We start from the raw sequence: 55911 nt of genomic DNA on the forward strand, positions 1-55911 counted from the left end.
CAGTTCGCGAGTTCGGCGGCTTCACGCACGGTGAGCAGATCAGCGGCCATTACGCGACCTCGGTGATCCGGCGCGCTTCGGTCACGCTCATTTCAGGGATGGCGAGCTCGGGCATGGCTAGGAGGCCTTCTGTTGCACGGTCTCGGCGCGACGCATGAGGTCGGCGGCGCTGGTGCCGAGTTCGTGTCCGATGCGGGAGAGTTCGGCGGGCGTGAACGCGCCGGTCTTGTTGATCTTGCGGGAGAGGGTGGTTCGGGCCATGCCCACTCGTTCCGCTAGATCGGAGATGCCGATCTGTTGCCGCGCGAGTTCGGCGCGGACCTCGGCGGCGACTGCGCCCCCGATGGGGGTGTACCGAGTTCGGTTCATGTTCATGAAACCCACTGTACCCAATTCGGTACACATGTCAAACCGTGGCGCGCGCGTGTCGTTTTCGGTACACTCGCATCATGGCCAGAGCAAAAAAATTGGACCCCATTGACTATGAGGTTGTCGAAATTCTCGCGGCACTCGTTGCTGATCGCGGGTTTTCCTACCGCAAACTACGCGACCTGACGGGGCTGTCGCTGAACCGAATCGGGATCATCCTCCGTGCCGAAACACCACCCTCGACGGTTGGTGAAATCTCGCTCATAGCCGAGGCGCTTGGCGTTCGCGGTTCAGATGTCATCGAAATGGCGGAGCGTCGGGCGTTCGCGCAGTCGCCCGAAACCTATGACCTCGCGGCGCTGCGGCCCGGTTATGCCGTCCGGGATGAGCAGGGCTCCTAATGTCCGTGGCTGCACCTAGTTTGGTCGGCATGAACAGGGCAGAGCAGCTGAGGCTGGCGGAGCGTCGCGCGATTCTCGCGGGCGTTGTCGTGCGTGAGGCTGATTTGCCGGAGGGGATGTGGGGGCACTACTCGCGGCCTCTCGGCGTTATCTCGATCTCGCGCGAGCTGTCCACCTCGGCCCGGTTGGCGACGTTGCTGCACGAACTCGCCCATCATGAGCGCGGGGATGATAGGTGCCAGTCGCCGGAGGTGGAGGCGCGGATTAACGAGGATGTTGCGCGCGCGCTGATCTCGCCCGCCGAGTATGCGTTAGCTGAACGGCTGCATGAGGGCAGGACGGGGGCCATAGCATTGGAACTGGACCTGCCCCGCTGGGTGGTGTCCGCATATCGTGCGCCACTATGGCGCGGGGAGGGAGTAAGAAGAGATGAAGAAGTTAGCGAGCGTTGCAGCAGCCTTGATGGTGGCAAGCTTGGTTGTCGGGTGTGGGGGTGAACCAGAACGTGGCGAATCGTCCGCGAGCGCCACGGCAACCCCAACGTCCGCGTCTTCGACAGCCTCACCCGCGCCCACGCCAACGCCGACGCCGACAGGCCCGAAGGTCAATCAGATTGGTGAGAAGCTTCAGCTGCCGTCAGCTGATATTACCGTCGACTCGATCGAGCAAGTTGAGCAGGTTGATGGGTTTGACGGACCCGATAAGGCCAAGGATGGCGGCAGGCTCTGGCTTGTGAAGATCACGTGGACAAATAATGCCAACGAAGCTGTGAGCAAGGAGTGCCACGGCCCGTATTCAATGGATTTGGCGGCGTTTGATATTAATGGCGTTCAGATGCTGGAAGTAGATCAGCCAGGATTCATTGAGGGAAACAACTGCCAGACCGGGTTAATGAAGGGTCAGACGGGAGTGTGGTACACGGCGTTCCATTCGCTTGACGCCGACTTTGGTTGGGCGGCCTTCGACGACTATGGCGGCGACGTTGGATACGTTGTAAAAGATCCAAACGTGACGTTGTCATATATGGAATGACCCGTCTGGACCCCTCGGAATCCGTAGGGGTATAGTAGGGGTATATCGCGGTTTCGTGAGGCCTAGTTTTCCGCGAGATAATCAGCCAAACTAGGGGTATGGGGTTCGAATCCTCTCGTCTCCGCCAGCTGGATGGCCCGGCCTGCGACGCAGGTCGGGCCATGAACACATCCCGCAATGATGTGCGGTTTTTGGCACTAGATCGTCGCGTAATTCAACGTAACGCGCGCCGTTGAGGCGAATCTGGAAATTGTCACCACATCGTTATCTGATGCACGCCACAATTGCATGAATTGTTATCTGGCTCACCGTAGAGTGCCAGTAAATCTCTGTGAGCCATGTCAAAGAAGAGGACAGCATGAGTACACCAGAAATCTCCCCAAGTACCGCGCATGCTCCGGGCGAGGATGCACCCGAACTGACCGGAGCTCCCCTGGCAAAGAAGCTGATCGGTATCGCGGTCGGCCTGATCCTTGCGGTCATCGTCTATTTCCTCATGCCCGACACCCTGTCAGAGGCCATGCAGGCGGCCAGTGACAAGGCCGTTGAAGGCGGGAAAGCTGCCTTCACTCCTCACGGCTTAGCCTTCACCGCGGCGGTCGCTGTGCTCATGGGTGTGTGGTGGATGACGGAGGCGATTCCGCTCGCCGCTACGGCGTTGGTTCCTCTGGTGGCCTTCCCGGCCTTCCACGTCGCTGACTTCAAGACCACGGCAACGCCGTATGCCTCCGGAACGATCTTCTTGTTCATGGGTGGCTTTTTCCTTGCCCTCGCGCTCCAACGATGGAACCTGCACCGCCGGGTAGCCCTGATTACGGTGCTTGCGGTGGGCACGAAGCCGAAGATGTTGATCTTGGGCTTCATGGTGGCAACAGGCTTCATGTCGATGTGGGTCTCCAACACTGCCACCGCCGTCATGATGCTGCCAATCGGCTTGTCGGTCCTCACCCTCATCGGAGAGATGAAGACGGATGCTGAAGGCAGGGTCAAGTCGAACTTCGCTATTGCACTCGTCCTTGGCATCGCCTACTCGGCCTCTATTGCGTCGCTGTCAACCCTCATTGGCACCCCGCCCAATACCCTGCTGCGCGGCTACCTCAAGGACAACCACGACATCAACATTGGCTTTGGCCAGTGGATGTTGGTCGGCGTGCCGCTGGCCTGGGGCTTTCTATTCATTACGTGGTTCCTTCTTACCCACGTGCTGTTCAAGCCGGAAATCGATGAGATCCCGGGCGGCAAGGAACTGATCCGCCGAGAATTGGATGCGATGGGGCCGATGTCTCGCGGTGAAAAGCTCGTCGGAATCGTCTTTGTCATCGCCGCACTTTCGTGGATCTTCCTTCCCACGATGTTCCCCGACTCGGGAATCACTGACGAACTCATCGCCATGGCGATCACCCTCGTCCTCTTCCTCATTCCCGTTCATCCCGCGCACGGTGTGGCCCTGCTGGACTGGGACACCGCGAAACATATTCCCTGGGACGTTCTCCTCCTCTTCGGTGGCGGTCTCGCGCTGTCCGCCATGTTCTCCGCAACCGGACTATCGACGTGGATCGGAGACCAGGCCAAGGGATTGGGCGGACTTCCCATCATCCTGTTCGTCATCGCCGTGACAACGCTCGTCATCTTCCTGACGGAAATGACATCGAACACCGCGACCGCTGCAGCGTTCCTGCCGATCATGGGTGGCGTCGCGATGGGGCTCGGTCAAGATGTCATGCTCCTCGTAATTCCGGTCGCCTTGGCCGCGACCTGTGCCTTCATGCTGCCGGTTGCCACGCCGCCTAACGCGATCGCGTACGGCTCGGGCTATATCCGGATTGGTGACATGGTGCGCGGCGGCATCTGGCTTAACCTCATCGGTATCGTGTTGATTTCTCTAACGACGATGACTCTCGCCGTTTGGGTGCTGGGGATACAGCTATAACAAGAGAGCGATGACCTGGGGGCTCCCGTGATCAAGAAACTCGTACCAGTGGCCGCGATCGCCGCAGTAGCAATCGGCGTGGCAAGTTGTGCGGGCGGAAAGCAGGCAGAGCCCCCAGCGTCATCGCCGACGGTGACCGCGACCAGTATCGGGCAGGCCCGCGATGGCTGGGAGTGGCACGCGCAAGGGGGAGTGGCATTCCAGACCCCAGACGACTTCACGTTCGGCTGGCCTCCGTACACGAACTGGTGCATCACCGACGGTCCGCCAGAAGAGGGCACCAAGCTCGTCATCCCGATGCACAGCTGGGGCGTCGAATTAATCGCCTGCGGCCCGATGCCGCGCGAGTACTTCGTCCCCTGGGTTCGGGTCGAACTCGATCCGGAAAGCGAGGAACCGCTCAAGCAGATTGCCGCAGAGAACTGGGCCGACGAAAAAGTCGGGGGCATCACCCGGCACGAAGCGCAACCGCCAGGTCCGGACAGTGACGAACTGGGGCCCATAGCCCCCGATCCACTCGAAAGCTATGAGCGTTTTTCTCGGAGCGTTGGCCCCATCACCGTGACGGTGGGAATGCCGTCAGATGCCGTGGACGAAACGCTTGCCGCGGGCATCTTGGAGACCGTGGTCCCAATATCTACGACACCGTTGGGGTGCCCGAGTGTGGCGACGCCGGGCGCCGGCGCGAACACAATCGAGAAGGACGAGCAGGGAGACCTCGTCGTCTGTCAGTACCTCGCTGGTCATCGCGAAGGAGATGGCCAATCCGCCGACCGCCCCGAAGGTCTGCATGTCGGGGAACACTCGCTGTCCGGCAACGAGGCAACCTCGTGGCTGTCCGCCGTCTACGACGCACCTAAGGGGCTTGGTCCTAACAACCCCGATAACTGTGCGCCCGGGCTGGAAGACGGGGAGTTCATCCAAGTCCGCTCCGCAACCGGGATGCTCCACGTGAGTTACGTAGGTTGCCGATCCAACGGGATCACTGGCAACGGCCTCGAGCGCAACATTACGCGCGAGAACTGCGGACCAATCTTCAGCGGCGGAACGGTCCGAATCACCTACTCAGGACAAGAAGTCGGGGAGCTGTGTATGCCCGACGACGTCAAATAGGAGGCGCGGGATCGTGATGAAAAATGTCGCGGGGATCACCGCCCCTAGGATTTGGTAGGCCGGCCCTCAGCGCGCTATTGTTAAGGGTGCCGAAAGGCCCAGCGCCCGTAGCTCAACGGATAGAGCATCTGACTACGGATCAGAAGGTTGGGGGTTCGAGTCCCTCCGGGCGCGCAAGCAGAAACCCGCACGATTGTGCGGGTTTTTTGTGTATGTGAGCCGTTTCCGTGTCCGCACAACTCGGTGATCGTCGATCCGGGCTAGCCAAAAGTTAGTGGAATTCCTCCGCGCGGCAGACGCGGCAGAAGCGGGTCATGGGAGCATTGTGACGATCAGACTCGACGTGGTTTTCGCCGCCTTGAGGCGAAACTGCTTGCGTTTGACCGGCAGATCCGGATGAAATATCAATAGTGAGGCCCTCCTCCTTACACCGCTTGCCGCAAGGCAAGCTGCCCACCCGGACGCGTAGCGTCCATCCTCCCCCGAGGACATGATGCGCCGACACGTTGTGACTGCCAGCGCCGCGCTGGTCGCCCTAGTCCTTGGCCTGCCCATGTCCGCTTCCAACTCCGAAGCGCACTCGACATCACCTGTGGTTGCAGCGGTCGCCGAAGAGTCCGAAGGCAATAAGCCGTTAACAACGACGATGGGGCTAGCCTTCAGCGAAGCGGGCTACTCCGACGTCTACGATCTCTACGTCGGTGAGGATCTCGCAACCGATCGGCCGGGAGTGCTGTTCTTCTTCGATGGCGATACCGCGTCTGACGAGACGGCGAACTACGGGGATGACGAGACGATGGAGCGCCTGCGGGACGTTGCAGCAGAACACAATCTCGTGCTCGTCGCTCCGCACACGCCCGAAGGAATTGAGGACGAGGATTTCCTCAACTGGTGGAACGTGCCCGATAAAGGCGAGTATGCGCGCGAACTCGTCAAGCATGTCCTTGCCTCATATGACGTCGATGAGACCCGCATCTGGCTGACCGGATTCTCCGGGGGAGCCGAGCTCGTGATGAGTGAGCTCATGGCTCACGATCGTGGGTGGTTCGCCGGTGGCGGAGCGATCGTGATGGGCGGCGGCGAGGCGATGCGCGGCGTCGAAGCCGTCGACGATGTGCGGATCGCGACCATGCCGCTGTACTGGTTCATTGGCTCCGATGATGGGACCCTCGAGCCAAACGAAGACACCTGGTCGGCCAAGCAGGCGGCCGACAGTGGTCGCACGAGCTACCAGGAGGCGGGATTCACTGCCACCCAGTGGATCGAGATTCCCGACCAGGGGCACAGCTACGACATCCCGGAGGTCATCTCCACGGGGCTGAGCGATGTGCGCGAGCGCCGCACCGAGTTCGTGAACAGCGCTGATCAGCGCGAGTCGCTCTTCTCGCCGACCGAGCCAGGCCTACTGACGTCGGAATCCACTCCTGCGGCGCGGTGGCAGTGGCTGCTGGTCGCCACGACTCCGTAGACCGGCTCGTACCTCACCGCATTACTATTCCCGAACTAGCAACTACGGGAATCCTTGATCCGATCAGGTGGTGTGGCGTGAATTTAGTGGCCACTCCATATCCCTGCCGTGGATATCCCAAGGTGCGGGATTTTCAGGGTTTTCTCAGGGAGATTCTCGTGCCTTGTCGGCGTCGCTGTGACACACTTGCGGGTGACAGAATGGTAACGATCAATGGCTTTCTCCGTAGAAGCTAGCACGGTCGTACCGGAAGTTTTCCGCAGAATTCTGCGGAATTGAAATGGTCTGGGACCAACGTCCCTAGTACGGTCGTACCAGAAAGGAGAGACTGAACACGTACCGACCACGTGAGATCCACGAGAGAGCGTAGGAACAATGACGTACCACGTTGATTCCGAAGTTGGACAACTTCATCAGGTAATCATTCATCGCCCCGGTCAGGAACTTGCTCGTCTTACCCCGTCGAATAAAGATCAACTTCTTTTCGACGACATCGTGTGGCTGAAAGAAGCCCAACGAGAGCACGACCTGTTCGCCGAAGCACTTCGAGAGCAGGGTTGTGAAGTTCTGTACTTCCAAGATCTGCTTTCGGAGACGCTGGACATCCCGGACGCACGGGCCCACATTCTTGATCATGTTTTCGACGAACGCCGCTATGGGCTGTCCGCCACGGATGCGCTGCGAAACTACGCAGACCGGTTGGAATCGGACAAACTTGCGGCGGTCCTCGTTGGGGGCATGACGAAGCAGGAGCTGTTTAAGGAAGTCGGCGATCCCCAATCGGTCGTCTTCGACATGCTCGGGCCCGATGATTTCGCCCTGACGCCGTTGCCTAACCACCTCTTCACCCGGGACACGTCGTGCTGGGTCTATGACGGGGTGTCGGTGAACTCGATGAGGATGGATGCGCGGCAACGCGAAACCATCAATTACGAAGCCATCTACCGGTGGCATCCGAAGTTCGCCGATAAGGAATTCAACAACTGGTCAACCGCGACCCAGGAAGGGCCGGCAGCGATCGAGGGCGGCGACGTCCTCGTGATCGGCAAGGGCTCCGTCCTTGTCGGAATGTCGGAACGCACCACGCCCCAGGGTGTTGAACGGCTCGCCCGGCAACTCTTTGATGCCGGACGTGCAGAGCGCATCGTGGCACTTCATATGCCGAGCGAACGCGCGATGATGCACCTCGATACCGTCATGACGATGGTTGATGAGGAATCGTTCACCGCGTACGGCAACCTCGGCATGCTGGCGTCGAACACCATTCGCCCCGGGGAATCCTCTGGCAAGCTCGACGTCACCTACAACTCTCCCGACGCCATGTTCGACGTCATCGCTGACGCTCTCGATCTGCCCGAAATCCGCGTGCTGACCACGCCGCAGGATTCCTTGCAGGCAGAGCGCGAGCAGTGGGACGACGGATGCAACCTACTCGCGGTCAAGCCCGGCGTCGTCGTCGGCTATGAGCGCAACGTCGCTTCGAACACCTACCTGCGCAAGCAGGGTATCGAGGTTATCGAAGTTCCCGGGTCTGAACTCGGCCGCGGTCGCGGAGGACCGCGTTGCATGAGCTGCCCGATCGAACGCGACGGAATCTAACCACCACAGCCCTACCCAGAGAAAGAACACACTATGAAGCACGCACTGCACGGCCGTCACTTCCTGAAGGAACTGGATTTCACCCCCGAAGAGTGGCTGTCGCTCCTGGAGCTCGCCGAAGAGCTCAAGGCCGCCAAGAAGGAAGGCCGAGAGGAAAAGCACCTCAAGGACAAGAACATCGCGCTCATCTTCGAAAAGACCTCCACGCGGACCCGGTGCTCCTTTGAAGTGGCCGCCTACGATCAGGGCGCGCACATTACCTACCTGGATCCGGTCTCCTCGCAGATGGGCCACAAGGAGTCGGTGGCAGACACCGCTCGAGTGCTCGGCCGCTACTACGACGGCATCGAATTCCGCGGCAAGGAACAGTCCCACGTCGAGACGCTGGCCGAACTGTCCGGCGTCCCGGTGTGGAACGGCCTGACCGATGACTGGCACCCGACCCAGATGCTGTGTGACCAGCTGACGATGAAGGAACACTCGGGCAAGCCCTACAACGAGATCTCCTTCGCCTACCTCGGCGATGGCCGCAACAACATCTCCAACTCCCTGATGATCGCGGGCGTCATGCTCGGCATGGACGTGCGCATCGTCGGTCCGAAGGAGCTGTGGAACGAGCAGAAGTGGATCGACAAGGCGAACGAAATCGCCGAGAAGACCGGCGGCAAGGTCACCCACACCGACGACCCGCTCGAGGGCGTGAAGGGCTGCGACTTCCTCTACGCCGACGTGTGGGTCTCCATGGGCGAGCCCAAGGAGGTTTGGGACGAGCGCATCGCGCTGCTGAAGGACTACCAGGTCAACCAGAAGCTCATGGATGCCACGGGCAACCCGAACGCCAAGTTCCTGCACTGCCTGCCCGCCTTCCACGACCGCAACACCGTCGTCGGCGAAGACATTTACCAGAAGACCGGACTGGAGTCCATGGAGGTCTCTGATGAGGTCTTCGAGGGACCGCAGTCGGTCGTCTTCGATCAGGCCGAAAACCGCATGCACACCATCAAGGCCGTTATGGTCGCAACCCTTGGGGAGTAGCCAGATGCGCATTGTCGTAGCACTCGGCGGAAACGCCATGCTGGAGCGGGGCCAGAAACCTGACGCCCGCATCCAGATCGATAACGTCAACACCGCCGTCGATGCCCTTGCACCCGTTGCCGAGGAACATGAACTCGTGATTACTCACGGCAATGGCCCGCAGGTCGGCGTCATCGCATTGCAGTCGGCAAACGATCCCAAGCTCTCCGAGCCTTACCCCTTCGACACGCTCGGCGCGATGACGCAGGGCATGATCGGGTACTGGCTGCAGCACGCGCTGAAGAACGCGCTGCCAGACCGCGAGGTCGTCTGCACGATCAACCAGACCCTCGTCGACGCCGATGATCCCGCCTTCGACAACCCAACGAAGTTCGTCGGCGAGGTCTACACCGAAGAGCAGGCCAAGGAATTCGAGGCCGAGCGTGGCTGGGTGATGAAGGCCGATGGGCCCTACTTCCGCCGCGTGGTGGGCTCCCCGATCCCCAAGTCGATCGTTGAGATCAAGACGATCAAGGAACTTGTGGGCGCGGGCACCACGGTCATCTGCTCCGGTGGTGGCGGTATCCCGGTGAAGCAGGATGAGTCCGGCAAGCTCGTCGGCGTTGAGGCCGTGATCGATAAGGACCGTTCCGGTGCGGTGCTCTCGGAGGAACTCGGGGCGGACATGTTCATTGTCCTGACCGACGTTCCCGCCGTCATGGAAAACTGGGGCACCCCCGAACAGCGGGAGATCAACCGCGCGACTCCAGATGAACTGCGCGAGCAAGGGTTTGCTGCTGGTTCCATGGGGCCGAAGGTTGAAGCAGCCATCCAGTTCGTCGAAGCCACCGGCGGCGTCGCTGCCATCGGCCGCCTAGCTGACGCCCAAAAGATCATCGCTGGCGAAGCCGGCACGATCATCACCCGCGACGGTACCTACCCGCGCGAAGCCTAATCCGCGGTGGGCGGAAGGGAGCAACCACTTCCGCCCACCTCCTCAAACCTCCGACCCCCACCTGGGGAATGGAACCAAGCCGACGCATGATCCTCGTGCGTCACCCAGCCTGGTGCGTAACGTAGCGCGCCAGAGAAAGAAGGAGTTACACCATGGCGAAGATCGTCAATTCATGGAACGACTTTGACCCGCTCAAGCACGTGATTGTTGGTCGTGCGGATAACTCGGTCATCCCGAATGAAGAGCCTGCCACCTCGGAGAAGGTGCCGGTGGACTCGGAAATGCGCGGCATGTGGGGACCCCGTCCTCTTGAGACCGTTGAGAAGGCTAATGCTCAGCTCGACAACCTCGCAAAGGTTCTTGAAGAGCACGGTGTCAAGGTTGACCGCCCCACGCCGCTGCAGTGGAACCAGCCTGTTATTACCCCTGATTTCCGTACTGACTCGATGATGACCTGCATGCCGCCCCGTGACGTGCTGCTCACCATTGGTTCGGAGATTATTGCTGCTCCCATGTCTTTCCGTTGCCGCTACTGGGAGTACCTGGCCTACTGGCCGCTGCTCAGCCAGTACTTCAACGAGGACCCGGAGTTCCTGTGGTCGCAGGCACCGCGCCCGCGCCTGACGGACAAGTCCTACAAGCACAACTACTACGATGAGAAGATCTCGCTGGAGGAGCGTCTCGAGCGCACCGCCAACAAGGACTTCGTGACCACTGAAGAAGAAATTCTGTTCGACGCCGCCGACGTGCTGCGCCTCGGCAAGGACCTCTTCATCCAGCATGGCCTGACCACGAACCGTAAGGCCATGGAGTGGTTCAAGCGCAAGTACCCGGATCTGCGGATCCACGCCGTGAACTTCCCTGGCGATCCCTACCCGATCCACATCGACGCGACCTTCGTGCCGCTGCGCCCGGGCCTGATCATCAACAACCCGCACCGTCGTCTGCCCGAAGAGCAGCGCAAGATCTTCGAGGCCAACGACTGGGAGATCGTCGACGCCGCGATGCCGGCTCACGAGACCCCGCCGCCGCTGTGCTACTCCTCGGTCTGGCTGTCGATGAACTGCCTCGTCCTCGACCACAAGAACGTGATCGTTGAGGCTTCGGAGTACAACCAGCTCGAGCAGATGGACAAGCTCGGCATGAACCCGATCCCCGTGCCCTTCCGCGACGCCTACGCCTTCGGCGGTGCCCTGCACTGCGCGACCGCCGACGTCTACCGCGAAGGTGGTTGCGAGGATTACTTCCCGAACCAGGTTGAGGACCCGACCCTCGTCTAGTTCGCACCCGCTAGCCGCGTGACGGCTAGCATCCTTCCCCTGGTGGTGGCGTAGGCCTCGCCTGCGCCACCACCGTCGGATTCCACCTCACCGCTGAAAAGGCCGCACAGCGGAGTGTTTGGCCGGATTTTCCCTCGCATTCTCATTTGCCCCCTTGATGACCGTATGGGCCAGGACGGTCATCTCACTCGATTTTTCTGCCGTGCCCCGCTCATTGGAGAGCGAGCACTGCTGCTTTCCATTAAAGGAACAACATGAATAACAACACCGCGATTGCGCCCGATGGTTCAGTCCTCCCGACGCAAATCATGAATAAGAAGCTCGGCTTCGCAGCGATGCTGTTGTCTGCTACGGGCATGGGACTCGTGGGCACGCTCGGTCGACTCGCCACGCCCCTTGACCCCGAGGGCAATCGCTACATCATCGGGGATTTCCTCGCCTTTGGTCGTATGACGACGGGCGCTATCGGCATGCTGTTGATCATCCTGGCCGTCAAGAAGTTCCAAAAGCTGAAGACGACGAAGCTATCGTTCACGGTGGTGGCGGGTGGACTTGCCATTGGCGCGTCGCTGGCGCTGTATGTGTCCTCGACGCTCATGACCTCCATCGCGAACGCGGTCTTCCTGATTTACACCGGGCCGCTCTTTTCTGCGATTTTGGCCTGGATTTTCCTGAAGGAAAAGATCTCGCTGCGTAATGCGGGATTCCTCCTCCTCGTTTTCCTCGGCATGTTGATGACGATCGGGATCATTAACTACACCACCGGCGAAGGGCTGCACATTGGGCTGCAGCTGGGTGCCGATCCGAACTTCCCCAACAAGGTCATCGGAGACATCTTTGGTCTCGGCTCCGGCGTCTTTTACGGGCTCGCCCTCTTCTTCTACCGCTATCGTGGAGATATCGACTCCGAAGTGCGCGGTTTTTGGAACTTTATCTTCGGCGCCATCGGAGCCATCATCGTCATGATTTTCCGGATGACCACGCTCGATGACACCAACCCGTTTGCGGTGATGACCGGAACCAACTGGCTGTGGGCGCTCGTGCTGTTCGTCGTGTGTGGCCTGTTCGCTATCGGGCTCCTCGTTGTGGCAGGCAAGCACCTGTTGGCGGTGGAGCTGTCGACCATCGCGTACTGGGAGTGCGTCGTGGCATTGATCCTCGGGGCACTGATCTGGAAAGAATCGCTGACCTTGATTGGAACCATTGGAGGCTTGCTGATCATTGTCGGCGGAATGGGACCCGTCTTCGGCGAGCTTTCCAAGGCGCGCAAGCGGCGCGGTGAGCGCGCGGCTCGACCGGCAGGAACACCGGTTTAAGGGGCTGCTCAAACTCCGTCGGCGGTGAGAAAATCGGATGGGCTCACCGCCGACGGTTAACGGCATACTAGCCACACCCCATCCGGCTAGCATGGGCGGTGTGAGTGAACCTCGCTTCGCGCCGTCGCAGCGTTGCGACCCGCTCGCGAGTGGGTGGTTCGCCAAGAGAGGGGACATCCCATGGACGAGGTAGCACCGGATATTGACGCGAAAGCTCAGCACGAGACGCTACGCAAGGCCGCGCTCGCGGCATTCGTCGGGAACTTTGTGGAGTGGTTTGATTACGCCACCTACACCTACCTAGCGGTCGTGATTTCCGAGGTGTTCTTCCCGGCGGGGGAGAACCGGTTGACGAACCTCATGTCGACGTTCGCGATCTTCGCGCTGTCCTTCTTGCTGCGACCCATTGGGGCGGCGATGTGGGGCATGTGGGGCGATAAGTATGGCCGCAAGTGGGCGCTCTCGCGCGCGATCTTGCTCATGACGGGGGCAACGTTTTGCATCGGGCTCATCCCGCCGTTTGCGGCTATCGGGTGGGTCGCGCCGATTTTGCTGCTCCTGTTCCGCATGGCGCAGGGCTTTAGTGCCTCGGGCGAATACGCCGGCGCGGCGACCTTCCTTTCCGAGTATGCGCCGCAGAACAAGCGCGGCATGTACACCTCGCTCGTGCCCGCTTCCACCGCGACGGGTCTGCTCGTCGGCTCGCTCACCGTCGCGCTGCTGCATGCCGTCATGTCAACCGACGCGCTGCATAGCTGGGGGTGGCGGATCCCGTTCCTCATCGCCGGCCCGCTGGGCCTCGTCGGGCGCTATATTCTCGAACACCTGGAAGACTCCCCGGTTTACCGCGAAATGGCGGAAAAGGCGACGAGCGCCGGAGGCGAAAAGCCGGTGCCGTTCACCTACGTCTTTAAGCACCACCTGCGTGAGCTCATCATCGCGTTCGCCGTCGCCTCGCTGAACGCCGTCGCCTTCTATCTTGTGCTCACCTATATGCCGACCTACCTCACCGAGGTGCTCGGCTTTGACAAGCAGCAGACGTTCATCGCCGAGTCGATCACGCTCACCGTCTACGTCCTGCTCATCTTCGGGATGGGGCACCTGTCCGACCTGTTTGGGCGCCGCCTCATGCTCATCACCGCGTGCGTGGCATTCATCGTGTTCACCGTGCCGCTGTTCCACTTCCTCGATGGTGCGACGTTCATGCTCGTCGTCGTCATTGAAATTGTGTTCTGCGTCATGCTCACGACGAATGATGGCACGCTGGCCACGTTCCTGTCCGAAACATTCCCCACCAAGGTGCGTTACACGGGCTTTGCGCTGAGCTTCAATCTGGCCAATGCGATCTTCGGCGGCTCGGCGCCATTCGTCGCGACCTGGCTCGTTAAAGCCACGGGATCAACGCTCGCTCCGGCCTGGTACCTCGTGGCCGTCGCGGTGATGGCGCTCGCGGGAATGATTGCTGCCAAGGAGCGGTCGCACGAACCGCTGCGCACTGAGTAGGCTCAAAAACAGATACTTTCAACGACGAGCTGAGACGAAGACAATGACTGAGACCCCATCGACCCCGGTTGCGCGGCGCGCCCGCGGCGAACTGCGACGGATGGCGCTCGTGGAAGCGGCGGCGGCAATTATCCGCGAGGAGGGGCCCGTCGCCGTCTCCCACCGCGCCGTCGCACGAAGAGTGGGGTGCTCGCTTTCGGCGACGACGTACTACTTCTCCGGCCTCGATGAGCTCCTCACCGAGGCGGGCAAGGTCAACATCCGGATGTGGGCTCGGCGCGCCGAAAAGGTGGCCGAGGACATCGAGAAATCTGCGGCGCCCGAGACGAAGGACGAGGCAATTTCGCTCATCCTGCGCGCCTGCCTGCCGCCGACCGACAGCCTCGAAAACCACTACCTCCAGCTGCTGGAGGCCGCCCGCACCGCACCGGTGGCAACCGCCTATGCGGCCGGGCGTGAGCAGCTCGATGACGCCATCGCGCGGGTGCTGTGCCACGTCGGGATCGACGTCTCGCCTCAGCTCATCGTCGCCGTCGTCGATGGCTCGGCCGTCTCGGCGCTGTCCGAGGGACGCGATGTGCGGCAAACGGCGCGCGAGATGCTCACGCAGATCTTGTAATCTGCAAGCGTGGCCCTCACTGTTGCAACGATTCTTCTCGCCGCTGCCTTCATTGGCAGCGGCGTTGGCAAGCTGCGTCATTCGCCCGGCATCGGGCGCGATATCGCGACGTGGCGGCGGCTCGGCGTGCCGCGCGCGCTCGCGAAGCCGTGGGCGGTGCGCGCCCTGCCGATCGTGGAGCTCGGCCTTGCGATCGCGTTGCTGCTGCCCGCAGCCTTCGGCGTCGCTGCGGCCGCGGGCCTGCTCGCCCTGCTGATCATCTTCACGCTGCTCGTGACCGCGGCCGTCGCCTCGGGACGCGGCACGCCCTGCCACTGCTTTGGCGAGTCCTCGGCTCCCATGTCGTACGCGACCGTGGCTCGCAACCTCGGACTGTTGGCGCTCGCGGGCCTGGCGCTTGCCGCGCACCTGATGCGCGTCGGGCCGTGGGATTACGCCGCGGCGCACCCGGTGGGCTTTGCGGCGAGCGTCGCCGTCGCCGCGGCCGGGCTGCTGGCGGCGTGGGGCTACCTGGCCGGCGAGCGCTCCGGCGCGCGCGATGAGGGCGTGCAGGAGGCCTATCGGCAGGCCGAAGCCGAGCTTCAGGCGCGCCGCAACGACTATGTGCGCTCGGCCGTTCCCGTGCTCGATGTGCAACGTGCCGACGGCGAGATCGTCGCGCTACCCTACCTCGCGACCGAGCACGCCGTCGTCCTCGTGAACATAACCTCGGCATGCCACGCGTGCGAGGAGGTCACCGATCGCCTCGCGCACTACCGCGAACGGCTCGATGACGTCGTCGAGGTCGTCGCGCTCGTCGCTGACGACGATGACGCGGCCGCCGAGCGCGCGGGCGCCGCCGTGACCGTCGTGCGCGATCCGGCAGGCAGGACGGCGCGGGCAATGCGCCTTGCGACGCCTAGCGCGATGCTCCTCGGCACGGATTCCTATCTCGCGGGCGGTCCCGTCGCGGGGCGGCAAGCGATCGAAGATTTCATCGAGGACGTCGCCGCGGAGCTCATCGCGGCCGGGATGCTCACGCCCTAAAGAGCGTCAGATCGGCGAAGTCGGTGATGCGCCGCAGGTAGGTCTCGCGCGCCGCGGGCCCCGAGAGCGCGAGATCGTGCTTCCCGTCCTCGATGGCGTATGTCTGGGCGTTCACGCCTACGCACATCGCGCGACCGGTCATGTCCGCAACGTCGAGCACGACGTCGCTTGTCGCCACTTCGTCGGCGGTGGGGTGGGAGTTATTGCCCGAGCGTGCGGAGTGGCAAATGAGGGTCGCGATATCGAGGTGAAGACCACGCGCGAGGCGGCGCTGGGCGGAGCACACCGAGGCGAGCGTCGCCGCCCGCATGGGGAAGCCGTCGATCGGTTTCAGCATCGGGTCGATGCCCCAGCGCCCGGAGTCATACTCGATGAGGTCATGCGTGTATGCCGGGTCGAGGGTCGCTACCTGCTGGGTCGGCGCAATGCGAGCGAGGGCAGCGACGCCGAGCGGCGCGGCGAGGCGCGTGAGGGGATTGGCGTTGAGGCCGAACCATGGCGAATTGAGGATCAACGCGTCGGGCGCGAGCGGGTGGCGCGTGCGATCCGGCAGCCCGCGCGAGCGCGTGGGGTGCGCGGCGGGGGAGGAGAGGTAGGCGTACATGACGGCCTGCAAGCCGCCCGTGGAGTGGCCGAGGATCGCGATCTGGTCGTAGCGCTCGCGTAGCGCGCGCATCGCGAGCGCGATGTCTTCGTGCCGGATGCGCAGGTCGGGCAGGTATTCCGGCAGTGGAACCTCCCCGCTTTGCGGGTCGGGCAGGAGGTTGCGGCCCTGGGCTCGCATGTCGAGTGCGAAGAATTCAAACCCGCGCTCGCGCCACGCCGTCGCGTGCTCGGTTTGGAAGAAATAGTCGGAATAGCCCGGCAGGTAGAGAATCGCTCGCTGCGCATCAGGCAGGAGTTCCGCATGGTGGACCAGCGTGGCCGTCGTCGCACGCGGCATCGAGGGGGCTTCTGTTACGCGAAATTGTCGCGAAATATAGCCGTCGAGAATGTCGGGGACGCGGGGTAGCTCGCTGAGATTCATGACTCAATTCTCACACCATGGTCGCACGCAGCGCGAAGTTTCGTTTAAGCTAGCGTCGGAACCATCCAGAGCAGCTGAGAGACCCGGCTCGATGACGCTGCAGCAACCCCCCATTACGGGCGAGGGTGCTACCGCCGGGACCGATGGAGGCACACCCGGTGATAACCCTCGAGTCAGTTGGTAAGACCTACGGCTCCGTGACAGCCCTGCACGACGTGACGTTGAGCGTCGCACGCGGCACCATTCACGGCATCGTAGGTCCTTCTGGCGCGGGAAAGTCGACGCTCGTCGGCTGCCTGACCGGGCTCGTCACCCCCACTTCGGGCCGCGTCGTCGTCGACGATGTTGAAGTATCCGCCGCCCACGCCCGCTCCCGGCGCGCGCTGCGCCGCCGTATCGGAATGGTCTTCCAGCACGTCAACCTGTTCGACCAGCGCACCGCCGCGAAGAACATCGCCTACCCGCTTCAAATCATGCGCACTCCGAAGGGCGATATTGCTAAGCGCGTAGCCGAACTCCTGGAGATCGTCGGCCTGACCGGCAGGGGAGATTCCTATCCCTCCCAGCTCTCGGGCGGGCAGAAGCAGCGCGTCGGCATTGCGCGAGCCCTTGCGACCCGCCCGCCGGTGCTCCTGGCCGATGAGCCGACCTCCGCGCTCGATACCGAGACGACGACTTCGATCCTGCAGTTGTTGCGCGAGGTGTGCGATCAGCTCGGCGTCACGATCGTCATCGTCACCCACGAGATGAGCGTCGTGCGCGAGATCTGCGACTCGGTGACGCTGCTGAGCGCCGGCGAGGTCGCGGAAACCGGCACGCTCGAGGAGATCATCTCCGATAAGACGAGCCGACTGGCACGCGCCCTGGTACCGCCGCCGTCGATCCCCGACGACGGCTACCTCGATGGCTACACCATCTTGGACGTCATGTTCACCTCCCACCCTGGCGAGCCTACGGGCGCGCGCGTGCTCTCGGCCGTTGCGAATCTCGGCGGCGATATCGCGGCCGGAACCTTCGAGACCATCGGCTCCGCGCAGGTGGGACGCCTCGCGGTATCCGTCCCGCCCGACGTCGCCGGTGAGGCGCGCGACGCGCTGTGGCGCGAAGGCCATGCGGTGCAGATCCGCCGCGAGAACGGAGTGGAGGTCGAGCTGTGAGCATTCTTGGATACGCCGCTGCCGTCAGCGCCAGCCACACCCCGGCCCTCGCCGATATCGCCACTCGGCTGCTCGCTACGGACAAGCCGACCTGGTTCGATAACCCCGCGATCTCGCGCCGGCTGTGGCCCGCGACGCTGGAGACCCTCTACATGACGGGCCTCAGCTCACTCATCACGGTCCTGCTCGGGTTGCCGCTCGGCCTGCTGCTCGTCGCCACCTCCAAGCGTGGCGTCCTTGCCAACCGGACCGTCAACTCGGTCCTCGGGGCGATCGTCAACGTCGGGCGTTCGATTCCCTTCATCATCCTGATGATTGCGCTCATCCCCTTCACGCGCTTTGTCATGGGCTCGGCGATCGGGTGGACGTCAGCCGTGCTGCCCCTTGCGGTCGCGGCAATCCCGTTCTTCGCGCGCCTCGTCGAAACGAGCGTCCTTGCCGTCGATCCGGGCAAGGTCGAGGCGGCCACGATGATGGGCGCCACCGGCCGCCAGGTGATGTTCGGTGTGCAGGTACGAGAAGCCCTGCCCGGAATCGTCCAGGGCATTACGGTCCTCATCATCACGATCGTCGGCTACTCCGCGATCGCGGGCGTCCTCGGCGGCGGCGGGCTTGGCACCCTTGCCTACAACTACGGCTACCAGCGCTACCAGACCGACACGATGATCGCGACCGTCGTCATCATCGTTCTCATCGTCCAGCTCGTGCAGATGATGGGCGACATGTTGAGCCGGTTGGTGGACCACCGCTAGGCACCCGCCAACCGGAGCGAACAGCTTCAGGCCAGCACCCTCACAACCCCAACCTCATGAACCTCCATTTGAGCTACCCGAAAGGACATTCCATGTCTCGCTCACGTACCACCCGCCTCTCGATTGCCGCCATCACCGCGGCGACCGCCCTCACCCTCGCCGCCTGCGGCGGTAACGGTTCTACCGATTCCCCCACGACTCCGGCAGCAGGGGAGGCCTCGGCTACTGAGGGCGGCGCTCCCGTCAAGCTGATCGTCGGAGCCTCCCCGGTGCCGCACGCCGAGATCCTCAACTTCGTCAAGAATGAGGGTCTGGCGGAAAAGGCCGGACTCGACCTGGAGATCGTCGAATACACCGACTACGTCCAGCCGAACGTTGCGCTGTCTGAGGGTGACCTCGACGCCAACTACTTCCAGCACCTGCCCTACCTCGAGGCCGAGATCGCCGACAAGGGTTACGAATTCTCGCACTTCGAGGGCGTCCACATCGAGCCTTACGGCATCTACTCCGAGAAGATCAAGAACATCTCGGAGCTCGCCGATGGCGCCAAGGTCGGCATCTCCAACGACCCCTCGAACCAGGCGCGAGCGCTCGACCTGCTCGTGAAGGAAGGCGCGCTGCAGAAGATCGACAAGGACGACGTCTCGATCGTCGACTACGACGGCAACGCCGAGGCCAACCCCAAGAAGCTCGAGTTCGTCGAGACCGAGGCGCCGGCACTGCCGCGCGTCCTGCCGGATGTCGACATCGCCATCATCAACGGCAACTTCGCGCTGGAAGGTGGCCTGAAGCCCTCCGATGATGCGATCGTTCTAGAATCCGTTGACGGCAACCCCTACGCCAACCTCGTGGCATACCGCTCGAACGAGGAGGGCGAAAAGCTCGATGCGCTGAAGAAGCTCGACGAGATCCTGCATGGTGACGAGGTCGCCGACTTCATCAAGAAGACCTGGCCCAACGGCGAGGTTATTTCCTCGAAGAACTAGTCGCAACTGCCGTGTGTGCCCCGGGGAATAAACCCGGGGCACACACGGCTGTGTGCAGCTTATTCGCAGACGGTGGTGACGACGATGTCGGCGCGGTTCTCAGGGTGGTCGTCGTCATAAAGGATCCCCTTGAGAACGTAGGTGTTCTTGTCGCTCCCGGATTTCGGGTAAGCGGTGGCGCCGCCGCTCCAGAACAGCGCGGGGCGACCGGGTCCCGGCTCAAATTCGGCAATCTTTGGGATGGTGGGATTCACAAAGGCCCATGTCAGGTACATTGGCGTACCGTTCAATTCGAAGTCGACGCCGACTTCGGTTGAACCGGTCTCGAGTTCCTCGCATTTGCGTGCCTTGACGTTGTGGCCAGACTCGCCATTGACGGTGATCGAGGGAGTTGTGGCAGCGAGCTCGGACTCAAGGCTGACCTGCTGGGTGCGTTTGAGAGTTTCCGGGGCATAGGTGGCATCGGCAACCGGGGTGTAGAGATCACCTGAGGTTTCGCCCGCGCCACCGGAGCAGTCAACCACCGCATGGATTGTCGCGAGATGTCCGTCGTAGTTCGCGAGCTCGGCGTCGATGGTCCAGACATTGTTCGCGACACTGACCTGCGGATCGGCGCCGAAGTAATGGGTGCCCCAGCCGAAGTTAGAATCGGCTGAGGTTGCGAGCGAGATTTCGACGAGCGAGTCGCCGGCGATCTGCACCCTAAGGTTATGGGGTTCGCCGTCTTTGTCACCGCTCGTCGTGATGAGAGGGCCGCTGTCATGGTCTATGCACCCGTCGGTGATGTTTCCTATGGCTGCTCCGTCGACCGTAAAGGGCGCGGCCTCAGTGGGGTTCGGCGTGGCGGTGTCGGTTGCCTGTGGCGAGGCTGACTGCGCCGGGGCCGAATTGGAGGGGGCGCTTTGCTCGGCTTTTCCGCATGCAGCGAGCATGAGGGTAGCGATCACGAGGGCGGTAGCGCGACGGTCCATCATCTCACGTTCTTCGTTTCTCATCCTTAGTCGACGATGCCGTAGAGGCGGTCGCCCGCATCGCCGAGGCCCGGAACGATGTAGGCCTGCTCGTTCAGCTTCTCATCGACCGAAGCGGTGACGATCGTGACCTCAGCGCGGTCGCCGACGGCCTTTTCGAGGTTCTTCAGGCCTTCGGGGGCGGCAAGCAGACACACGCAGGTGACGTCGCGGGCGCCGCGCTCCAGCATGAACTCGATCGCGTCAATGAGCGTGTGACCCGTCGCGAGCATCGGATCCAGCAGGTAAACCTGGCGGCCGGACAGATCCTCGGGCAACCGGTTGGCGTAGGTGTCGACGAGGAGGGTTTCCTCATCACGTTTCATCCCAAGGAAGCCGACTTCGGCGGTGGGGAGCATCCGGGTCATGCCGTCGAGCATGCCGAGTCCGGCGCGCAGGATGGGAACGACGACGGGTTTGGGCAGGGAGAGGTGAGTGCCCTTGGTGCGGGCGACCGGGGTCTCGATCTCGATGGGTTCGGTGGCGACATCGCGGGTGGCCTCGTAGGCGAGCAGCGTGACGAGTTCGTCGACGAGTAGCCGGAACGTCGCAGAGGGCGTGTCCTTCTTGCGAAGAACCGTTAATTTGTGGGCAATGAGCGGGTGGTCAGCAACGTGCAAGCGCATGTCTTAACGGTACCGTGGTTGCGTGAGTAGCGGTGATGACGCACGGACCCAACCGTGGGCCGAGATGCGCTTTGGCGACGCGATGGACGAGGCGCTCGCCCTTGCCCGGCAGGCCGGGCTGGCGGGCGATATCCCGATCGGCGCCGTCGTCATCGACGAGGCCGGACAGGTCATTGGCCGCGGCAAGAACGAGCGGGAGGCCGCAGGCGATCCGACCGCGCATGCCGAGGTGCTGGCGCTGCGTCAAGCCGCCGCGGTGCGCGGGCAGTGGCGCCTTGCCGGGTGCACGCTCGTCGTGACGATCGAGCCGTGCACGATGTGTGCGGGCGCGGCGGTTCTTGCCCGCGTTGACCGGGTCATCTTTGGCGCGTGGGAGCCCAAGACTGGTGCGTGCGGCTCCATCCGCGACGTCGTTCGAGATACGCGAGCCAACCACCGCTGCGAGGTTATCGCGGGTGTACGAGCGGCCGCCGCCGGAGCGCTCATGGCCGAATTCTTCGACGAGCGCCGAAGCTAGCGGGGCCGCAGCCGCGCAACGACGGCCTCGTACGGTGCCATGGTCGCGCCGCGCGTCGGCGGACCGAGCACGATCTCGCAGGGGCCCTCGGGTATTCGGCGCGCAATGCGCCTGCCGGTCGTATTGACCTCGACGAGCCAGCGCTCCGTGCCGTCGGGCGAGGTTCGAAGCCACGCGGCATAGCCGCGCTGACCGCTGGCAAGGAACCTCACCTCGCCGGTCGCGAGGGCCGGATGGTCGCGGCGTAGCGAGATGAGCCGCCGGTAGGCGTTGAGGACCGAGTCGGGGTTTGCTCGCTGCTCGGCGACCGAATAACCCGGGCCCGCGACCGTTTCGGCAAGCCACGCCGCGCCCGTCGTGAAACCGTCGTCGACCTCCCAGGCCAGCGGCACGCGAGCGTGGTCGCGCGAGCCCGCCATGATCTGGGCCCATGCCGCCTCCTCGCTCATCCCCGCCGCGAGCAGTTCGGCGTAGCGGTTGAGTGATTCGACGTCGCGCAGCTCGCTGATGTTGGAAAACGGCTGGTTGACCGACGCGGTTTCCTGGCCCTGGAAGATGAAGGGCGTGCCCGGCAGCGTGAGCTGAATCGTAGCGATCGCGATACCGACGGCATCCCGCAACAACGGATCCCGGTCGGCGCTGCCCAGCACCTTGGAGATCATGCGCGGGTTGTCGTGATTCTCGACGAACAGCGCGATCCAGTCGCTGCTCGAAATCCGCGTGAGGTAGTCGCGGTAGAACTCGATGAGATAGGCGAGGTCGTAGCGGTAGTCGTCCCACCTGATCTTGCCCGGCGGCTCCAGCACATCGAAATTGAAGACGAGGTCGAGTGCGCCTCGCTCGGCCCCGGACAGCAGCTGCCCGGTCTCCACGCCTATGCCGGGAGTTTCCCCGATCATGACACCCACCTGCCCATCGGGTGAGGTAAACCCGTTGCGACGCAGTTCGGCCAGGTACTCGTGCAACTTGGGGCCGTAGAAATAGTGCTCGATGCCGCGAAACCCGATGAGCTGCCCGATGAACTCGTTGCCGTCGGGCAGCCCCGGCGATTTCGAGATGTAGTTGGTGACGTCCATGCGGAAGCCGTCCACTCCCTTGGCCCGCCAAAACTGGACGATGTCGGCGATTTCTGCGCGAACCGCGGGGTTGTCCCAGTTCAAGTCGAGCTGGCCGGGCGCAAACAGGTGCAATGCCCACCGGTCGGCTTCGGGAAGGTATCGCCAGGCCGAGCCAGAAAAGAACGATTCCCAGTTATTCGGCGGCTGCGCGCTACCGGGCCACAGGAAGTAATACTCGCCGTAGGGGCCCTCCGGGTCGGCGAGGGCGGCCTGGAACCAGTCGTGCTGATCGGAGGTGTGGTTCACGACGAGGTCCAAGATAATGCGCATGCCGCGCTCGTGGCAGCCCTCGATGAGCGCCTCGATGTCAGCCATCGTGCCCATCTCGGCCATGATCGCGCGGTAATCGCGCACGTCGTAGCCCATGTCCTCGTTAGGGGAGTCAAAGATGGGGGAAAGCCACAAACAATCGACCCCCAGCCACGCGAGGTAATCTAGGCGCGAGATGATGCCCCGCAAATCCCCGATGCCATCACCGTCGGAGTCTTGGAAGCTGCGCGGATAGACCTGATAGAAGACGGCTTCCTTCCACCAGGGGATCTCGGTAGCTGTGTGGGAAGCGGGAGGCGTCGCGGTCTCGGTATTGAGCAGCGTGATGAGCGTATCGATGAAGCCGGGCCCGATGATGCGCCCAAGGAGTCGGTCGATCTGGTTCAGCGAGACCGCCGAGACCAGCGGATTCGTCACCCACGTGCGTGAGCGGCCCAGCTGCAGCAACACCTTGTCGATGATGTCGCGCCCTAGCGGGTGAGCGTAGACGTCTTTGAGCCTCGAGTCGCGAGTGATGGAGCCGGTCATGATTCGCGCTCTTTCAGGTCGGAAACGATGCGGGCATAGGTCGGTTCATCGATGCGGTACTTGGCGCGCAAGATAAGCCAGCTCGTCGCGGTCAGAACGAGCGGGAGCAGCATCATGGCGATCTTGACGACGAACACGCCGCCGGCAGATATCGATGCCGCCTCATCATCGGAGGACAGCGACGCGATCCCACTGGCGAGGAGCGTCAGTCCAACGATGCCGCTCGCGAGCGCGTTCGACCCCTTATAGATGAACGGCTGCAGCGAGACCGTGATCGACTCATTGCGCCGCCCGAGCTTCCATTCGCCGTACTCGACGCAATCCGCGATGAACAGCAACATGAGGAGCTGAATGAACGCCTGCCCGGAAAACAGCAGGACCCCCGCAACTCCGATCAGCGCCATCGAGGATTCGGCGACGAAGAACAGTGCGAAGCCCGCGATGCACAGCGCTGTCGCAAGGAGGTGAATCTGACGACGGGTAAGGAATCGAGCAATGAGCGGAAAGATTGCGAGCCCGACGATCTGGGTGATGCCAAGGACCGCCGCGAAGATCGAATACATGTCCTCATCGCCATAGACATAGCGGAAGTAGTAGATCCCGAGCGATGTCGTCACCAGGTAGCCCGTCATGAACATGACCATCGCGAGGGTGACCCACAGCAGCTGGTCGTTGCGAACGATAACGGAGAACAACTCCCGCAGCGGAGTCGTAGGCGGCTGCTCGATCCGGATTTCTTCCTTGGCCACAACGAGCGTGATCGCCTGGAAGGCGAGCATGATGACCGCAAGGATCACGGCGAGCGTGAACCATCCCCGCTGCACCGAACCCGTCCATTCCCCAAGCGCCTTGGTCAGCGGCAACACCCCAACGACGAGGGAAAAGAGCCCAATGTTCGCGCAAATTCGGGCGACGACCCCGATGCGCTCACGCTGCTTCTTATCGCGCGACAGGCTCGGCAGCATGCCGTAGTAGGAGATGTCATTGACGGTGTAGGCGATCTCCCACAGCAGGTAGACGACCGTAAAGACGAGCAGGAATGTCGTTCCCTCAAGTCCCCAGTCGGCGAACATGAGGATTGAGGCAGCCGCCCACGCCAGCGCCCCGATCGAGATCCACGGCTTGAACTTTCCCCACCGCGAGCGGGTGTTATCGACGATGATCCCCATGACGGGGTCGTTCACGGCATCAAAGATCCGCATCACGACCATGATTGCCGTCACCGCCACCACGGCCCTCGCGGAGATGTCGAGCACTTCCGTCAGGTAGAACATGAGGTACATCGCGACGAGCGCCGCGAGCATATCGCGACCGAGGGTCCCCAGGCCGAAGCCCCACACATTGCGCGCCCCAGTGCTCCCGCCCGCCATGACGCGAGTCTCCCACAGCGACGTCGCGTTCGGGATCACATGACCTGGGTTTTGTTAGGCTGGCGTCGGCCAGCTAAGATAATCCGGCAAGGTAGCGTGTCCGAGCGGCCGAAGGTGCAGCACTCGAAATGCTGTGTGGTTAACAGCCACCGTGGGTTCAAATCCCACCGCTACCGCACTTAAAATCCCCGGGATCATGGGAAAACATGGTCCCGGGGATTGTTTTTTGGACCCTCGCCGCCATGGGATTAGGGAAGTCTGTCGAGGGGCACTCGGCTAACACTCGTTAATTCCCAACAGGTCATGCGTATGCCGCAGAGGTAGGGGCAAACGAGGCGCAGGCTGACCAATTCGCCGCCCAGATGCAGGTTACGTCGGTCGTTTACTGACGCGGAACTCAACACCGGTGGGTATGCGGCGGTGCTCGTGTTGAGGTTGGCGTCATCTCGTGGTTGATGACGCTTGTGGTTAGGTCATCGTGGCTGCGTGAGAGGTACCCTGGAGCCATGAAACGAGCTGCAGCGCTTATGGCCGTGGCCGCCCTCATCGTGGGCTGTACCTCCACCCCGACCCCATCGAGCTCACCTCCGGCGAGTCAGACCGCCACGGTGGAGGCCTCAGAGGTGGTCCAGCGCAATCCCGGCGAATCGTTCACGACCCCGGACGGGCTCGACGTCACCGTGAAGCTGTTCGTCGAAGCCCAGCACGTTGTTGTCCTCAGCAATGGGGAGCCCGCCTCCGACTGGATCGTCGAGACCGAGTGGAAGAATAATGGCGGCGATCTGCAGCCCCTCACGTGCGATAGCGTCGCAGGGTTTTCCCTTTCCGGACGGACGCGGGAGGGTGTGCAGGCCGAGATCGTGAAATCGGAGTCGGATCGCAAGCTCGCGGATTGCTCCGGTAACCTCATCGGCGGTCACTCGGTCACGTACACGACGACCTTCCGCACGGCGGGCTCACCGCTAGCGATCGTCGAATTTTTCAGGGAGGCGGACGGTACCGACTGGTTCGTCGTCTCCGACCCGTCGATTCAGTTATCAGTCACCGACTAGCGGCCGCGAAGCCCACGATGTTGCTCACGGGGGTGTTAGCTCCAGGGCGTGAGCGACCGTATGCCTTGGATTCGACAATGAGAACTCCGCAACTGTAGGTAGAGGCTCAATCGGATGGCTAGCGGTGGAGTGTTGGGATCAAATCCCACCGCTACCGCACGAAAAATCCCCGGGATCATGGGAAAATCATGGTCCCGGGGATTGACTTTTTGGGCCATTGCCGCCACGGAGTTTCAGAAGCCTGCGTGGGTATTCCATAACGTGGTGTGGAATTTTGCACTTAGGCTCACGTGCGCCGGCAGCGGTACTCAGTGACAGATGTCGGTGCACATAGTCTCCGGGCAAGTGCACATATTTGAGTTTGGGCGCGGCGTGTTCCGTGCCGTATACATTTGCGTAAGAAAGCCAGACTCCTATCCCGAATCAAGAGAACAGCCTGTGCAAGCAGGGAGAATCTCTGTTTAAATCTGCCTGACCTAGTTTATTCGGGAGGAAGACTCTTATGAAGCGCATTTTTGCGGCCGTCGGCACCGCTGCCTTGGGTGTTGGCCTGTTGGCGGGTCCTGCCATGGCGGAGCCCGGTTACGACTCGGATCAGAACCATGCCTGGTACTGGGAAAACGTTCTGGCTGAAAAGGGCTACGACGATGCCAAGTGCATCAAGCTCGAGGAGGAGTCAGATTACCTTCGGGTCCCAGAGAACAAGCAGGGTGGCGAGTGGGTGCTGCTCGTGCTGAAGTCTGCCACGGTGAACGACCAGTTCTGGAACCCGGTCATCGGTGAGAAGTACTCGCCGATCAGCGGCAAGCGCATTTCGCACGCCTTCCTGTGCACCGGCGTAGCCCCGACCGGTGAGCCGAGTGAGGAGCCCACCGAGACTCCCACCGAGCAGCCGACGGAGAAGCCGACCGATAAGCCCACTGAGGAGCCGACAGAGAAGCCGACCGATAAGCCGACCGATAAGCCCACTGAGGAGCCGACGGAGAAGCCGACCGATAGGCCCACTGAGGAGCCGACGGAAAAGCCCACCGTCGAGCCGACGCACGCTCCGGAGCCCTCGACCCCGGGCAAGCCGCCGAAGCCGACCCCGGAGCCTGAGCTCCCGGTCACCGGTGTTCCGGCGCTCGGCCTGCTGGCTGCCGCGGCCCTCGGCCTTGGCGGCGGCGGAACCGCCCTCGCGGTGCGCCGTCACCTCGCCAAGTAAGCACGCTAGCTAACTAGCACAAAGCGGCCCCACCTCGCGCGGAGGTGGAGCCGCTTTGCTACGCAGATCAGGGAGCGGGTGCGATGAAAACGTGCGGGCCACCAGCGGCTCGCAAGGTGGTCAGCGAGCACTCGGCGACGAAGTCCTCCGCCGTGCGTACTGGCGGCAGAGACAGGCTCGTCGCACACCACTCGATCACGTCCGCGACCTCCCAGCCGGCAGCCGCGAGCTCCGGCAGCGTGACGGCGCCATCGCGCTTGGCGAGGCGCGCACCCTCCTCGTTGACCACCAGGGGGACGTGCGCGTAGACCGGTTCGGTGACGCCGAGAATTGCGGCAAGGTAGGCCTGGCGGGGCGAGGAGGCTAAGAGATCGTCGCCCCGGCATACCTGGTCCACCCCCTGATAGGCGTCGTCGAGGACGGCCACGAGGTTATAGGCGAGGACGCCGTCGCCGCGCCGCATGACGAAATCGTCGACGACGCCGGTATAGCTCGTGGTGGCTTCCTCGGGAGCGGTGGGGCTCACTCCGACGATTTGCTCGGTGACGGTGAAGCTGCGCGTATCGGTGCGAAGCCGAATCGAGGGGCTACGACCGGCGGCAGCCAGGCGTTCGCGGGCGCGCTCGCGCTCGGTTTCGCTGAGATCGCGGCACGTGCCGGGGTAGGAGCCGGGCGGGGTGTGTGGGGCCGTGGGCGCCGCAAGGATGTCTTTTCGTGAGCAGTAGCATTCGTAGGTGAGCGAGCGTTGCGTGAGCTCGGCGAGCGCCTGTTCGTGGGCCTCGGCCCGCGTCGATTGATACAGCTCGGGGTGCTGCCACGTGATCCCGAGCGCCGCGAGATCGGCGAGCTGGTCGGCCGCTGCGCCCTCCTTGACCCGATCGATGTCCTCCACTCGCATGACGAAGCGGCGCCCTGAGCGCACCGCGAGGCCATAGGCGATGAGCGCGGTGCGCAGGTTTCCGATGTGGAGCCGGCCCGAGGGGGAGGGTGCATAGCGACCGGCGGAGTGCGGGCGGGTGGTGGTCATGAAACCAGGTTAGTGGGGACAATGGAGCATGCGCCCCTCAGAAAAGCTCCGGCAGTTGATCTCCGACACCATCTGGTTCGTGCCGCTCTTGAGCGCATTGGCAGCCGCGATCGCCGCGACGATCCTCGCGCGGGTCTACGTCCCGAGCGAGTATGTGCTCGCCCGGTACCTGTGGCCCGGGGACACCTCCGCTGCGGCGGACATGCTGAGCTTCATCGCCTCCTCCATGCTCACGGTGCTCACGACGACGATCTCGATGACGCTCATCGTGCTGCAGGTGGCCTCCGGCCAATATTCCGGTCAGCTGCTGCGCGACTTCATCCAGTCGCGCGCGGTTAAAGGTATCTTCGCGGTGTTCATCGCGGTGTTCGTTTACGCGCTCCTGCTGCTGCGCTCCGTGGAGGCGGAATCGCGCGAACGGCCCCCGCAGATCGGTGTCACCGTCGCGATGCTGCTCGTCTTGATCGCGATCGGCACGTTCGTCTGGTACGTCTCGCGCGTCGTCGCTATGGTGCGCGTCGACTCCATCATTGAAACAGCGTCCCAACGCGTCGAGCGGCTATATGCCCGTCACCGCAAGCAGTGGAGCGAGCCGCATGACGTGCCCGAGATTCCCGACGACGCCCTCGCGGTGCGGGCGCAGGATTCCGGTCACGTCCGCCTCGTCGCGACGAAGCGCGCGGCGAACTGGGCGCAACAGCATGATGCCGTCGTCGTCATCGCGGTCTCGCCCGGGGATCCGCTCATCACCGGTCAGGCGGTCGCGTGGGTTTTTGGTCGGGAGGGCAAGCTCGATGAGGACACTGAGCTACCGCGCGGCGTCGTCCAGATCGATCACGAACGCGTCTCCGATGCCGACATTCGCCTCGGCATGCATCAGCTCTCCGATATTGCGGTGCGCGCACTCTCCCCCGGAACCAATGATCCGACGACGGCCGTGCACGCCGTCAACCAGGCGATCTCCGTTGCTCGCATGGCCGCGGAGCACCCCCTCAACCACGAGTGGGTGACCGACGAGGACGGCATCCTGCGAGCATTCGCCCCCGCGCCCAGCACGATCGACTTCCTGCAGGAGATCGTCGGACCGGTGCGGCGGTACGCGACGGCAGAGCCGCTCGTACTCGCCCAGCTGCTGCGCCTGCTCGCCGTCGTGGAAGAAGGTACGAGCGACGACGAGGTCCAGGGCATCATCGACGACGAGCGGCGCCGGATCGTCGAATCGGCACGTGACCTGATGACGCATCCCGACGATGTGAGCTGGGTCGAGCACTTAGCGCAGCCGGGCGCGATCGAGCGGGCCTCTCGCATCACCGGCCCGCAGGATGATCTCGTCAAGTCCGAGGACGAGACGGAAGACTCGGAGTCCTAGGAGCTGATGACCTTCGGCGCAGCGACGGCCTTTAGGCCCTCGATGCCGAACTCCAGCCCGAAGCCGGAGTGCTTCACGCCGCCAAAAGGTACTCGCGGGTCGATGGCGCCGTGCTTGTTAATCCACACCGTTCCGACTTGGATGCGGCGTGCGAGTTCTTTGCCTTTGTCCGGATCGCTCGTCCAGATGGAGGCGCCGAGGCCGACGTCCAGGTCATTGGCGTAGCAGACGGCTTCGTCGATGCTGGAGTATTTGACGATCGGGAGCGCGGGACCGAACTGCTCCTCACGGACGAGCGGGTTGTCGTGATCGAGATCAGCGATGAGCGTCGTCGGGTAGAAGAAACGACCTGCTCCGGGTCGGGATTGCCGCCGAGCAGCACACGCCCGCCCGCGGCCTTGGCGGCTGAAACGAGCGAGGCGACGACGTCGAACTGCGCCTTATTTTGCAGCGGACCAAGGACGTTCGGCTCCTCGGTGCCCACGCCCATCCGCATCGCGGACGCAACGTTTGTGAGGGCGTGGCAGACCTCGTCGTAAATGTCCTCGTGAACGTAAAGTCGCTTCAAGGCGGCGCACGTTTGCCCGGTGTTGATGAATGCTCCCCAGAACAGGCCCTCGGAGATGGCCTCGGGGTCAGCGTCGGGCAGCACGATGCCCCGGGTCGTTGCCGCCCAGCTCGAGCGTCAGGCGGGTGAGATCGTCGGCGGCAGCCCGCATAATCGCCTGGCCCGTCGCGATGGATCCGGTGAACATCACCTTGTCGATATCGGGGTGGGAGGACAGCGCTGCGCCGAGTTCGCCGCAGCGCGGTATTGACAACGTGCACGAGCGCCGAGACAGACAGCGGAGTGTATTCGCTGGGTTCGACCACCACGGTGTTTCCCGTGCGAAGCGCCGACGCCAGCTGCCAGATCGCGATCATCATGGGCCAGTTCCACGGCCCGATGGCTCCCACGACGCCGAGCGGTTCGTAGATCAGTTCGCTGTGCTGCTCCTCATCGGAGACGAGCACCTCCGGCTCCATAGGAAAGGCGGCGGTCGCGCGCAGCCAGGCAGCGCATGCTCCGACCTCGAATGCTGCATTGGGGCCGTTGACGATCGGCTTGCCCTGCTCGCGCGACAGGAGCTAGGCCAGCGCGTCCGCGTGTGCCTCGATGGCATCGGCGGCGGTGTTGAGTGCGGCTGACCGCTCCTCATGGCTGCGAGCGGCCCACTCGCTTTGGGCGGCGCGGGCACCTGCGATCGCGGCGTTGAGATCGGCGCGCGAACGTTCGCGGATCTGGCCGACGAGCTCGCCCGTGGCCGGATCGAAAATCTCGCGCCCATCAGTGCAGCTGACGGCGGCTAGGAGTTCGTCGTAGGTAGTCATCGTTGGCGTCCCTTCGTGTGGCAGAGCACGTGATATGGTCGCCAGCCTAAGCCACGGTGCTGATGCGCGCGCTCAGTGCCGCGTGGTCGCACGCCCTAGCGCGACTGTGGCTCGGGTTCGACGTCCAGCGCTCCGAGCACGGTGGCGGTGACGTAGTCGAGTTCGCCGAGTCCATCGGGGCCAAGGGCGTCAATAAAGACCCGCCGGACGAGTTCGACGTGGTCCGGCGCTGCCTTCACGAGGATTTCTTCGCCCGCGGGTGTTAGGGATACGAGGACGCCGCGGCCGTCGTTGGGGCAGGTATTTCGCGCGATAAGGCCGCGTTTTTCCATACGGGCGAGGTGATGGGAGAGGCGGGAGCGCTCCCAGACGACAGCGTCTGCGAGATCGGAGGTTCGAATGCAGCCATCGCTGGCCTCGGAGACGTGGACAAGGACCTGGAAATCTTGGATCGAGATTCCGTGCAGGACCTGGAGCTGACGTCCCTGGAGTGCGTGCAGCCGCGCGGTCATCGCGAGGTAGGCGCGCCACGACTGCTGCTCTTTGGAGGTCAGCCAATGCGGCGAAGGTGACGTGGACATATCAGAAGCGTATCGTTCCTCGGGCAGAAAAACTCAACGCGGTAGCACGTTTAGCTCGCTCATCAAGCCAGCAGGTGTCCTGTGGGCCACGCCATAGGGTGGCGGGAATAATTCCTGCCTCCGCTAAGTTGAGCCTATTAGACTCAAGTTTGCCGATCTCGATTTGACAACAGTCGAGCGACTGGAAAACTTGAGTGCAGACCACTCAACTACAAGGTCGACGTGCCGGTCCGGAACCTTCGGGCCGGACCCGGCCGCGACAAAAGGAGCACAACTTATGGGACGTGCAGTAGGTATCGACCTCGGCACCACAAACTCGGCCATCGCCACCCTCGAAGGCGGCGAGCCCACCATCATCGCGAACGCTGAAGGCGCTCGCACCACCCCGTCTGTCGTCGCGTTTTCCAAGAACGGCGATGTCCTCGTCGGCGAAATCGCCAAGCGTCAGGCGGTCACCAACGTTGATCGCACCATCTCCTCGGTCAAGCGCCACATGGGCACCGACTGGTCGGTCGATATCGACGGCAAGAAGTACACCGCCCCGGAAATCTCCGCGCGTATTCTTGGCAAGCTCAAGCACGACGCGGAAGAGTACCTCGGCGAGCCCGTGACAGAAGCCGTCATCACCGTGCCGGCCTACTTCAACGACGCCGAGCGTCAGGCGACCAAGGACGCCGGCCAGATCGCTGGCCTCAACGTCCTGCGTATCGTCAACGAGCCCACGGCCGCGGCCCTCGCCTACGGCCTGGAAAAGGGTAAGGAAGACGAACTCATCCTGGTCTTCGACCTCGGTGGCGGTACCTTCGACGTCTCGCTGCTGGAAGTCGGCAAGGACGAGGACGATTTCTCCACCATTCAGGTGCGCGCGACCAACGGCGATAACCGCCTCGGTGGTGACGACTGGGATCAGCGCATCGTCGACTGGCTCGTCGAGCAGGTCAAGACGAAGGACGGCGTGGATCTGTCCAAGGACAAGATCGCGCTGCAGCGTCTGAAGGATGCCGCGGAGCAGGCCAAGAAGGAACTGTCGACCGCGACCTCCACCGATATCTCGCTGCACTACCTCTCGATGGGCGAAGGCGGCCCGATCCACCTGGAAGAAAAGCTCACCCGAGCCCACTTCGAGGAAATGACCAAGGATCTGCTCGACCGCACCAAGACACCGTTTAACAACGTCATCAAGGACGCCGGCATCTCCGTTTCCGAGATCGACCACGTCGTCCTCGTGGGCGGCTCGACCCGTATGCCGGCCGTGACCGAAGTCGTGACCGAGCTGACCGGTGGCAAGGAGCCCAACAAGGGCGTGAACCCGGACGAGGTCGTCGCCGTCGGCGCCGCCCTGCAGGCCGGTGTCATCAAGGGCGACCGCAAGGACGTCCTGCTGATCGACGTCACCCCGCTCTCCCTCGGTATCGAGACCAAGGGCGGCGTCATGACCCGCCTCATCGAGCGCAACACGGCGATCCCGACGAAGCGCTCCGAGGTGTTCTCCACTGCGGAGGACAACCAGCCCTCCGTGCTGATCCAGGTCTATCAGGGTGAGCGCGAGTTCGCCCGGGACAACAAGCCGCTCGGCACCTTCGACCTCACCGGCATCGCCCCGGCCCCCCGCGGCGTGCCCCAGATCGAGGTGACCTTCGACATCGACGCCAACGGCATCGTCCACGTCTCCGCCAAGGATCGTGGCACGGGCAAGGAGCAGTCGATGACGATCACCGGCGGCTCCGGCATCTCCAAGGACGAGATCGACCGCATGGTGAAGGAAGCCGAATCGCACGCTGCCGAAGACAAGAAGCGCCGTGAGGAAGCCGACACCCGCAACTCCGCCGAGCAGCTCGTCTACGGCACCGAGAAGCTCCTGAAGGACAACGCGGACAAGATCCCGGCCGACGTCTCCACCTCGGTACAGACCGCCGTCGATGATCTGAAGAAGGCGCTGGAAGGCGACGACTTCGATGCCATCACCACGGCCCAGTCCAAGGTGACCGAAGAGGCACAGAAGATCGGTCAGGCGCTCTACAACCAGGGCCAGGCCGAGCAGGCTGCGGGCGAGCAGGCCCCGGCCGGCGAGAGCCCCAACGCCGACGAGGACGTCGTTGACGCCGAGATCGTCGACGATGAGGAAGAGAAGAAGTAAGTGACGGATTTCGAGAACAACGACGAGAAGCCGATCGTGCGTGATCGTCGTCGGATCGACCCCGAAACTGGCAAGGTGCGCCAGGCTCCGGCTGAGGCCGAGCCTGGCGGCCACCAGGGGGAGTCCCCGGTGACGGACGAGGTCGACGAGACTCATGCGGCGCAGGCCGCGGAGTTCACGACGGAAGATGCCGGCGCCAGCGCCGATACGCATCCCGAAGGGGACAAGTTCGGCCCCGCCTACGTGGAGGAGACCCCCGCGCAGGATGAGGCCCAGTCCAACCTCGCCGATCTCAAGGCCGAAAACGCCAAGCTGACCGACGATCTGGCCCGCTCGCGCGCCGCGCAGTACAACACCGAGCAGGAGTATGCGAACTTCGTTCGCCGCTCCCGCGAGGCGGCCTCCCAGGCCAAGGATCAGGGCGTCGCCGACGTCGTGGAAGCGCTGTTCAGCGTCCTTGACGATATTGCGCTCGCCCGCCAGCACGGTGACCTGACCGGTACTTTTGCGACGGTCGCGACCAAGCTGGAAAACACCCTGGAGCAGCACTTCAAGGTCTCCCGCTTTGGCGAAGCCGGCGAAGAGTTCGACCCGGAGGTGCACGAGGCGCTCATGGCCACCCCGTCCTCCGAGGTCTCCGTCGCCACGATCGCCCAGGTCATGCAGCCCGGCTACAAGATGGGCGACAAGGTCCTTAGAGCCGCCCGAGTGGCGGTGTCCAACCCTGAGTAAATCGCAATCCCAACAACACACGTGGAGGTGAGGCGTCATGGCCAGCCAAGACTGGTTCGATAAGGACTTTTATCAGGTGCTCGGCGTGCCGAAAGACGCCGATGCCGCCGCGATCAAGAAGTCGTATCGCAAACTTGCGCGGACCTACCACCCGGACCAAAACCCGGGGGACAAGGCCGCCGAGGCGAAGTTCAAGGAAGTCGGCGAGGCCTACGCGGTCCTGTCCGATCCAAAGAAGCGCGAAGAATACGACGCCATCCGCGCCATGGCCGGCGGAGGAGCTCGCTTCTCTGCCGGTCCGGGCGGCCCCGGCGGGCCCGGCGGCGGATTTGAAGACGTCTTTTCCGGCATGTTTGGTGGCAGCGGAAACGTCCGCTTCGAAACCGGCAGCGACGGCGGTCCCGATATCGACGACATCCTCAAGATGTTCGGCGGTGGCGGTACCCGAACCCGGCGCTCTGGCGGCGGCTTTGGTGGCTTCGGCGGATTCGCTCCGAGCCCCCAGTCCGGCGCGGATCTGCATGCCGCAACGACGCTCGGCTTTCGCCAGGCAGCGACGGGTGAAACCGTCACGCTGCAGGTCGACGGCCGCTCGATCAACGTCCGCATCCCCGCGGGCGTGAAGAACGGCCAGAAGATCAAACTGCGCGGCAAGGGACACCCCGGCAGCAACGGGGGCCCGGCCGGCGACATGGTCATCACCGTGAGCGTGACGCCGCACCCCGTCTTCGAGATGGACGGCAACAACCTGCGGATGGAGCTGCCCGTCACCTACGCCGAAGCCGCGCTCGGGGCGACGGTTGAGGTCCCCACGCTCGACGGTTCGACCGTGCGCGTGCGGGTACCGGCCGGCACGCCCTCCGGTCGCGTGCTGCGCGTCAAGGGCCGCGGCATCGAGACGAAGAACGGCAAGGGAGACCTGCTCCTAACCGTCGCGATCCAGGTGCCGCATCACCTGTCCGACGAGGCGAAGGACGGCATCGAGGCCCTGAAGGCCGCAACAGCTGGAGATAATCCGCGCGCCGACCTGGCCGCGCGAGCCCGTGAGTGAGGAGGTAAGCGCCGATGACAACTGAAGAACCCACGTTCGTCATCTCGGTCGCTGCCGAACTCGCGGGCATGCACCCCCAGACGCTGCGGCAGTACGACCGCCTCGGCCTCGTCACGCCCTCGCGGGCCCGAGGCAAGGGGCGGCGCTACAGCCGCGATGATGTGGAGGCGCTGCGCGAGATCCAGCGGCTCAGCCGCGACGAAGGCATCAACCTCGCGGGTATTCGCCACATCATTGAACTGCGCAGCAAGCTGAAGAAGATGGAGCGCGATATGCAGCGCACCGCGCGCCAGCTGATCCAGTTGCAAGAAGAGGCCGATGCTCGTCGCTCCCACCGCGTCTTCGCGGCGGGACCAGCCGGCGATGTCGTCGTTGTGCCGCATGGGATCCGGCTCAAGGGCCGGCTCCCGGAGCCGCACCCGCCGGTGCGTGCGCGCCCGATCCTCGCGCTAGCGCCGGCTCGCCCGGCGCTGCCTTCCAAGGACGAGGCGAGCTAGGCGGCGCAGGCCTCGGTCGTGCAATCGCGATTGCGGATGCGCAGATACAGCGCCACGGCGAGCGCCGCGACCGAAAAGACGGCGATATAGGGCTGCAAAGGCGCCCAGAAGCCCATCGCTCCAGATGCCCCGAGCAGTAGCAAGATGATCTTGTTGCACACGGGACAGGCCACGGCGAACAGGGCGAGGGTGAGGCCGCCGGCCAACCGGCCATCGTCCTTCGGGCGGCGCGGCGCTTGAACAGCGAACCACGCGAACGTCAGCGCGACGGTCAATGCGAGCACGGGGTATTCCCACGCGCGCACCGGAACCTCGCGGCCGAAGATCGGATTCGGGATGATGTCCGTCGGCAGCCCGATGACTAGCAGTGTCGCCAGCGCGATAGCGCCGGCTTTGACAAGGCGAGCCGTCCGCCCCCGGCTAGGGGCGGACGGCTCGTTTTCGTTCAGCGTCCTTGCGGTAAGGAGCGAATCAGTGTTCGTGCGGATCGTTCTCGGCATCTTCCTGGGTCTTGTGAACGGTGCCGGGCTCGTGATCGGCCGGACCGTAGATCGCGTACAGCTTCATCGGCTCATCGCCAATGTTCGTCACATTGTGCCAGGTTCCGGCCGGAACGAAAATGGCCCAGTCGTCTTCGACCTCTTCATCGAATGACAGATCGTCCTTGGACGGACCCATCTGGCAACGACCCTTGCCCTGCTCCAGACGCAGGAACTGATCGTTTTCTTCGTGGACCTCAAGGCCGATGTCGCCGCCGACCGGAATGGTCATGAGCGTGGCCTGCAGGTGGGCGCCCGTCCAAATCGTCTTGCGGAACAGATCGTTACCGACTGTCTCCTTTTCGATGTCGATAACATACGGCTTCTTGCCGTGGTCGACGCTCGGATCAATGTAGTCAGCCATGATGCTCCTTAAAGCTCCGTTGCGGGTCTTTCACTTCTGAGCCTAGGAAGGTGGGAGTCGTTAGGCAACCGATTGGGCGGAAACAGTCTCGCGGGCTTTGACGGCGCGGAAGAGGCAGAGGAAAAACAGTACGAAGGCGATCGTGATGAGAATGTGGCCCGTGCCCGAGATTCCAGCGAGCGCCTTGGAGTGCTCGAGTCCTTCCAGCTGTCGGTAGCCGATGACACCCATCATCGCAGAGGTGATGATGACGCCCGCGTTGTAGACCCAGAAGAAGGCCGTGAAGAACTTGTGGGCCGAGAGCCGGAAGACGGCTTCGATGAGCATGAAGACCAGCATCATCGAGGTGCCGAGGACCAGCAGGTGGGTGTGCATGACGGCCAGCTGGGTGAAGCCATCAAAGTCGGAGTGGCGGGTGAGCTCGCGGTAGCCGAGACCGGCGAGGAGGCCGGCGACGGTGTATCCGGCTGCGAGGTAGGCAAACGTGAGCGTTTTGGACGGGGTAGTTGCGGCGGTGGAACGGTTTATCGACATCATGTCTCTATCTTATAGACGCAGTGTCGATAACATCTAGACCTCGGGTATGTGGTCCGTGTCTCGAATTTCTCCGCGAGGCGCGTAGACTGGCAACCGTTAATACATCCCACACAAGGAGCTGCGATGAGTGCTGGAGCACCACCGATTCCGTCTCGCACGGGCCCCGTTTTTTCGATTGTCTTAGGCGCCCTCATGTTGGTGTTCGGCTTCTTCGGCGGTCTTATTGCTGCGGGCATGAGCGTCATTGGAAACATGGACCTGTCCTCGTTCCAGGAAGTCTCCGATGGCGGCACGATCTCGCTGAACCAGGGTGATCGGGTCTTCGTGACGACGCAGAACCAAACGGACCTGTCCTGCAATCTCGACGCAAGTGGCACGGCCGCCTCGGTCTCCGATATCCAGGGGCTGAAGATCTACGAAGCCCCCTCGGCCGGCGAGTACACCATCAACTGCGGTACTGACGGTTCCCTCGTGGTGGGCCCGGCTTCGGCGGTCGAAGAGATCGCGAACAACCCGGGCGCACTTGGCACGCCGATCCTCATTGGCCTGCTGGTCTCGCTCGCGGGTCTCGTGCTGCTCATCGTTGGCATCGTCTGGCTACTGCGGGTTAACCGCCGCCGACGCGAAGCGATCGCCCAGATGCAGGGCGGTTATGGCGGTGGCTATAGCGGTCCGCAGGCAGGCTATGGCCAGCCGCAGCCGGGTTACGGTCAGCCGCAGCCGGGATATGGCCAGCAGCCGGGCTATGGGCAGGCGCCGGGTTACGGTCAGCAGCCGGGTTATGGCGAGCAACGTCCAGTCAGCGGAGATACCTCGGACCCGTTTGCGGCACCGCAGGATCAGCCGCGTTATGGCGAGAATCCGCCGAGCACTCCGCCGTCCAATGACGAGCCGCCGCGCTATGGCGAGCGGATCGATCCGAACGAGAATCGCTAGTCTGGCATAAACATAAGGACTGCCCCGGGAGTAATCCTGGGGCAGCCCTTCTGTGTGTGGTGTCTGCGTCTTAGTTCAGCCGCTGCCAGAGGAACTCGTAGGCATAGGCCTGCATCATGGCGCGCTGGGCGTTTGTTGCCGCACCGCCGTGGCCGCCCTCGATGTTCTCGAAGTAGGTCACGTCCTTGCCGGCGGCCAGCATCTCGAAGGCGAGCGTGCGGGCGTGGGCCGGATGGACGCGGTCGTCGCGCGTCGACGTCGTGAACAAAATGGGCGGGTAGCTCGCGTCGGGATCAAAGAGATGGAACGGCGAGAAGGTTTTAATGAACTCCCACTGCGCCGGATCGTCCGGATCGCCGTACTCGGCGGCCCATGAAGCGCCTGCGAGCAGCTTGGTGTAGCGCCGCATGTCGAGCAGCGGCACCTGGCAGACGATCGCGCCGAAGAGCTCCGGGTACTGCGTCAGCATGTTGCCCATGAGGAGGCCGCCATTGGATCCGCCCTGGGCGCCAAGGTGCTCGGGCGTCGTGACGCCGCGCTCGACGAGATCCTTGGCGACGGCCGCGAAATCCTCGTAGGCCTTGTGGCGGTTTTCCTTCAGGGCGGACTTGTGCCACTGCGGCCCGTATTCGCCGCCGCCACGAATGTTGGCAATGACGTAGACGCCGCCGCGTTCGACCCAGGACTTACCCGCGACCGCGAAGTAGCTCGGGGTGAGGGATACCTCGAAGCCGCCGTAGCCATAGAGCAGCGTCGGGGTGGAGCCGTCGGCGGTGGCGCCGACGGGGCTGATCTGGAAGTAGGGGACCTTCGTGCCGTCCTCGCTCGTCGCGAAGTGTTGGCTCACCTCGACGCCATTCGCGTCGTAGTATGCGGGAAGCGACTTCAGCGTCTCGACCTCGGTGACGCTGCCATCGGAAGCCAGGTGGGCAACCGCGAGAGTCGAGGGCAGGTTGAACGACTCGATCGTGACCCACAGGTCATCGCTCGTTTCGCTGTCGATCGCCGCGACCGAGGCCGTCACGATGGGCCGCTGCCCCTCGGCAGTCTCGGGCACAACGTCGGAGACGAAGTCGAGTGGCTGGCTCGTCCACGCGTCGTCGCCGACGGGCGGGGTGAACAGCTCGATGCGGTTGACGACATCATCCAGGATGGTCAGGACAAGGAAATTCTTCGTCGCGGTGATATCGACCGCGGTGGCGCTTGCCGTCGGGGCGAACAGCTCGGTGAATTCGCGCTTGCCGGAAAGGAATTCTTCGTAGTTGATGACGAGGATCGAGCCGGCCGCAAACGTCTGGCCGCCGACCTGCCAGGCATCACGCAGGCGCACGATGAGCCAGTCGGTCCACACGGAGCCGTGGGCGGACTCGGGGATATCGATCTTGACGAGTCCCTCGTCCGTGAGTTCGAAGAATTCGCCTGTGTAGAACGTGGTGCTGCGGTAGATAAAGGTGCGGTCATCGAGCCGGTTGTACGCAGCGCCGACCGAGATATCAGTTGTTTCGCCCTCGAAGATCGTTTCGGCCTGGTCCATTGGCTGGCCGCGGCGCAGCCGCTTGACGATCCGGGGATAGCCGGAATCGGTGAGGCTGCCTTCGCCGAAGTCGGTCGCCACGAAGACACCTTCGCCCGTCGTATCGGCCCACTGCATTGAGCCCTTGGCCTCTGGGCGGTAGAAGCCGTCATCGACGAACTGCTTGGTTTCAAGGTCGAATTCGCGGGTGATATCAGCATCGGAACCGCCGCGCGAGAGGTCAATCAGTGCCCGGTTGTTTTCGGGGCGCAGCACTGTCGCGCCGTGCCATACCCACGGGGTGTCCTCGGCCTCGGCGAGCGCATCGACGTCGATGAGGACTTCCCACTCGGGATTATCGCTGCGGTAGGACTCCCAGGTGGTGCGGCGCCAGATGCCGCGTTCGTGCTCGGCGTCGGTCCAGACGTTATAGAGGTAGTCGCCGCGCTGGACAACACCTGGGATCTTGTCGGTCGAGTCCAAGATGGCCAGGACGCCATCGCGCAGCTCGCCGTAGCGGGACGTCGAAGCGAGGGTCGCTTCGGCCTCGGCATTACGCTCCTTGACCCAGGTCAGGGCCTTCTCGCCTTCGACGTCGTCGAGGAATGCGAGGTGAGGGGCGGGATTGGAGTCCGGATGGCTGGGCGTAGTGCTATCAGTGTCCGTCATGAGGGCAGTGTGTCATGAGGCGAGCGAAGTCGGAAAATCCTTTACCGGACCTTTGTCGGCAGCACACGAGCCGCAACGATCAACGCGACAGCGCCGATCGGGACAATCGAAAGGCCCACCCGAAGACCGAAGTGGTCCGTGATGAGGCCGACGACGGGCGGGCCGGCGAGGAAGGCCAGCCGCATGAGCCAGCCAATGATCGTCAGACCGGTTCCGACGGGCAGGCCCGGGATCCGGTCCGCCGCATCAAACGCCGCGGGGACGAGGGTCGCGCACCCGAAGCCCGCCAGCGCGAAGGCCCCGATGGTGGTGATCTGGCTCGGGGCGAGCAGCATCGTGAGGAAGCCAGCTCCGATCATGGCGGCTCCCGCGTAGGCCACGGTGCGGGCACCAAAGCGGTCGACGAAACTATCTCCGGTAAGGCGGCCGATGAACTGAGCGCCGACCATCGAGACATAGGCGAGTCCCGCGATCGAGGGGGCCGCGCCCGCGATGTCGCGCATGAAGAGCGCCGACCAGGTTGATCCGGCATCCTCGACGAAGGTTCCCGAGAGCGCCACGACGGACAGTGCCGCGAGGATAAGCGCAACTCGGCCGAGCGGTGCGCGCGATGTCTTGGCTCGGTGTTCCTCGTCGTCATCGAGCGTGTCGGGACCGGGGAGGGCGAGCCGGCCGGCTACCGCGACGGCGAGCGAGAAGACGATCCCGGAGATCACGAGGTGCCACGTCAATGGCAGTTCGAGCGCTGTCGCGCCCGAGCCCATGAGGCCGCCGATTACGGCACCGGCCGACCATGCCGCGTGGAACGAATTAATGATCGATCTGCCATAACCGCGCTGGACGCGCATGCCATGAGCATTTTGTCCAATGTCAACAATCGCATCGGCGGAACCGCCAAGGAACATCGCGGCCGCAAACAGCCAGGGGGAGACATCGATGGCGAACGCCGCCAGCATGAGCGCTGCAGCAACTATGTAGGTCCCGAAGACCGCCGTGTGAGCCGAGGAGAATCGCCGAATCACCCGCGCCGCTGCCAGCCCCGCGATCATCGCTCCCGCCGGGAAGCATGCAACCAGCAGCCCGAAAGTCGCAGCGTCCACCCCGAGTTGATCTTTCACCATGGGGTAGCGGGGCAAAATATTCGCGAAGATCGCCCCATTGGTTAGGAACATGAGGTTCACGCCAAGGCGGGCGCGGCGCAACGCGAGGGGAGTAGAGGTGACAGTCACCGGAGACCTTAACGAGTCCGAGTACGGCGGGAGGGTAAGAACATCGTAGCCCGTCTCGCCGAGAGTTCATCCCACATGACGGATTTGTGATTACCGAGAAATTTGCGAGGCGAGACCGGGCAGTATTCGCAGCTGTCTACGCGCCATCGCGGATGGGCGGGACCCTGTGCGAGTCGATTGAAGGGCTTGGGCTAAATAAGTGTCAGCTAGCAAGCGAGATTATGTGGAGTTCTTTGCATGAAGTATGCAATATGGTGTCAATTCTTCGGATTTCCACGAATAGGCCATATTTGGCGCGAGTGTTGCCGTTTCGCGCCTGGTACAGTGGCCACGGAAACTTGCGAATTCAATCTTTGACGCCAATATTGGGGGATCTGTGGAGACATCTGACCGTCGCGCGGTATCACGCCGCGCCGTAGCCAAGGGTGCTGCATGGGCAGTGCCCGCCATTGCCGTAGCCGCGTCAACCCCGGCCTTTGCCGCCTCTCAGCTGCCGCCGGTCCACCTCGATGGCTGGATGAACGCGACGCGCGATAATGTTCGGACGGGCGGTAGCCTCTTTCGTCCCAAATACAGGTGCCGCCACCAGGCGAACGCCTGCGGAACAGGGTCGGGCGTTCGCTACGGCATGTACATCACGCAGGCCGAGGGTCACTCCATCGGGCAGGCCCAGATTACGTGGCACTTCGCGGAACCCATGACGGTGGAAAAGCTGTATCCTTGGGGATGCGATACCAATGGTTGGTCAACTCCGACCGCAACCACCCCGCCACGAGACGAACAGGGCTACTACACCTATACGTCTATCTACTCCGGGGACTATGAACAGTGTCCGAGCCCATACGGCGATGAATTGTGCCTCGTGGGCCGCCCCGCTTTCGAGTTTCGGACTGTGCGTGAAGACGAGGGCGGCTGCCGCACGGGTAGCTACTACGACTACTCATCGATCACCCGCTCGGTCATGGTCGATGGTGAGTGGGTTTCATTCATTCGCACCCTTAACCACGCCACCGGCCGGACCTTTATCGGACGTCCGCCGATCGGCCCGGATGGTGCCGGCCGCTCTGCGCGAGTGCAGTCGAACCCCGGCCTTAAGGAACTCAACCTGGCCGAGGGTGAGAAGGGGCCAGAGGTCGTTCCAGCGGAGGGCGAGCGCGCCTACTAGGACGCAAACAGCTGTCCCCGGAACCGTGATGGTTCCGGGGACAGCTGTTCGTATGGCTAGTTAAGCTGCTGATCCGAGTCGATGCGGGGCTTTGCTTCCGCGGGCTCGTTCACCTGCTCGGTGGACGGGTCCGTCGCAGGAGTAGCGCCTTCGGAGCCGACGCGCTCATCGATGGCGTCGCGTACCGAGGTGATCTTCTCGTCGTACTTACCGCCGGTCTTCTGGGAAGCGAACTCGGCTCCCTTGTCGAGGGCGGAGTCCGAGAGCTGCTCGCCCTTCTCGCCGGAGAGCTGCTCTTTCGCCTTGTTCACGAAGTCACCAATTCCCATTAGTGCGCTCCTTTCTTTCGCGCGGCCCGGTTGCACCGCTCTCACCCTCAAGCATGCCGTGAAGTGAGGCGATCGACCACCGATTAGGTGGACTTTTTTGCTGGCCGGATGCAGAACTTACGTAAGGTTGGAACCATGAGAGAGCTTCACCAGTTATCGGCGAGCGACCTCGCGGACGCCTACCGTCGAGGCGTGACTGACCCGCTGGAAGTCACCCGCGCCATGCTGGAGCGCATCGAACAGTTCAACGACGAGGTGGGGGCTTTCGTCCACGTCTCGCGGCGCCGCGCGGAGCGCGACGCACTCACGGCCCGCGCGGCCATCGCGGACGGCGATCCGCGACCGCTCGTCGGGATACCGTGCCCGATCAAGGACCTCACGCAAGTCGCGGGCGAGCCGTTCGAAGCGGGCAGCGCGATCCTGCGCGGTAACCGCGCAGACGTCACTGACGGGGTGGCGCAACGCCTCGCGGAGGCGGGCACGATCATGCTCGGCAAAACAACGACGCCCGAGTTCGGGATGCCGGCCTACACCGAACCGGCTGGACAGCGTCCAGCGCGCTCACCGTGGGATACCCGCCGCACCGCGGGCGGCTCCTCCGGGGGCGCGGGTGCGGCACTTGCGGCCGGGCTGACGCCGCTGGCGCACGGCAACGATGGGGGTGGCTCGATCCGCATCCCGGCGGCGGCCTGCGGGGTCGTCGGCCTGAAGCCCTCGCGCGGCCGAGTCTCTCCCGGTCCGTATTCCGTCTCCGGCCCGGGCCTGGCAACCGAAGGCGTGCTCGCACGCACCGTCGCCGATGCGGCAAGCGCGCTGCAGGCCATTAGCGGCAATCGTCCCGGGGACTTTTTCACGCTGGGTAGCCTCGACTCCCTCACTGAAGACCTACGCCGCGCCGAGCGCGCGGAGACTCTTGCCCGCTGCGATGCCGGCTCGCGCGTGCGCGTCGGCGTCCTGACCGAGCCGCTCAACGTCGAGACGACCGAGTTTCATCCCGAGGCGCTCGCGGGCGTGGAGCGCGCTGCGAAGCTGCTGGCCGACGCGGGCTGCGTGCTGGAGGAGGCTCACCGCCCACTGAGCGCCGAGCAGTGGATGGGCTTCATGCCGCTGTGGGCCGTCGGCGCGGCCTCGATCCCGGTGCCACCCGAGGCCGAGGAGCACCTCATGGCGCTCACGCGGTGGCTGCGGGACCAGGGCCAGGACATCTCGGCGCTCGACTACGCGAACGCCGTCTCCTCGCTGCAGCATCTCACGCGCCAGATCGCCCACGCGTGGGCGGAATTCGACGTCATCCTCTCGCCGACGCTGTCCGGGCCGCCGCTGCCGCCCGAACAACTGCAGCTAGCGGATCCGGCCGCGGACTTCGAGGCGCAAAAGCACTTCACGCCGTTTTCCTCCGTCTGGAACATCACGGGCAACCCGGCAATCTCGCTGCCGCTGCACCGCGCCGTCATCGATGGCGTCGAGCTGCCCTTCGGGGTGCACCTGGGTGCGACACGGCTCGGCAGCGAAGCGCTCCTGCTGCGCCTCGCGCGCTGCCTGGAGCTGGCCGATCCGTGGCCCGCGCTGGCCCCCGCCTACCGCTGATCCGAAGCTAGCTCAGGCTGCCCTTTTCCGCGGGATTATGCGGCAAAGGGGAGCCTAGCCAAGCTTGCGCCCAACACCGAAATGTCTGATTGTGGGGGCATGAAGGCGATGACGTGGTGGCGGACCTATCCGTGGGTAGGAGCGACGATCGCGGTCGGCGTGATCGGGCTAATCCTCGCGTGGCTGGCGCCGCCGATCTACGCGCAGGTGCTCGTCAGCGCCTTCGCGCTCATCGTCGCCGCCGACCAGCTGCGCGACATGATCGCCGACCTGCGCTCCGGAGCCTGGGGCATCGACATCCTCGCCATCGTCGCGATCTGCGCCACCGTCGCCGTCGGCGAATACTGGGCGGCGCTCGTCGTCTGCCTCATGCTCTCCGGCGGGGAGGCGCTCGAAGACTATGCCTCGGCGCGCGCCCGCTCCGAACTGACCGGCGTGCTCGAGCGCGCGCCCTCGCGGGCGCACGTCGTCGATGGCGATGAGGTGCGCACCGTCGCGATCGGTGAGGTCGCGGCGGGCGACGTCCTGCTCATCCGGCCCTCGGAGATCGTGCCCGTCGACGGTGAACTGCTCGACGCGCGAGCGAGCGTCGACGAATCCTCGCTCACCGGCGAATCGCTGCCCGTCAGCCACGAGCGCGGCGAGGAGATCATGTCGGGCTCGATCAACGGCTCGAGCGCGATCCACGTTCGCGCCTTGGCGAGCGCGGCGGACTCGAAATACCAGCAGATCGTCGCCCTCGTGCAGGAGGCCGCTGCCTCACGCTCCCCAATGGTGCGCCTCGCCGATCGCATCGCGCTGCCGTTCACGATCTTCGCGCTCGCGGTCGCCGGCATCGGCTGGTGGATCTCCGGCGAGCCGCTGCGCGCCGCCCAGGTGCTCGTCGTCGCGACCCCATGCCCGCTGCTCATCGCCGCGCCCGTCGCCTTCATGGCCGGGATGTCGCGCGCCGCCCGCGCGGGCATCATCGTGAAAGACGGTGGCACGATCGAGCGGCTCTCGCGTATCGCCACCGCCGCCTTCGACAAGACCGGCACGCTGACGCGCGGCACGCCAGCCGTCGTCGCCGTGCAGAGTGAAAACGGCATCAGCGAGACCGACCTGCTCGCCGCCGCGGGCGCCGTCGAGGACTATTCGACGCACCCGCTGGCCCGCGCGATCGTCGCCGCCGCCCGCGAGCGGGGCATCGAGCTCGAGCGCGCCACCGACGCGAGCGAAGTCGTCGCCGCGGGCTTTGAGGGCCGCGTGGCGGGCCGGCACGTCGCCGTTGGCAAGGCCAGCTGGATCGCCGAGGTCGCGCACGTGAGCGACGCCGAACTCGAGCGCGCCCGCGAGCACGTGCAGCCGGGGGTCAGTCTCGTCTACGTCGCGATCGACGGCACGTATGCGGGCGCGATCGCGCTCGCGGACCAATACCGGCCCGAGGCCACTCGCACGATCGCCGAGCTGCGGCGCCTCGGCATCGACAACGTCCTCATGCTCTCGGGCGATACCCCCGCCACCGCGCGCTATATCGGCGCCGAGCTCGGCATCACCGACGTGCAGGGCGGCCTGCTGCCCGAGGACAAAGTCGCGGCGGTCACGCGCGCCTCGGCGCGCCCGGTCATGATGGTCGGCGACGGCGTGAACGACGCCCCGGTGCTCGCGGCCGCCGACGTCGGCGTCGCCATGGGCATCACCGGCTCCGCGGCCGCGGCCGACAGCGCCGACGTCGTCCTCATGAAAGACGACGTCCACCGCGCTGCCGTCGCCGTCGGCATCGGCCAGCACACGACCCGCGTCGCGCTGCAGGCGATCGGGATCGGCGTGGCGCTGTCCGTCGTCCTCATGGGGATCGCGCTGACGGGCGTCATGCCCGCCATCGTGGGCGCCGGCGCGCAGGAACTCGTCGACCTCGCCTGCATCCTGTGGGCGCTGCGCGCGATGAAACCCGGCCGCCACGAGCCCGCGCTGAGCGAGGACCTCGACGCCGACGCCGATTGATTCCCCAGGTGCACCCTGCCCGCGAGCGAGGCCCGCGACTGCTGCACCGTGCAGCGCTAGGTGAGCCGGGTTACAGTTGAGTCAGAGGCGCTCAACTTTGGAATAGCGCCCGAGCCGAGTGGTTGTCCTTAATAGACACATTCATCAAGGTATTGGGGAAACATGAACGAACAATTCACGACGAAGTCACAGGAGGCGCTCACTGCCGCTGTGCAGGCGGCCACGGCCGCCGGAAACCCGCAGGTGACGACGCTGCACCTGCTCTCGGCGCTGCTCGAACAAGAAGGCGGCGTCCCGCTCGCCCTGCTGCAGGCCGTCGGCGCCTCGCGCCAGGAAATCGGCGCCAAGGTCCGCAACGCGCTCGTTGCCCTGCCCAGCTCGACGGGCTCCTCCGTCAGCCAGCCGCAGGCCGATCGCGATCTGCTCAACGTCCTGACCGACGCCGGCGCGCGCGCCAAGGCGATGGGCGATGACTACGTCTCCACCGAGCATCTCCTGCTCGCACTGGCGGCCTCCAGCTCCCGGGCCGGAAGCATCCTCGCCGAAAGCGGCGCGCGCGAGGAACTGCTCGCGCAGGTGCTGCCGCAGATCCGCCCCAACAACGTCACGAGCGCGGATCCGGAAGGCAGCTTCGAAACGCTGAAGAAGTACGGCCGCGACCTCACCGAGGACGCCCGCGACGGCAAGCTCGATCCCGTCATCGGCCGCGATAGCGAAATCCGTCGCGTCGTGCAGGTGCTCTCGCGCCGCACCAAGAACAACCCCGTGCTCATCGGCGAGCCCGGCGTCGGCAAGACGGCCGTCGTCGAAGGCCTCGCGCAGCGCATCGTGGCGGGCGACGTGCCCGAATCGCTGAAGGACAAGCGCCTCATCGCGCTCGACATCGCCGCGATGGTCGCCGGCGCGAAGTACCGCGGCGAGTTTGAAGAGCGCTTCAAGGCGGCCCTGAACGAGATCGCGTCCTCGGGCGGCGAAGTCATTACCTTCATCGACGAACTCCACACCGTCGTCGGTGCGGGCGGCTCCGGCGACGGCTCCATGGACGCCGGCAACATGCTCAAGCCGATGCTCGCGCGCGGCGAGCTGCGCCTCGTCGGCGCCACGACGCTCGATGAGTACCGCGAGAACATTGAAAAGGACCCGGCCCTGGAGCGCCGCTTCCAGCCGGTCTACGTCGGCGAGCCCTCCGTGGAGGACACGATCGCGATCCTGCGCGGCATCGCGCCGAAGTACGAGGCCCACCACAAAGTAACGATCTCCGACGGTGCGCTCGTCGCGGCCGCGGAGCTGTCCAGCCGCTATATCTCCGGGCGCCAACTGCCCGATAAGGCGATCGACCTCATCGACGAAGCCGCCTCGCGGCTGCGCATGGAGCTCGATTCTGAGCCCCTGGAGATCGACGTGCTGAACCGCCAGGTCGACCGCCTGCGCATGGAGGAGTCCTACCTCACCGAGTCGGATCCCGACAGCGAGGACGCCACCACGCGCGCCCAGCTGGAAAAGGTCCGTGCCGAACTCGCGGACAAGACCGAAGAGCTCAAGGCGCTCACCACCCGGTGGGAGGCCGAGAAGGCCGGCCGCAACCGCGTCGGTGACCTGCGCGTGAAGCTCGACGAGCTGCGCACCCAGCTCGACCTCGCGATGCGCGAGGGTCGCTGGGAGGAAGCCGGCCGCCTGCAAAACGGCGAAATCCCGAAGATCGAACGCGAGATCGCCGACGCCGAGCGCGCCGAGGACGCTGAGGGCGAACTCGAAACCGCGCCGATGATCGCCGAAAAGGTCGGGCCGGGCGAGGTCGCCGAGGTCGTCGAGTCCTGGACGGGCATCCCCACCGGGCGCCTGCTGCAGGGCGAGATGGACAAGCTCCTTTCCATGGAGGACGTCATCGCCGAGCGCCTCATCGGCCAGCAGCTAGCGGTGCGCGCCGTCTCCGATGCCGTGCGCCGCTCGCGCGCCGGCGTCGCGGATCCGAACCGCCCCACCGGCTCCTTCCTCTTCCTCGGCCCCACGGGCGTCGGCAAGACGGAGCTGGCCAAGTCGCTCGCGGACTTCCTCTTCGACGACGAGCACGCCATCATCCGCATTGACATGTCCGAGTACTCGGAAAAGCACTCGGTCTCGCGCCTCGTCGGCGCGCCTCCCGGATACGTCGGCTACGACGAGGGCGGCCAGCTTACCGAGGCGGTCCGCCGCCGGCCCTACTCCGTCGTCCTGCTCGACGAGGTGGAAAAGGCGCACCCCGAAGTCTTCGACATCCTCTTGCAGGTGCTCGACGACGGACGCCTCACCGACGGCCAAGGCCGCACCGTGGACTTCCGCAACACGATCCTCGTGTTGACGTCCAACCTCGGTTCGCAGTTCCTGGTCTCGCCGGAGATGTCCGACGAGGACAAGCGCGACGCCGTCATGGGGGCCGTCCGCGCGGCGTTCAAGCCGGAATTCCTCAACCGGCTCGATGAGATCCTCATCTTCGATCCGCTCACGAAGGACGAGCTGACCCACATCGTCGACCTGCAGATCGCCGCAATGGCGAGCCGCCTAAAGTCCCGCCGGATCAGCCTCGACGTCACCGACGGCGCCAAGGCCTGGCTCGCCGAGACCGGCTACGACCCGGCCTACGGTGCGCGGCCGCTGCGCCGCTTGGTGCAAAAGGAGATCGGCGATCAGCTTGCCAAGCTCCTCATCAGCGGGCAGATCGACGACGGCGACACCGTGCTCGTGGACATCGCGAGCGACGGCGCGAGCCTGAGCCTCACCCGCGAAGGGGCCGCCTCCTAGCGCCCCGCCCTCAGGAGCACCGTGCGCATGAGCACCGCGCGGCACCGCGCTCCTAGCGCCCCGCCGCGTCGCTGCCTTATCGCACTGAGCGCGGCACTGCCCGGGTCCGCAATTGCGGCCCGGGCATTGCCATGTCCTAACGCGGCTCACCCCGCTCGCTGCAGGTGCGCGTCGAGCAGCGAGTGCGGAATGTCCGTGCGATCTTCGCGCGGCACCGCGCCAAGGAGTAGCGCCCGGAGCTTGCCAGGCGCCCGCAGGTCCGCGTATTTCAAGCGAATAATGCGCCAACCAGCATTATTGAGGTCATCCTGGCGGCGCTTTTCCGCAAACCAGACCTCATCGCTCGTGTACTTCACCTGACCATCCAGCTCGACCGCAACCCGCAGCTCGGGCCACGCAAGATCAAGCCAGTACGCGCGGTTCCCAACGACGACGCGATACTGCGTTTCGGGCGTCGGCAACCCGAGCGCCAAGGCGAACCACAGACAGTACGCCTCCAGCGGCGAATCGCAGTTTGCCGGGCACCACTCCACCATGTCCGCGAGCCGCGGAACGCCCTGACGCCGCGGCGAATCCGCAATCAGCTGTCGCAGCTCACCCAGCCCCACGCGCGATCGCAGGGCACTTGCGAGCAACACGAACAGCTCATCGCTCGCCATCGCCCGCGCAGTCAAGAACAGTGTGAGCCGGCGACGTCACCCGCACCCCCTGCACCTCAACGAACGTACGCCCAGCCGGCAGCGCATGCCGCTTCAACAGCGCATGGCGCGGGTTCGTAAACCGCGAATCCGCCATGACATGCCCGAACTCGGGCGCGTTCCACAGCCACAATCCCCACAGCACCGCGGCGGATTCGTGGCTCACAATGCTCACTCGCCGCGACGACGACGATGCGGCCACCGCCGTCCCGAGCGAAACCTCCCGCGCCTGCTGCCACGGCGGGCAGTCCCGCGGCAGCAGGAGGTGGTGACCACGGTAGAGCTTCACGAGCTCAAAGCCGGGCGGCACTCCGCGCGGCCGACGAGACGTACTAGTAGTGCGCAGGATCCGAGGAATAGAGGGAGGCTTGCGATCGTTCATACGCCCAACCATGGGCGGCCCGGAGCATCCTTGCCGCCACCTGTGCATGGCGAGCCCAGCCATGCCCCAGGACGCCTCCCTGTGCCAGGCCGCAGCCAGCACCGCCACCGTCCCAGCCCAGAAACTCGCATTCTAGGGACGTTGTGGAGACTTCGGGGGAAGCTTACCTTCCCGATCTCTCCCTAACGTCCCCGATCTCTCGCACAGGCGGGAAACGCAGCCGCCGCAGCGGCGCTCACCGCCCGCCTCGGGGCCCGCAGCGGCGCTAGAGCCGCTCGACGATGTCGGCGATCGAGTCGTGCACGTACTCGGGGCGATAGGGGAAGCGCTCAATCTCGCTGGCATGCGTCGAGCCGGTGAGGACGAGGTGGGTCTGCAGCCCGGACTCCATCCCCGCAAGGATGTCGGTATCCATTCGGTCGCCCACGAGCGCCGTGTTTTCCGAATGCGCCCCGATCTTGTTCATCGCGTGACGCAGCATGACGGGGTTCGGTTTGCCCACGAAATATGGCTCGCGCTGGGTGGCGTGCTGGATGAGCGCCGCGACGGAGCCGGTCGCGGGCAGTGGCCCTTCCTTGGTCGGGCCGGTCGGGTCGGGGTTCGTGGCAATGAAGCGCGCGCCGCCAAGGATGAGACGCACCGCCTTTGTGATCGCTTCGAACGAGTAGGTCCGAGTCTCGCCCAGCACGACGAAGTCGGGCTTTTCCTCCGTCAGGACGAAACCCTCCTCATGCAGCGCGGTCGTGATGCCGGCTTCCCCCACGACGAACGCACGGCGCGAATCCGACTGCTTCGCCAAGAACGTCGCGGTCGCGAGTGCGGAGGTCCAGATCCGGTCCTCGGGCACATTGAGCCCGGAGGTTTGTAGCCGGGCGGAGAGGTCGCGCGGGGTGTAGATCGAGTTGTTGGTCAGAACAAGAAACGGCATCTCGCGTTCTTGCAGGCCATTGAGGAATTCGGCGGCACCTTCGATCGCGTGCCCTTCGTGCACTAGGACGCCATCCATGTCGGACAGCCAAGCGGTGATTTCCTGCGTCATATCCTCCACAGTAGTCGGCCAACCTTGCCGCCAGGTAGGCCCCAAGTCGCCCGGGCCGGCCATTCGTTCAACAATGAAGTGACGAAACAATCGAAGGAGATTCCAATGACCAACGAGACGCCTACTTTTGCTGACAAGGTCTCCGGCCTGCACCAGTGCATGTTCACCACGATCACGCCGGAAGGTTCGCTCGTCTCACGCCCGATGGGCGTGCAGAAGGTCGAGGGAGACGCCGTCTACTTCCTGACCGACGGCCAGCACGATAAGACGCGCGAGATCCAAAACGATGCCGAAGTCAACCTCGCTTTCGTGGAATCTTCGCTGTGGGTGTCCGCCAGCGGACGCGCGGTCATCTTGCATGATGAGGCCCTGAAGGACGAGCTGTGGAACGCCTTTGCTGATGGGTTTTTCCCCGACGGCAAGGAGGACCCGAACGTGGTGGTCGTCAAGGTGACGGTGAGTTCCGCGGAATACTGGGAACAGGCCAATAAGCTGTCCTACCTGCTGCAGATCGTCAAGGGCGCTGTGACCGACTCGCCAGCCGATCCCGGAGAATCCGGCAAGCTATCGATCTAAGCCAGTCCTACACTGGAGGCCATGACCCTTCAGACAACGGACGCCCTGCCCTGCACCCCCGTTCTTGGGGAATGGGGCTTCGACTGCGGCGTGGTGATCGTCGATAAGAATGGAGTCGTGCACGCCGAAGGTGCCACGAACCAGGATTTCCCGTTCGCTTCCGTCACCAAACTCCTCGCGGTGTACTCGGCGCTGATCGCGGTTGATCGCCACATGTTCGATCTCGATGCTCCGGCGGGGCCGCGGGCACCGAAGGGGGCGACGATCCGGCACCTGATGTCGCATGCTTCGGGCCTGCCCTTTGACGCGGGCTACGCATCCCAGCGCCCCGAGCGCCACCGGGTCTATTCCAATGTCGGCATCGAGATTATGGGCGAGCGCTTCGAGGAAGAAGTCGGAGTCGATATCCAGACGTGGGCCGATGAACAGGTGTTGACGCCGCTCGGGATCGTCGATGTTGAATTCGACGGCTCACCCGCCTGGGGCGCGCACGGTAGCGCCCGGTGCCTTGCTGAACTCGCGCGGGAGTTTTTGAACCCGACCCTCCTGTCCCCGGAACTGTTTGCCGAAGCGACGAGCAACCAGTTCGCGGGCCTGGACGGTGTCGTCCCGAGCTACGGTCGCCACGAGGACAACGCCTGGGGTCTCGGCTTCGAACTGCACGGGCACAAGAAACCGCACTGGCTCTCGGAACTGAACTCCCCGGAGACATTCGGCCACTTCGGGCGCTCCGGATCATTCCTGTGGGTGGATCCCGAGATCGAGATCGCTACGGTCTTCCTCGGGGCCGAGCCCTTCAACGATGAGCACCTGACCAAATGGACCGACCTCAATGGCCGGATCGTGGCCTGCTCGCGGCTGCACCGCGAGCAGGGCGAGGTCTTCTAACTTCTAGGATTCGGCGATCTCTACGATCACGGGCACGTGGTCCGAGGCTCCCTTGCCCTTGCGCTCGTTGCGGTCAATCTCGGCTCCGGTGACGCGCTCGGCGAGAGCGGGGGAGGCCTTCACGAAGTCGATTCGCATGCCCTGGTTTTTGGGGAAGCGCAGCTGCTGATAGTCCCAGTAGGTGTACTGCGTGACGAACTTGCGCGTCACCTCGGTGAATCCGGCGTCCTCAAAAGCGTTGAAGGCGTCGCGCTCTGGTTGGCTGACGTGTGTTTTGCCCTCGAAGAACTCCATTGACCACACGTCCTCGTCTTCGGGAGCCACATTCCAATCCCCGACGAGGGCGATCTTCGCCTTCGGGCGCTCCTCGAGCTCGGCGCGCACGTGTTCCTTCAGGTTGGCGAGCCACTGCAGTTTGTAGGCATAGTGCGGGTGGTCCAACTCCCGGCCGTTTGGGACATACAGGCTCCACAGCTCCACGGGAAGATCGATTGCTTCCCCGACGACGGCCCGAATCGCGCGAGCCTCGGAGACCTTGTCATCTCCCCAGGTCGGCATCTCACTGAATCCGACGGAGCTATCAGACAGCCCGACGCGCGAGGCGATCGCGACGCCGTTCCACTGGTTGTGCCCGACCATCGTGACCTCGTAGCCGGCTTCGGTGAATGCCTCAAACGGGAACTGGTTTTCCTTGCACTTCAGTTCCTGCATCGCCAGCACATCGATGTCGCCGCGCTCCAAGAACGCGATGATGCGGTCGATGCGGGTCCGCACCGAGTTGATGTTCCATGTAGCAAGCCTCATGGGGCCACTCTAACGACGATCGAGGACTGGGGGCGTGTTCGAATGCGCCACAACGCGTGAAACTGCCTCAAGGAGATTTCCTAATATTGCATATCTTGTGATCGAAAATGATAGTTTGTGAATGAATCGTGACCGATCAGGCTGGTGGTTTGTGAGCGTTTGCCATACAGTAAGGCTATGAAGCTAAAGGTCTGATGTCTCAGCCTCGGCTTCCTGCGCACAACACGCGACACATCAGCAACCATCGACGGAGAGGTCGACAAGATGTCCATCAAGAAGATTGGCCGCGGGCCAGCAATGGTGAGCGCGCTGGCAGCAGCAACGCTCATCCTCGCGGGCTGTGGCGGTTCGAACAATGCCCCGGCAGATACCACCTCGGCCGCACCCAACACCACGGAAACTGCCGACAACGGCGGCGAGCCCGTAGAGATCGAGTACTGGCACCGCCTGCCCGACAACGACGGCATGGTCAAGGTCCAGGAATCTGTCGATCGTTGGAACAAGGACAACCCGAACATCCAGGTCAAGGCCGTCAAGTTCGAAGGCAAGCCGCAGGAGTCGTACGCCAAGATTCAGCAGGCCGTCAAGGCCGGCAACGCCCCCTGCCTCGCGCAGGTCGGTTACGGCGAGGTTGCCTCGGAGTACGTCGCCGGTGACCTCATGGACGTTTCCGAGTACACCAAGGAATACGAGTCCAACTACTCCGAAGGCGCCATGGGCATGATGAAGCTCGGCGATGTCGTCGTGGGCCTGCCGCAGGACACCGGCCCGCTCGTCTACGTTTACGACAAGGACGCCTTCGACGAGCTCGGCATCACTGCCCCCACCAACTGGGACGAGTTCAAGGCCGCCGCCGAGAAGGCCAAGGCTGCCGGCAAGTACATCGGCACCTTCCAGGCCGATGAGACCCAGTACCGCCTGTCCGGCATGGCCGCTGCCGCCGGTGGCGCCTGGTTCACCCCCGAGGGCGATTCCTGGAAGATCGACGTGAACGGCGAAGCTTCCAAGAAGGTTGCCGAGATCCAGCAGGATCTGATCGACAACGACCTGATCCTGAAGATCGACCGCTGGTCCGATGACTTCGGCGCCAAGATGCTCGATGGCACGATCATCGGCACCGTCGCGGCGGCCTGGGAGCCGGCATTTATGCTCGACAACTTCGACAAGGACGGCGAGACCGCCGAACTGAACTGGCAGGTTGCCCAGCTTCCCGAGTTCAACCCCGGCACCCCCTCCACCGGCTCTGACGGTGGCTCCGGTGTCGCCGTGATCTCCGGCTGCAAGGCTCCGAAGGAAGCCGTGGAATTCGCCAACTGGTACAACACGCAGGTCGATGACCTCGTCTCCCAGGGCCTCGTCGTGGCCACCAACCAGGGCCAGGGCAAGACCCCCGAGGCCTGGTCTAAGCACTTCGGTGGACAGGACGTCTACGCTGAGCTGCTCAAGGCCAACGAGAACATGAACCCGAACTTCCCTTACGCTCCGACGTGGCCCGCTGTTGGCACCAAGATGAACGAGATCGGCGGTAACGTGAAGTCCGGATCCGCCAAGGTTATGGACATCTTCGAGTCCGCACAGCAGGAAGCTGTGAGCTCCCTGAAGGCCGCTGGCATCTCGGTAGCCGAGTAAGACGATCGACGCATTGCGTGGGCCTCGCCCACGCGGAAAATGGGAGGGGCCCACGCAATGACAAACCGATCGGAAGACTCGACGGCGACCGACAAGGCCGCCGCACTCCCCGGGCCGGCGCTCATGCCGCCGGTGCCGGAGATGGATAGCAACGAACAACTCGAACGCTCGGCGGCTCGCAACCGCGCCTCCATCCGGGCGCGGCGCCGCCGGGAGGCTCGCTACGGCTGGACCTTCCTCGCACCCTTCGCGCTGTTCT

General features: G+C 63.8%; 54 protein-coding genes, 2 tRNA genes, 2 pseudogenes and 1 riboswitch (2 of these 59 cut by a window edge). Of the genes and pseudogenes, 36 read left to right on the top strand and 22 right to left on the bottom strand.

Features of this window, described 5'->3' with window-relative positions; translation table 11 throughout:
* A protein-coding gene (locus MUN85_RS00380; RefSeq protein ID WP_250504882.1) for a helix-turn-helix domain-containing protein crosses the window boundary here: on the bottom strand, positions 1-50 show its beginning. It extends 133 nt beyond the left edge of the window; 50 of the gene's 183 nt are visible here — the first part of the coding sequence; its start codon is at positions 48-50; its stop codon lies off the left edge, out of view.
* Positions 51-117: 67 nt separating this feature from the next.
* Positions 118-375, bottom strand: coding sequence for a helix-turn-helix domain-containing protein (locus MUN85_RS00385; protein ID WP_250504883.1), 258 nt, complete (start codon positions 373-375; stop codon positions 118-120).
* Positions 376-449: 74 nt separating this feature from the next.
* Here MUN85_RS00385 and MUN85_RS00390 point away from each other — a divergent pair, with 74 nt between their 5' ends.
* From MUN85_RS00390 to MUN85_RS00455, 15 genes are all read left to right on the top strand, one after another.
* Entirely contained in the window at positions 450-770 is a 321-nt protein-coding gene (locus MUN85_RS00390; protein WP_250504884.1) for a helix-turn-helix domain-containing protein, read from the top strand.
* Between the two features lie 29 nt (positions 771-799).
* The gene (locus tag MUN85_RS12990; RefSeq protein WP_431603528.1) at positions 800-1267 is read left to right on the top strand and encodes an ImmA/IrrE family metallo-endopeptidase; all 468 of its coding nucleotides are present in this window, start codon (positions 800-802) and stop codon (positions 1265-1267) included.
* Positions 1200-1802 carry a hypothetical protein gene (locus MUN85_RS00395; protein ID WP_250504885.1) on the top strand — a complete coding sequence of 201 codons (603 nt, stop codon included), beginning with the start codon at positions 1200-1202 and terminating at the stop codon, positions 1800-1802. The genes MUN85_RS12990 and MUN85_RS00395 overlap by 68 nt, the downstream gene beginning before the upstream one ends.
* Before the next feature lie 358 nt (positions 1803-2160).
* On the top strand, positions 2161-3732 hold the full coding sequence (locus MUN85_RS00400) for an SLC13 family permease (RefSeq protein WP_250504886.1): 1572 nt from the start codon (positions 2161-2163) through the stop codon (positions 3730-3732).
* A 192-nt stretch (positions 3733-3924) separates the two neighbouring features.
* A complete protein-coding gene (locus MUN85_RS00405; RefSeq protein ID WP_250504887.1) occupies positions 3925-4845 on the top strand; it encodes a hypothetical protein in 921 nt (306 codons plus the stop codon).
* A gap of 101 nt (positions 4846-4946) precedes the next feature.
* Positions 4947-5019 (top strand) — tRNA-Arg (locus MUN85_RS00410).
* Between the two features lie 316 nt (positions 5020-5335).
* The gene (locus MUN85_RS00415; RefSeq protein ID WP_250504888.1) at positions 5336-6313 is read left to right on the top strand and encodes an alpha/beta hydrolase family protein; all 978 of its coding nucleotides are present in this window, start codon (positions 5336-5338) and stop codon (positions 6311-6313) included.
* Between the two features lie 375 nt (positions 6314-6688).
* On the top strand, positions 6689-7912 hold the full coding sequence (gene arcA / locus MUN85_RS00420; protein WP_250504889.1) for an arginine deiminase: 1224 nt from the start codon (positions 6689-6691) through the stop codon (positions 7910-7912).
* A gap of 33 nt (positions 7913-7945) precedes the next feature.
* Positions 7946-8947 carry an ornithine carbamoyltransferase gene (argF, locus tag MUN85_RS00425; protein ID WP_092563686.1) on the top strand — a complete coding sequence of 334 codons (1002 nt, stop codon included), beginning with the start codon at positions 7946-7948 and terminating at the stop codon, positions 8945-8947.
* Positions 8948-8951: 4 nt separating this feature from the next.
* Positions 8952-9881 carry a carbamate kinase gene (gene arcC / locus MUN85_RS00430; protein ID WP_092563683.1) on the top strand — a complete coding sequence of 310 codons (930 nt, stop codon included), beginning with the start codon at positions 8952-8954 and terminating at the stop codon, positions 9879-9881.
* A 152-nt stretch (positions 9882-10033) separates the two neighbouring features.
* On the top strand, positions 10034-11161 hold the full coding sequence (locus MUN85_RS00435; RefSeq protein WP_250504890.1) for a serine/threonine protein kinase: 1128 nt from the start codon (positions 10034-10036) through the stop codon (positions 11159-11161).
* A gap of 254 nt (positions 11162-11415) precedes the next feature.
* Entirely contained in the window at positions 11416-12477 is a 1062-nt protein-coding gene (locus MUN85_RS00440; RefSeq protein ID WP_250504891.1) for a DMT family transporter, read from the top strand.
* Between the two features lie 180 nt (positions 12478-12657).
* A complete protein-coding gene (locus tag MUN85_RS00445) occupies positions 12658-13980 on the top strand; it encodes an MFS transporter (protein WP_250504892.1) in 1323 nt (440 codons plus the stop codon).
* 43 nt (positions 13981-14023) lie between these two features.
* On the top strand, positions 14024-14599 hold the full coding sequence (locus tag MUN85_RS00450) for a TetR/AcrR family transcriptional regulator (RefSeq protein WP_092563671.1): 576 nt from the start codon (positions 14024-14026) through the stop codon (positions 14597-14599).
* Between the two features lie 9 nt (positions 14600-14608).
* Positions 14609-15625: a MauE/DoxX family redox-associated membrane protein gene (locus MUN85_RS00455; protein WP_250504893.1), complete on the top strand. Its 1017-nt coding sequence runs from the start codon at positions 14609-14611 to the stop codon at positions 15623-15625.
* On the opposite strand, the gene MUN85_RS00460 is transcribed toward MUN85_RS00455, so the two are convergent.
* Complete coding sequence (locus tag MUN85_RS00460; protein ID WP_250504894.1) at positions 15615-16652, bottom strand: alpha/beta hydrolase; 1038 nt, start codon at positions 16650-16652, stop codon at positions 15615-15617. The two genes, MUN85_RS00455 and MUN85_RS00460, sit on opposite strands and share 11 nt — an antisense overlap.
* A gap of 58 nt (positions 16653-16710) precedes the next feature.
* A riboswitch (SAM riboswitch) is annotated at positions 16711-16802 on the top strand.
* Positions 16803-16810: 8 nt separating this feature from the next.
* On the opposite strand from MUN85_RS00460, the gene MUN85_RS00465 reads away from it, so the two are divergent.
* The 3 genes from MUN85_RS00465 to MUN85_RS00475 all read left to right on the top strand — a co-directional run bounded on the left by MUN85_RS00465 (position 16811) and on the right by MUN85_RS00475 (position 19547).
* Entirely contained in the window at positions 16811-17809 is a 999-nt protein-coding gene (locus MUN85_RS00465; RefSeq protein ID WP_250504895.1) for a methionine ABC transporter ATP-binding protein, read from the top strand.
* Complete coding sequence (locus MUN85_RS00470) at positions 17806-18561, top strand: methionine ABC transporter permease (protein WP_431603529.1); 756 nt, start codon at positions 17806-17808, stop codon at positions 18559-18561. Before MUN85_RS00465 ends, MUN85_RS00470 begins: the two co-directional genes overlap by 4 nt.
* Positions 18562-18653: 92 nt before the next feature.
* On the top strand, positions 18654-19547 hold the full coding sequence (locus tag MUN85_RS00475) for a MetQ/NlpA family ABC transporter substrate-binding protein (RefSeq protein ID WP_250504896.1): 894 nt from the start codon (positions 18654-18656) through the stop codon (positions 19545-19547).
* A 59-nt stretch (positions 19548-19606) separates the two neighbouring features.
* Here the strand turns inward: MUN85_RS00475 and MUN85_RS00480 are convergent, their stop codons facing one another.
* Positions 19607-20542 (bottom strand): hypothetical protein, encoded by a 936-nt coding sequence (locus MUN85_RS00480; RefSeq protein WP_250504897.1) that lies wholly within the window; start codon positions 20540-20542, stop codon positions 19607-19609.
* A gap of 2 nt (positions 20543-20544) precedes the next feature.
* On the bottom strand, positions 20545-21183 hold the full coding sequence (gene upp / locus MUN85_RS00485; protein ID WP_250504898.1) for a uracil phosphoribosyltransferase: 639 nt from the start codon (positions 21181-21183) through the stop codon (positions 20545-20547).
* 22 nt (positions 21184-21205) lie between these two features.
* Here upp and MUN85_RS00490 point away from each other — a divergent pair, with 22 nt between their 5' ends.
* Positions 21206-21700: a nucleoside deaminase gene (locus MUN85_RS00490; protein ID WP_410002420.1), complete on the top strand. Its 495-nt coding sequence runs from the start codon at positions 21206-21208 to the stop codon at positions 21698-21700.
* Here the strand turns inward: MUN85_RS00490 and MUN85_RS00495 are convergent.
* Both MUN85_RS00495 and MUN85_RS00500 read right to left on the bottom strand, forming a co-directional pair.
* Positions 21697-23616 carry an alpha-glucosidase gene (locus MUN85_RS00495; protein WP_250504899.1) on the bottom strand — a complete coding sequence of 640 codons (1920 nt, stop codon included), beginning with the start codon at positions 23614-23616 and terminating at the stop codon, positions 21697-21699. The genes MUN85_RS00490 and MUN85_RS00495 overlap by 4 nt on opposite strands.
* A complete protein-coding gene (locus MUN85_RS00500) occupies positions 23613-24986 on the bottom strand; it encodes a glycoside-pentoside-hexuronide (GPH):cation symporter (protein WP_250504900.1) in 1374 nt (457 codons plus the stop codon). Before MUN85_RS00500 ends, MUN85_RS00495 begins: the two co-directional genes overlap by 4 nt.
* Before the next feature lie 90 nt (positions 24987-25076).
* Between MUN85_RS00500 and MUN85_RS00505 the strand changes: the two genes are divergently transcribed.
* The 3 genes from MUN85_RS00505 to MUN85_RS12590 all read left to right on the top strand — a co-directional run bounded on the left by MUN85_RS00505 (position 25077) and on the right by MUN85_RS12590 (position 27242).
* Positions 25077-25162: transfer RNA gene (locus MUN85_RS00505), tRNA-Ser, on the top strand.
* Positions 25163-25492: 330 nt separating this feature from the next.
* Positions 25493-26038, top strand: a complete 546-nt coding sequence (locus tag MUN85_RS00510; RefSeq protein ID WP_250504901.1) for a hypothetical protein — start codon at positions 25493-25495, stop codon at positions 26036-26038.
* Between the two features lie 502 nt (positions 26039-26540).
* Positions 26541-27242: a hypothetical protein gene (locus MUN85_RS12590; protein ID WP_284500791.1), complete on the top strand. Its 702-nt coding sequence runs from the start codon at positions 26541-26543 to the stop codon at positions 27240-27242.
* A gap of 67 nt (positions 27243-27309) precedes the next feature.
* Here MUN85_RS12590 and gluQRS read toward each other — a convergent pair whose 3' ends face one another.
* Entirely contained in the window at positions 27310-28269 is a 960-nt protein-coding gene (gene gluQRS, locus MUN85_RS00520) for a tRNA glutamyl-Q(34) synthetase GluQRS (protein ID WP_250504902.1), read from the bottom strand.
* A gap of 28 nt (positions 28270-28297) precedes the next feature.
* Here gluQRS and MUN85_RS00525 point away from each other — a divergent pair, with 28 nt between their 5' ends.
* On the top strand, positions 28298-29638 hold the full coding sequence (locus MUN85_RS00525; RefSeq protein WP_250504903.1) for a DUF2254 domain-containing protein: 1341 nt from the start codon (positions 28298-28300) through the stop codon (positions 29636-29638).
* Here MUN85_RS00525 and MUN85_RS12995 read toward each other — a convergent pair.
* The 4 genes and pseudogenes from MUN85_RS12995 to MUN85_RS00545 form a co-directional block, all read right to left on the bottom strand.
* Positions 29635-30290 (bottom strand): annotated as a pseudogene (locus MUN85_RS12995) (aldehyde dehydrogenase family protein). The gene MUN85_RS00525 and the pseudogene MUN85_RS12995 sit on opposite strands and share 4 nt — an antisense overlap.
* A complete protein-coding gene (locus MUN85_RS00535) occupies positions 30274-30459 on the bottom strand; it encodes an aldehyde dehydrogenase family protein (RefSeq protein WP_250505018.1) in 186 nt (61 codons plus the stop codon). The pseudogene MUN85_RS12995 and the gene MUN85_RS00535 overlap by 17 nt, the downstream one beginning before the upstream one ends.
* Before the next feature lie 46 nt (positions 30460-30505).
* Positions 30506-31009 (bottom strand): annotated as a pseudogene (locus MUN85_RS00540) (aldehyde dehydrogenase family protein); the annotation flags it as partial.
* A 95-nt stretch (positions 31010-31104) separates the two neighbouring features.
* Entirely contained in the window at positions 31105-31590 is a 486-nt protein-coding gene (locus MUN85_RS00545; RefSeq protein WP_250504904.1) for a MarR family winged helix-turn-helix transcriptional regulator, read from the bottom strand.
* Positions 31591-31867: 277 nt separating this feature from the next.
* Between MUN85_RS00545 and dnaK the strand changes: the two genes are divergently transcribed.
* From dnaK to MUN85_RS00565, 4 genes are read left to right on the top strand one after another with little or no spacing between them, the layout of a single operon-like run.
* On the top strand, positions 31868-33727 hold the full coding sequence (gene dnaK / locus MUN85_RS00550; protein WP_092563632.1) for a molecular chaperone DnaK: 1860 nt from the start codon (positions 31868-31870) through the stop codon (positions 33725-33727).
* Positions 33728-34459 carry a nucleotide exchange factor GrpE gene (locus MUN85_RS00555; protein ID WP_250504905.1) on the top strand — a complete coding sequence of 244 codons (732 nt, stop codon included), beginning with the start codon at positions 33728-33730 and terminating at the stop codon, positions 34457-34459. It abuts the gene before it with no gap.
* Positions 34460-34496: 37 nt separating this feature from the next.
* Complete coding sequence (locus MUN85_RS00560) at positions 34497-35510, top strand: DnaJ C-terminal domain-containing protein (RefSeq protein ID WP_250504906.1); 1014 nt, start codon at positions 34497-34499, stop codon at positions 35508-35510.
* Between the two features lie 14 nt (positions 35511-35524).
* Positions 35525-36007 (top strand): heat shock protein transcriptional repressor HspR, encoded by a 483-nt coding sequence (locus MUN85_RS00565; RefSeq protein WP_250504907.1) that lies wholly within the window; start codon positions 35525-35527, stop codon positions 36005-36007.
* Here MUN85_RS00565 and MUN85_RS00570 read toward each other — a convergent pair.
* Genes MUN85_RS00570 through MUN85_RS00580 form a run of 3 tightly spaced genes read right to left on the bottom strand, consistent with a single transcriptional unit; the run spans position 36004 to position 37447 of the window.
* Complete coding sequence (locus tag MUN85_RS00570) at positions 36004-36507, bottom strand: hypothetical protein (RefSeq protein ID WP_250504908.1); 504 nt, start codon at positions 36505-36507, stop codon at positions 36004-36006. The genes MUN85_RS00565 and MUN85_RS00570 overlap by 4 nt on opposite strands.
* The gene (locus MUN85_RS00575; RefSeq protein WP_092563623.1) at positions 36479-36910 is read right to left on the bottom strand and encodes a cupin domain-containing protein; all 432 of its coding nucleotides are present in this window, start codon (positions 36908-36910) and stop codon (positions 36479-36481) included. The genes MUN85_RS00570 and MUN85_RS00575 overlap by 29 nt, the downstream gene beginning before the upstream one ends.
* Positions 36911-36970: 60 nt before the next feature.
* Entirely contained in the window at positions 36971-37447 is a 477-nt protein-coding gene (locus MUN85_RS00580) for a DUF2871 domain-containing protein (protein ID WP_250504909.1), read from the bottom strand.
* A gap of 123 nt (positions 37448-37570) precedes the next feature.
* On the opposite strand from MUN85_RS00580, the gene MUN85_RS00585 reads away from it, so the two are divergent.
* Entirely contained in the window at positions 37571-38383 is an 813-nt protein-coding gene (locus tag MUN85_RS00585; RefSeq protein WP_250504910.1) for a resistance to Congo red protein, read from the top strand.
* A gap of 70 nt (positions 38384-38453) precedes the next feature.
* Here MUN85_RS00585 and MUN85_RS00590 read toward each other — a convergent pair whose 3' ends face one another.
* On the bottom strand, positions 38454-40565 hold the full coding sequence (locus MUN85_RS00590; protein WP_250504911.1) for a prolyl oligopeptidase family serine peptidase: 2112 nt from the start codon (positions 40563-40565) through the stop codon (positions 38454-38456).
* A 41-nt stretch (positions 40566-40606) separates the two neighbouring features.
* A complete protein-coding gene (locus tag MUN85_RS00595; RefSeq protein ID WP_250504912.1) occupies positions 40607-41794 on the bottom strand; it encodes an MFS transporter in 1188 nt (395 codons plus the stop codon).
* Between the two features lie 376 nt (positions 41795-42170).
* Between MUN85_RS00595 and MUN85_RS00600 the strand changes: the two genes are divergently transcribed.
* On the top strand, positions 42171-42959 hold the full coding sequence (locus MUN85_RS00600; RefSeq protein WP_250504913.1) for a hypothetical protein: 789 nt from the start codon (positions 42171-42173) through the stop codon (positions 42957-42959).
* A gap of 56 nt (positions 42960-43015) precedes the next feature.
* Here the strand turns inward: MUN85_RS00600 and MUN85_RS00605 are convergent, their stop codons facing one another.
* Positions 43016-43288, bottom strand: a complete 273-nt coding sequence (locus MUN85_RS00605) for an antitoxin (protein WP_250504914.1) — start codon at positions 43286-43288, stop codon at positions 43016-43018.
* A gap of 135 nt (positions 43289-43423) precedes the next feature.
* Here MUN85_RS00605 and MUN85_RS00610 point away from each other — a divergent pair, with 135 nt between their 5' ends.
* From MUN85_RS00610 to clpB, 3 genes are all read left to right on the top strand, one after another.
* Positions 43424-44875 carry an amidase gene (locus MUN85_RS00610; protein ID WP_284500792.1) on the top strand — a complete coding sequence of 484 codons (1452 nt, stop codon included), beginning with the start codon at positions 43424-43426 and terminating at the stop codon, positions 44873-44875.
* A 99-nt stretch (positions 44876-44974) separates the two neighbouring features.
* Positions 44975-46858, top strand: a complete 1884-nt coding sequence (locus MUN85_RS00615; protein WP_250504915.1) for a heavy metal translocating P-type ATPase — start codon at positions 44975-44977, stop codon at positions 46856-46858.
* A gap of 162 nt (positions 46859-47020) precedes the next feature.
* Positions 47021-49636, top strand: coding sequence for an ATP-dependent chaperone ClpB (clpB, locus tag MUN85_RS00620; protein WP_250504916.1), 2616 nt, complete (start codon positions 47021-47023; stop codon positions 49634-49636).
* Between the two features lie 146 nt (positions 49637-49782).
* On the opposite strand, the gene MUN85_RS00625 is transcribed toward clpB, so the two are convergent.
* The 3 genes from MUN85_RS00625 to MUN85_RS00635 all read right to left on the bottom strand — a co-directional run bounded on the left by MUN85_RS00625 (position 49783) and on the right by MUN85_RS00635 (position 51755).
* Positions 49783-50295, bottom strand: a complete 513-nt coding sequence (locus MUN85_RS00625; RefSeq protein WP_250504917.1) for a hypothetical protein — start codon at positions 50293-50295, stop codon at positions 49783-49785.
* Positions 50282-50644 (bottom strand): hypothetical protein, encoded by a 363-nt coding sequence (locus MUN85_RS00630; protein ID WP_250504918.1) that lies wholly within the window; start codon positions 50642-50644, stop codon positions 50282-50284. Before MUN85_RS00630 ends, MUN85_RS00625 begins: the two co-directional genes overlap by 14 nt.
* Positions 50645-50981: 337 nt before the next feature.
* Complete coding sequence (locus MUN85_RS00635) at positions 50982-51755, bottom strand: HAD-IIA family hydrolase (protein WP_092563788.1); 774 nt, start codon at positions 51753-51755, stop codon at positions 50982-50984.
* 105 nt (positions 51756-51860) lie between these two features.
* Between MUN85_RS00635 and MUN85_RS00640 the strand changes: the two genes are divergently transcribed.
* Both MUN85_RS00640 and MUN85_RS00645 read left to right on the top strand, forming a co-directional pair.
* Complete coding sequence (locus MUN85_RS00640) at positions 51861-52331, top strand: pyridoxamine 5'-phosphate oxidase family protein (RefSeq protein ID WP_250504919.1); 471 nt, start codon at positions 51861-51863, stop codon at positions 52329-52331.
* A gap of 21 nt (positions 52332-52352) precedes the next feature.
* Positions 52353-53219, top strand: coding sequence for a serine hydrolase domain-containing protein (locus tag MUN85_RS00645; RefSeq protein WP_092563590.1), 867 nt, complete (start codon positions 52353-52355; stop codon positions 53217-53219).
* Between the two features lie 3 nt (positions 53220-53222).
* On the opposite strand, the gene MUN85_RS00650 is transcribed toward MUN85_RS00645, so the two are convergent.
* Complete coding sequence (locus MUN85_RS00650) at positions 53223-54023, bottom strand: exodeoxyribonuclease III (protein ID WP_250504920.1); 801 nt, start codon at positions 54021-54023, stop codon at positions 53223-53225.
* Between the two features lie 264 nt (positions 54024-54287).
* Here MUN85_RS00650 and MUN85_RS00655 point away from each other — a divergent pair, with 264 nt between their 5' ends.
* Both MUN85_RS00655 and MUN85_RS00660 read left to right on the top strand, forming a co-directional pair.
* Positions 54288-55652 carry an ABC transporter substrate-binding protein gene (locus tag MUN85_RS00655; protein ID WP_250504921.1) on the top strand — a complete coding sequence of 455 codons (1365 nt, stop codon included), beginning with the start codon at positions 54288-54290 and terminating at the stop codon, positions 55650-55652.
* Positions 55653-55793: 141 nt separating this feature from the next.
* On the top strand, positions 55794-55911 hold the start of the coding sequence (locus tag MUN85_RS00660) for a carbohydrate ABC transporter permease (RefSeq protein ID WP_250505020.1). The gene runs 839 nt beyond the window's last position; 118 of the gene's 957 nt are visible here — the first part of the coding sequence; it begins with the start codon at positions 55794-55796; its stop codon lies off the right edge, out of view.

This window comes from Bowdeniella massiliensis (assembly GCF_023634005.1).
Classification (GTDB): Bacteria; Actinomycetota; Actinomycetes; order Actinomycetales; family Actinomycetaceae; genus Bowdeniella; species Bowdeniella massiliensis.

What these genes read in the sequence shown, in the direction of transcription:
- dnaK (WP_092563632.1), top strand. Translation starts at nt 31,868, where the DNA reads ATGGGACGTGCAGTAGGTATCGACCTCGGCACCACAAACTCGGCCATC.
- arcC (WP_092563683.1), top strand. Translation starts at nt 8,952, where the DNA reads ATGCGCATTGTCGTAGCACTCGGCGGAAACGCCATGCTGGAGCGGGGC.
- MUN85_RS12590 (WP_284500791.1), top strand. Translation starts at nt 26,541, where the DNA reads ATGAAGCGCATTTTTGCGGCCGTCGGCACCGCTGCCTTGGGTGTTGGC.
- MUN85_RS00525 (WP_250504903.1), top strand. Translation starts at nt 28,298, where the DNA reads ATGCGCCCCTCAGAAAAGCTCCGGCAGTTGATCTCCGACACCATCTGG.
- MUN85_RS12990 (WP_431603528.1), top strand. Translation starts at nt 800, where the DNA reads ATGAACAGGGCAGAGCAGCTGAGGCTGGCGGAGCGTCGCGCGATTCTC.
- MUN85_RS00580 (WP_250504909.1), bottom strand. Translation starts at nt 37,447, where the DNA reads ATGATGTCGATAAACCGTTCCACCGCCGCAACTACCCCGTCCAAAACG.
- MUN85_RS00585 (WP_250504910.1), top strand. Translation starts at nt 37,571, where the DNA reads ATGAGTGCTGGAGCACCACCGATTCCGTCTCGCACGGGCCCCGTTTTT.
- upp (WP_250504898.1), bottom strand. Translation starts at nt 21,183, where the DNA reads ATGCGCTTGCACGTTGCTGACCACCCGCTCATTGCCCACAAATTAACG.
- MUN85_RS00635 (WP_092563788.1), bottom strand. Translation starts at nt 51,755, where the DNA reads ATGACGCAGGAAATCACCGCTTGGCTGTCCGACATGGATGGCGTCCTA.
- MUN85_RS00480 (WP_250504897.1), bottom strand. Translation starts at nt 20,542, where the DNA reads ATGAGAAACGAAGAACGTGAGATGATGGACCGTCGCGCTACCGCCCTC.
- MUN85_RS00445 (WP_250504892.1), top strand. Translation starts at nt 12,658, where the DNA reads ATGGACGAGGTAGCACCGGATATTGACGCGAAAGCTCAGCACGAGACG.
- MUN85_RS00645 (WP_092563590.1), top strand. Translation starts at nt 52,353, where the DNA reads ATGACCCTTCAGACAACGGACGCCCTGCCCTGCACCCCCGTTCTTGGG.
- argF (WP_092563686.1), top strand. Translation starts at nt 7,946, where the DNA reads ATGAAGCACGCACTGCACGGCCGTCACTTCCTGAAGGAACTGGATTTC.
- MUN85_RS00395 (WP_250504885.1), top strand. Translation starts at nt 1,200, where the DNA reads ATGAAGAAGTTAGCGAGCGTTGCAGCAGCCTTGATGGTGGCAAGCTTG.
- MUN85_RS00450 (WP_092563671.1), top strand. Translation starts at nt 14,024, where the DNA reads ATGACTGAGACCCCATCGACCCCGGTTGCGCGGCGCGCCCGCGGCGAA.
- MUN85_RS00560 (WP_250504906.1), top strand. Translation starts at nt 34,497, where the DNA reads ATGGCCAGCCAAGACTGGTTCGATAAGGACTTTTATCAGGTGCTCGGC.
- arcA (WP_250504889.1), top strand. Translation starts at nt 6,689, where the DNA reads ATGACGTACCACGTTGATTCCGAAGTTGGACAACTTCATCAGGTAATC.
- MUN85_RS00510 (WP_250504901.1), top strand. Translation starts at nt 25,493, where the DNA reads ATGAAACGAGCTGCAGCGCTTATGGCCGTGGCCGCCCTCATCGTGGGC.
- MUN85_RS00475 (WP_250504896.1), top strand. Translation starts at nt 18,654, where the DNA reads ATGTCTCGCTCACGTACCACCCGCCTCTCGATTGCCGCCATCACCGCG.
- clpB (WP_250504916.1), top strand. Translation starts at nt 47,021, where the DNA reads ATGAACGAACAATTCACGACGAAGTCACAGGAGGCGCTCACTGCCGCT.
- MUN85_RS00460 (WP_250504894.1), bottom strand. Translation starts at nt 16,652, where the DNA reads ATGAATCTCAGCGAGCTACCCCGCGTCCCCGACATTCTCGACGGCTAT.
- MUN85_RS00500 (WP_250504900.1), bottom strand. Translation starts at nt 24,986, where the DNA reads ATGGCGGGCGGGAGCACTGGGGCGCGCAATGTGTGGGGCTTCGGCCTG.
- MUN85_RS00650 (WP_250504920.1), bottom strand. Translation starts at nt 54,023, where the DNA reads ATGAGGCTTGCTACATGGAACATCAACTCGGTGCGGACCCGCATCGAC.
- MUN85_RS00440 (WP_250504891.1), top strand. Translation starts at nt 11,416, where the DNA reads ATGAATAACAACACCGCGATTGCGCCCGATGGTTCAGTCCTCCCGACG.
- MUN85_RS00610 (WP_284500792.1), top strand. Translation starts at nt 43,424, where the DNA reads ATGAGAGAGCTTCACCAGTTATCGGCGAGCGACCTCGCGGACGCCTAC.
- MUN85_RS00390 (WP_250504884.1), top strand. Translation starts at nt 450, where the DNA reads ATGGCCAGAGCAAAAAAATTGGACCCCATTGACTATGAGGTTGTCGAA.
- MUN85_RS00640 (WP_250504919.1), top strand. Translation starts at nt 51,861, where the DNA reads ATGACCAACGAGACGCCTACTTTTGCTGACAAGGTCTCCGGCCTGCAC.
- MUN85_RS00495 (WP_250504899.1), bottom strand. Translation starts at nt 23,616, where the DNA reads ATGACCGGCTCCATCACTCGCGACTCGAGGCTCAAAGACGTCTACGCT.
- MUN85_RS00385 (WP_250504883.1), bottom strand. Translation starts at nt 375, where the DNA reads ATGAACATGAACCGAACTCGGTACACCCCCATCGGGGGCGCAGTCGCC.
- MUN85_RS00545 (WP_250504904.1), bottom strand. Translation starts at nt 31,590, where the DNA reads ATGTCCACGTCACCTTCGCCGCATTGGCTGACCTCCAAAGAGCAGCAG.
- MUN85_RS00605 (WP_250504914.1), bottom strand. Translation starts at nt 43,288, where the DNA reads ATGGGAATTGGTGACTTCGTGAACAAGGCGAAAGAGCAGCTCTCCGGC.
- MUN85_RS00625 (WP_250504917.1), bottom strand. Translation starts at nt 50,295, where the DNA reads ATGGCGAGCGATGAGCTGTTCGTGTTGCTCGCAAGTGCCCTGCGATCG.
- MUN85_RS00590 (WP_250504911.1), bottom strand. Translation starts at nt 40,565, where the DNA reads ATGACGGACACTGATAGCACTACGCCCAGCCATCCGGACTCCAATCCC.
- MUN85_RS00615 (WP_250504915.1), top strand. Translation starts at nt 44,975, where the DNA reads ATGAAGGCGATGACGTGGTGGCGGACCTATCCGTGGGTAGGAGCGACG.
- MUN85_RS00415 (WP_250504888.1), top strand. Translation starts at nt 5,336, where the DNA reads ATGATGCGCCGACACGTTGTGACTGCCAGCGCCGCGCTGGTCGCCCTA.
- gluQRS (WP_250504902.1), bottom strand. Translation starts at nt 28,269, where the DNA reads ATGACCACCACCCGCCCGCACTCCGCCGGTCGCTATGCACCCTCCCCC.
- MUN85_RS00655 (WP_250504921.1), top strand. Translation starts at nt 54,288, where the DNA reads ATGTCCATCAAGAAGATTGGCCGCGGGCCAGCAATGGTGAGCGCGCTG.
- MUN85_RS00435 (WP_250504890.1), top strand. Translation starts at nt 10,034, where the DNA reads ATGGCGAAGATCGTCAATTCATGGAACGACTTTGACCCGCTCAAGCAC.
- MUN85_RS00575 (WP_092563623.1), bottom strand. Translation starts at nt 36,910, where the DNA reads ATGGCTGACTACATTGATCCGAGCGTCGACCACGGCAAGAAGCCGTAT.
- MUN85_RS00565 (WP_250504907.1), top strand. Translation starts at nt 35,525, where the DNA reads ATGACAACTGAAGAACCCACGTTCGTCATCTCGGTCGCTGCCGAACTC.
- MUN85_RS00570 (WP_250504908.1), bottom strand. Translation starts at nt 36,507, where the DNA reads ATGCCGAGAACGATCCGCACGAACACTGATTCGCTCCTTACCGCAAGG.
- MUN85_RS00400 (WP_250504886.1), top strand. Translation starts at nt 2,161, where the DNA reads ATGAGTACACCAGAAATCTCCCCAAGTACCGCGCATGCTCCGGGCGAG.